This window comes from Thalassospira sp. CH_XMU1420-2, assembly GCF_037029325.1.
Lineage (GTDB): Bacteria > Pseudomonadota > Alphaproteobacteria > Rhodospirillales > Thalassospiraceae > Thalassospira > Thalassospira povalilytica.
The window spans coordinates 288,358-344,756 of the sequence record NZ_JAYMEG010000002.1 but is presented as its reverse complement, the minus strand read 5'-3'; the positions used below and the strand labels follow the sequence as shown (position 1 = coordinate 344,756).

Below are 56,399 nucleotides of genomic sequence, written 5' to 3'. Positions count from 1 at the left end.
CGCGCTTTGTGATGGCGCGACGCGTTGATATTGTCATCGAGCCGCATGGTGGAAGCGGTATCGGAGGCACGTAAGTATGGCAAAATTTGCCGTGCGCGTCCTGCTGGCGGTTGTAGTCGCGACCACCACGGCAATGTTGTTGCCCGTTAGCGGAATGCGCCCTGCAATGGCCCAGGTAGTGGATCCTGTTATCATCCGCTCCGGGCTGCATAGCGGTTATGGACGAATTGTTCTGCAATGGAACAAGCCGGTCAATTACAGCGCTGAAATCATCGGCAACCAGCTTGTCGTGCGTTTCGACGAACCGCTTGTGGCATCCTTGCGCGGGGTTTTGAACCCGGTTTCCAAATATGTTTCGGACGGCTTTTTTGATCCGGATGGCCGGACCGTCGCCTTTGTGCTGAGTGACGATTACGAAGTGCGCGCCTTTAATGTCGGCAGCAACGTCGTGCTCGATATTCTTGACAAGCCGCAGGCTGCACCAGCCCCGACACCCACACCGCCAACCCGGCCCGGCCCCGATCAAACACCGCAAATTACCCCGGCCCCGGTCAGTCCGGTTGAAACCGTTGCGACCGAAAATACGGCACCGGCGGCATCAGATGCGGCGGCGAACCTTCTTGATGTGCGGGTCGGCCGTCATCCGACATTTTACCGGCTGGTATTTGACTGGCCGAACCGGACCGATTACGCCCTTGAAGGCGATCAGGGGGCGCAAAACATTGCCTTTGACGCCCCGGCACGGATTGATGCCACCGGTTTGTCACGCCGTCTGCCAGAAGGTGTCCGCATCCGTCAGGCTGCCACCAACCCGCTTGATGTTGTGATTGAAACAAATCCGGCCCGCCCACTGCGCCATTTCCGGTCGGGTAACAAGGTTGTGGTCGATATCATGGGCGCGCAGCGCGCCCCGGCGGCGGAAACGGCACAGACGCGTCCGACAAACCAGACGCGCGGCAATAATGCGGCGACCGGGACGGATGCGCCAGCCACCCCTGCCGCACCAAACGCACCGGCACCACAACCTGCCACCCAAACCGCCTCAGAGAATGCGACAGGGACCGGCACAGCAGCATCAGATACGGCCGAAGCTCCCAACACCCCTGAGGGACAGGCAGCCGATGCCGCACAGACCGCAACCCCGGGCGCAAATGGCGAACCACAACAACAGGCAAGCATTGGCGACCTGTCGGTAACGGTGGAACAAACGACAACGGAAATGACCCTTGGCTTCCCGTTCGGGCAGCAGGGTGGGGCGGCTGTCTGGTCGCGCGCCGGGTTCCTGTGGATGGCCTTTGATGTGCGGGCAAATCTTGATCTTGATACCGTCCGTCAGGAAGCCGCCCAGATCATCGGCGTGATCGAACAGATCGACAGCCCCTATGCCACGGTATTGCGCATGACCATCCCTGACGGGATTGGCCTTTATACGACACGAACCCCGACCGGGGACTGGCGTGTGACCCTGCAACAGGGCACCATGCAGCCGGTTGAAAAACTTGGCCCGTCGATCGAACTTGATGACCAGACCCGGGCGCGCCTGATTGTGCCGCTTGAAGATGTCGGACCGATCATTCCGATCGATGATCCCGAAGTCGGCGATACCTTGCGGGTCGTGACCACCACGCAATCGGGTTACGGCATTGAAGTTGCCCTGCGCTATCCGGAATTCGAAGTCCTGCCATCGGTGCAGGGCGTGGTCGTTGCCCCGATGAATGAAAGTGTTCAGGTTGCCGATCGCGATGACGGGCAGGCGGTTATTGTAACCGCGGCCGATGGTTTGAACATTTCGCCCGAAGGCGCACGGTTGCTGGCATCGGCCACCGGGGTCCGCGCCAGCACGGGTGACGGGCGCGAAGGTCTGATCTTTGATCTGGATACGTGGCGCCGGAGTGGACTGGATAATTTCAATAAATCGATCCGCAAGTTGCGCCGTGAAATTGCAGAAAGCGGGGATGAACACCGCAACAAGGCCCGGCTTGATCTGGCGCAGTATTACATGGCCAATGGCCTTGGTCCCGAGGCCGACGCGGTTGTATCGGCCATGGAAGGTGACGATCCGCTGATTGCCCAGAAATTGCAGTTCCGCGCCCTTAAGGCCGCGGTCAAGTTCCTGGATCGGGATTATGCCGAAGCCGCCCGGTTGCTTGAGGACGAGCGCCTGCGTGCCATTCCGGAAATGAAGCTGTGGCGGGCGGTGACCCTTGCGGCCCTTGGTCGTCCCAACGAAGGGGCGCGGGACCTGCTTGAAAGTTTCCATATTCTTGATTTCTATCCGCCGGAATTGCTGTCACGGCTGGGGCCGCTTGCGACCGAACAGGCGCTTATTGTCGGCAACCCGGATGCGGGTATGGATCTGATTGAAAAGATGCTGGTGACCGACGGGCTGTCAGAATCCAAGATCATGGATGTGCAGTATCTCAAGGGGTTCTTCGAAGAAGAAGCCGGCGAACTTGAACAGGCGGTCGCAACTTGGGACCAGGTGGCCGAAGGCGACAACCGCAAAGCCCGCGCCCATGCGATCTTTGACCGCACGGAATTGCTGATGCGCTTGCAGCGCCTGACGGTGGAAGACGCGATTGAACAGCTTCAGCAACTGCGTTTTGCATGGCGTGGTGACGGGTTCGAGATGGCGTTGCTCAAACGGATTGGCGAACTTCAGATCGAGAATAAGGATTTCCGCGACGGGCTGAATACGCTTCGTCAGGTGGCGATCTTTTTCCCGAACAAGCCGGTCGCGGCCGAGGCCACCGACCTGATGCACAAGACGTTTGAAAATCTGTACCTTGGCGAGGACATCAACAATATCTCGGCGATCAAGGCGGTTGCCCTGTATGACGAGTTCCGTGAACTGACCCCGGCCGGTGACAAGGGCGATGAACTGATCCGGCGTCTGGCCGATCGCATGGTGGATGTCGAACTGTTTGAACGCGCCGAAAGCCTTCTGGAACATCAGGTCGATTTCCGCCTTCAGGGGGTGGAAAAGGCCCGGGTGGGCGCGCGCCTTGGTCTTGTCTATCTGCTTGACAGCAAACCCGAAGAAACCATTCGCGTCATTGATAACACCGACGATCCGGCGATATCCGAAGAACTGGCAACCCAGCGCCGCCATCTTAAGGCGCGTGCCTTGCTTGATACCGATCGCGGGGCAGAGGCCATCGCATCGCTTGAGGGTGATTTTTCCAAGAATGCGGAATTGCTCCGCGTTGATTATTACCGCCAGACCCGTGATTACATGTCGGCGGCGGAAACCTTCCAGCGTCTGGTTGGCGATGATGAAAAAAGCCCGACCGGCGAAATCAATGATGAACGGGCGCGCTATCTATTGAACTGGGCGGTCAACCTTGCCATGGCGGGACAGGAACGCACGCTTAACATGCTTAAACGCCGCTATGGCGAAGGCATGGCGCAAAGCCCGTTTGCCGAGGCATTCAACCTGATCACGTCATCACCAACGCAGGGGTTGATTGACTATCGCACCCTTGCCGACAAGGTGGATGAGGTCGAAAACTTCCAGGGCTTCCTTGCGACCTATCGCGATCAGTTGGAAAAGTCGCAGCTTAGTGCTATAAATTAACGTTCGATAAATCTGTAACGTGGGTGAGCTTCGCCAAATTGTGGAGTTTGTGCCCGTTTTCTGCTGGTTTGAACGTGTGATTGCGAGTGTCGTGCTGTGATGGATCGTGCTCTTAAAATGGTCTATTACGATGAGGCGAATGTCGAAAAGGACATTTTCGCGCAGCTTTCGCTTGCCCAAAAGCATTTTCAGGGCGATGGCATGCCGCGTGACGAGTCCGCGACCCGTCGTATTCTTGACCAGATTCACCGTCAAAGCCGTGCGTTCGCCGCCGTTTGCTATGGCTATATGCGCAGCAAGGGACTCGGGGTTTCCGAAGACCTTGGCGAAGGCCAGCAATGGTACCGCGAAGCGGCTTACTGGTTCCACGAAGAAGCATCATCGGGCGAACCGATTTCGGCCAACAATCTTGGCTATCTTTATGCCAAGGGCCTTGGTGTTCAGGAAAATGCCGAGACCGCCGCGCACTGGTTCGAAGAAGCCATCGAATACGGATCGGTCGCAGCCCTTTATAATCTTGGCGTTTGCTATCTCAATGGCTGGGGCGTTGCCCAGGATGATGAAAAGGCCATCGAATATTTCGAGCGCGCAAGCGATCTGAACGATCCGTCCGCGGCGAGTGTTCTTGCCTATCTTTATCTTGAAGGGCGCGGTGTGAACCGTGATCCGGCCAAGTCATTTGAATTCAACATGCGTGCCGCCCGTGCCGGCAGCATTGAAGCCGCATCCGCCCTTGGCTATGCGCTGGGGGTCGGGCTTGGTGCGGAACGCAATATTGCCGAAAGCATCAGCTGGTTTGAACTGGCCGCAAGCGAAGGCGATGCCTATGCGCAGGCCAATCTTGCGATGTATCTCTGTCATTCCCCGGAACTGAAACTGTTCAACCGGGGCTGGACGATGTTGATGAATGCCTGTGATCAGGGCGATGCATCTGCGAAATATCAGATGACGCAAATCCTGATCTTTGGGGTGCCGCACCGCGAACCCGATTATGCCAGTGCGCTTGATCTTGCCATGGATCTTGCCGAACTTGGCCATCCGGGCGGCTATCACCTGATCGGGGTCATGTATGAACATGGCCTTGGTGTGCCGGTTGATATGGCGCGATCTGCAAGCTGGTATGAACGTGCCGCGCGTAAGGGATCGTCGAATGGTCAGGCCGCACTTGGTCGGCTTTATGCGATCGGAAGCGGTGTCGAGCAGGATAATATTCTGGCTTATTACTGGCTGCGCATGTCCTCGCCGACCGAAGGCAGTCAGGCCCAGCGTGAAATGGGCGCGATCCATGCTCGCATGACCGAACGCGAACGCCAGATCGCCGAAAAGTTTGTTGCCGACAACCCGGGGCCGCGCCGGGGCAGCTTTGGCCTGAAGCCGCTTGAACAGGATGTGTTCAAGGCTGCAAAACGGCGGTCCTGACAGGTTTCGCACATTGCCATTGTGCGCACCGCCATCTGGCAAAAGCCGGAGTGCCTGAGTCTAGGGAACCAATGGGCAAAGCCCGCAAAAAAGCCGCCAGCTTGTGCTTGGCGGCTTTTATAATTCCGGTGTCTTGTCTTGGTTGGCAGGGGCTTTGCGCCCGCTAACGGCCGAAACTTTCGACCAGCGATCCGGCAATCAGATACCAGCCATCAACCATCACAAAGAAAATCAGCTTGAAGGGCAGGGAAATGATAACCGGGGGCAACATCATCATGCCCATCGACATCAGGATACTGGCCACCACCATATCGATGATCAGGAACGGAATGAATAACAGGAAGCCGATTTCAAAGGCGCGACGCAATTCACTGATCATGAAGGCCGGGATCAGCGACCGCAACGGAATGGTTTCGGGTGTCGTGACTTCAACCCCGGCCAGATTGACAAACAGCTGAAGATCGCGTTCGCGAACCTGCGTCATCATGAAATCATGAACCGGTTTGACGGACCGTTCGAACCCTTCGAATTCGTCAATATTGCCATTGATCATCGGTTCCAGCCCCTCGTCCCAGACGCGTTCAAGGGTCGGCATCATGATGAACAGGGTCAAAAACATCGCCAGACTGATCAGAACCTGGTTGGGCGGGGATTGCTGAATGCCCAATGCCGTTCTGAGCAAACTCAGGACCACGATGATACGGGTAAAGGACGTCACCATCATCAGGATGGCCGGGGCGATGCTCAGAACCGTGATCAGGCCGATCAGCTGGATCAAGCGCCCGGAGGATGTAACCCCCGGTCCATCGCCCAGATCAAAATTGAATGTCTGGGCCTGAACCGTGTCGCCACCGGCAAGCAATGCGATCATGGGGATCAGTGACCAGATCGCACATAACGTCAACCAGCGCGGCGCGCGCCATCCGGTTTTGGCCGGACGCGGGGCAGGGGGTGACGGGGAATGTTGCTCGGTGCGGCTCATGCAGGGTTTTTCCTGTCGTTGGGATCGAAATCCTGTGTGCTGTTGCTGTCGGTGGTGTGATCGGCGGCTATGTCGCTATCGATCAGATCGACAAAATGTGTGCCGATATTGCGTTCAATCACGGTATCGCCCTGCGGGCCAAGCATCACCAGATGTTCGGTGTCATCACGCCGCAACAGAACCAGTCGTCTTTTGGTATCAACGGGAACAACTTCGACCACCGAAAGCCGGCGCTTTGCCCCGCGCCGGTTGATGTTACGCGCACCGGGGATGATGCGCCGCGCCACCAGCGCGAAGATACCGATAATCCCCAGCACAAAGACCAGGGCGGCAACAAACCGGTAATAGGCGCTTAATTCCATCAGGTATCTTTCCCCGTCAACACCCTGTAAAGGCCATCAGGCCCGATAGCCGGGCCATATCATGACCATTGGCTGCCTTTGATCATTCTGTTTACCGTGCCCCTTGCACGCAGGCAAGTTGCCATCGGCACAAATGGCTTGGCCGGGCCGTTTGAAATCAGTCCTTTGGCGGACTTTTTGCGGCCTGATAGCGGTTATTTCGTGCGTGCAGCCTGTGCATAGGCATTTGTTGCCTGTGCGGTATTGCTGATGCCGCGCAGCTGGCGTTGAATATCGGAATATTCCTGCTGCATGTTGCTTTCGAGCTGGCCCAGTTCATCGGTCAGAGCCGCCAGCAACGGGGCAATTTCACGGCGTTGTTCGGTTCCCATCGCGCGGGCCTGATCACACAGATCGGCAATCCGGTGTTCAAGGGCCGAAAGTTCGACAACCTTGCCGTCTTCCAGATACCGCTGTCCGGTCCGGATCAGGGACAAAACGCGCTTGAGATCTTTCTTGAACTGATCGGGCTTGAATTGTTCAGGGCTCATGATTGGCCTTCCCCGTTGCGATCAAATGATGTCGTTGCCGCGACCTCGTCTTTCGGCTCGGTCTGGCTGCGTGACGAACCACCGTAAATGCGGTTGATCCGGTAGATATAGTTCAGAATTTCCGCGACCGCGGCAAAGGCCTCCAGCGGGATTTCGCTGTCGACATCCACGGCCATCAGAATTTCCGTCAGATCCGTATCCTTGCGGACCTTGATCCCGTTGGCAAAGGCGACTTGCAAGATCTGTTCCGCAACGCTGCCTTCGCCCTTGGCACTTAATATGGGGGCATTGTCACGCCCATGGGCATACCGAAGTGCGACGGCCTTCTGGCCGTGCTCGCCCGGTGCGGCAAGATTTTCCGTCTTGCTTGCCGGTGTATCGGTAATGTCATAGGTGGGCTTTTTCCCGCTCATAAGGCCCTTCAATTCAGGACACAGGTGCCTGGCTGTCATGATCAAGCGTCGACCATAGATCAAAGATGGTCAACAAATCGTTGTCGGCACAGCAGATCGCCAGCCACAACAAAATCAGTGATAAATGCCAAGTGAGAGCGAGATGAAGGTCAATATCCGGGCTACCTGCCTGGAAGATGACGGTGCCTGAAATCAGGCGATATGTTTGTCTTGCGCGCCGGACATCCCGGCATTGCGTGGATTAATCAGCTGTTACCAACATTCTCGTCGGTATCTGATTCCTTGTCGCTGCTGCCCTTGGCAGGACTGTTTGATCCTCCGAGATGGCGGATGATGTCTTCGCTGACCGCAGCCGAACGGTTTTCTTCCTGAATACGGTCATAAAGTTCGCGTCGAAGAACCTGAACATCTTCGGGGAAAGTAAAGCCAAGCTTGACGGTCTTGCCACGGACCTCAACGACGGTGACTTCGATATTGTCGTCAATGACAACGGAGTCGCCGACTTTTCGTGTGAGATAGAGCATACAGTGTCCCGGTTTCGATAGATGGCAACCTCAATTTGCCAGATCGGTCACAATATGCCTGCTTTCAAACGCGGGGTCTAGTACCCGCCGTCAATTGCCCGCAATCCGGGGGATTTCAAAGCTCTTTCATTCTTTGGCACGCTTCATGCATTTCATTTGGCAGGATCATCAGGGGCGGCAAAATCAACCGTCCGGGCGATCCGGCCCCGATCAGGGCGATGGCGTTAACGTCGGCTTTACCCGCGCGATCAATACTCGAAAGCGCAGACAAGGAGCAGGAAATGGATATCGGCAAACTTGGCATGTTCGCCAATCTCAAGGAAAAGATGGACTGGCTCACCCAGCGCCAGGAAGTCATTGCGCAGAATATCGCCAACTCCGATACGCCGAACTACCGCGCCAATGATCTCAAGAAATTCGATCCGGACAATATCGGCCGTGACCGCCAGTTCATTCTGGCCATGCAGGCGACCACGCCGGGCCACAGCCAGGGCCTGAACAAACCGCAGAACTTCAAGGACGAGGAAGTGCGCAAGAACTACGAAGTCGCACCGGGTAAAAACGCCGTCATCCTTGAAGAACAGATGGTCAAGATGAACGAGAACCAGGTCGATTATCAGACCATGACCCGTCTGTATGCCAAACAGAAATCAATGTTCATTTCGGCCCTTGGCCGCGTGTAATCCAAGCATAGAGAGTTAGAAACATGGAACTTTACAAGGCTTTCAAAATCTCTGCTGCTGGCATGCGTGCCCAGGGTACCCGTCTGCGCATTGCCGCGGAAAACGTTGCCAACGCCGACAGCCTTCCGACCGCGCCGGGCCAGGACCCGTACCGCCGCAAGCTTCTGACGTTCAAGAATGTCATGGACCGCGAAGTCGGTGTTGAAATGGTCAAGGTCAATAAGGTAATGCCAGACCGTTCCGATTTTGGTATGAAATACGAACCAAGCCATCCGGCAGCCAACGATCAGGGCTATGTTCAGACCCCGAATGTTGAAACGCTTGTCGAAATGATGGATATGCGCGAAGCCCAGCGGTCTTATGAGGCCAACCTCAATGTGATCCAGTCATCGCGCAGCATGTTGCTCAAGACCCTTGATATTCTGCAGTAAGCACGCGATATCAAGCAGGACTGAAGAAGTTTAAGGATTGATACCCATGGTCTCCAGCTTCAACGATGCCATTTCTGCCTACCGCAATGCGGCTGCGGGCAAGACCAATACCGTTGCGGAAACCGTAACCGGCACCGGCACGAAGGTGAACCCGGGGGAAAGTTTTGCCGACATGGTACGCGGTGCGGCACATGATGCCCACGCAACCATGGTCAATAGCGAACAGATGACCCAGAAGGCCATTACCGGGGATGCGGAACTTCATGAAGTGGTGACCGCGGTTTCGGCCGCCGAAGTCACCCTGCGCACGGTGGTCTCGGTCCGTGACAAGGCTGTAGAAGCATATCAGAGCATCCTGAACATGCCGGTCTGATCCCTGTGATCCCGGCCTGATAACGAAACCGCACGTCATTCGTGCGGTTTTTTGTTTGCCGATACCGGTTTGCCGATCAGGAAATCATGGCAATGGCCTTGCCAAATCCTGTATGAATAACAGTGGTACTTCAAGGTACTGCGTGAATGTGAAGGCGGGAAGACCAATGGATCAAGCTGAAATCATGGATGTGGCCTATGATGCAGTATGGACGCTGCTGAAGGTGACCACACCGCTGATGTTGATTGCGCTTGGGGTTGGTCTGATCATCGCGCTGTTTCAGGCCCTGACACAGATTCAGGAAATGACCCTGACCTTCGTTCCGAAAATCCTTGTGATTTTCATTGCACTTCTGGTGTTGCTGCCCTGGATGATTACGGAAATGACCGAATTCATGGGGCGTATGGTGGACCATTTCATTGGCCTGCCCAATTAGCGGCGAAACGCCGGGCTGACGCGTTGATGTAAGGCGGTCGAAGACATATGGATCTTCAGGAGCTTCTTACTCTTAATGTCTATGTTGTCCTGATGGCATTTGCCCGGGTCGGGGCGGCCTTTGCCTTTATGCCGGGCATCGGGGCACGCACGGTTCCGGCGCGCGCACGGCTGATTTTCGCCTTTTGGGTTGCGGTGGTCATCTCGCCGCTGGCAGGGCCGCTTTTCCCGCCGCAACCTGCCGATGCGCCGTCGCTTTTGCTGTTTATCGGTTATGAGGTTACGGTTGGTCTGTTCTTTGGCCTGTTTGGTCAGGTCATGATGGCCGGGCTTCAGACTGCCGGGTCGATCATTGCCTATTTGTCATCAATGGCAAACGCCTTTACCGCCGATCCATTGTCGGGGGCGCAAAGTGCGGTTACCGGCAATTTCCTGATGCAGGTCGGGCTGGTTTTGCTGTTTGCGACCGGGATGGATCATCTGATGATCCAGGCGGTTTTTGAAAGCTATTCACTTTTTCCGCCGGGCGGGGTGCTGCCGGTCGGGGATATGAGCGAATTTTTCGCCAATGCACTCAATGACAGTTTCATCATCGCCGCCCAGTTATCGGCGCCGTTTCTGATTGTGGCGATCTGCTTGCAGATTGCGCTCGGCTTGCTGAACAAGCTGATGCCGCAATTGCCGGTATTCTTTGTGGCCATGCCGATTCAGATCGCGCTGGCCTTGCTTCTGTTGACCTTGGCCCTGCCATCCATGATGATGGTCTATCTCGGTTATTTCGAGAACGGGCTTGAGGCGTTTCTCAATCCCTAGGGCGGTGCCGCGCAGCAAAGCGCAACTGTCCGCCAAGCACGGGTTAGCCAATGGCAGAAGAAGACGACAGCCAAAAGACAGAAGACCCCACAAGTAAAAAGCTTGAGGATGCCCGAAAAAAGGGTCAGGTGCCGGTTTCCAAGGAAGTCGGCAACTTCATGCTGTTGTTTGGTGGTGGTCTTGTCACAGTGATGATGGGCCCGACCATGGCCGAAAGCGTCCGTGATCTTGCTGTCGGCTTTATCGAACATCCGCACATGTATGATGTGTCCGATGCCGGGCTGCCTCTTTTGTTCAAGGATATCATTATCGGTATGCTCTGGGTGCTGGGCATTCCGTTTGTGCTGCTGGTGTTTTTTGCCGCGGCCGGGCATCTGGTGCAAAACGGCATCGTCGTTGCGGTTGAACGTATCGAACCCAAACCCGACAAGCTCAATCCCCTGAACGGGCTGAAAAACCAGTTTTCTCTCAAGACGCTGGTCGAATTCGCCAAGAATGTCAGCAAGATCGTTCTGGTCGGGGTGGTTCTGGCATTGGTCATCATGCCCGAAATGCTTGATATCGAACTCTATCCCCAGATGTCGCTGGGGCTGACCCTTGAACGGCTTTACGATATGATCGTGATCCTGCTGATCGCGACGATTTCACTGACGGCCGTGATTGCCGGGCTCGATTTCGCCTATCAGCGATACGAGTTCAACAAACAGATGAAAATGTCCAAGCAGGAGATCAAGGACGAATACAAGCAGACCGAAGGTAGTCCCGAGATCAAGGCGAAGGTCCGCCAGATCAGGATGGAGCGCGCCCAGCAGCGCATGATGTCAAGCGTGCCCAAGGCCGACGTGGTCATCACCAACCCGACGCACTTTGCCGTCGCCCTGCAATATGACATCGATACCATGGGTGCACCGATGTGCATCGCCAAGGGGCAGGACAATGTCGCGCTTAAAATTCGTGAGGTCGCCGAAGAACATGACATCACGATCATGGAAAACCCGCCGGTAGCCCGTGCGCTTTTTGCAACCGTCGAGATTGATCAGGAAATCCCGCCGGAACATTACAAAGCGGTTGCCGAGATCATTTCGTTCGTGTTCCGCCAACGCGGCAAAAAACTGGGATAATTGGCTTCTTTAGCCGAATAAATCCCGCAAAACACCCCATTGAAACCTTTTAATAATTTTTGATTGCAACGATCTAGATCAATATGCAACTGCCGCTTTGGTAGTATTTTAAAATTAATGGTTCCCATTACGTGTTACCGACACTATACGTATGGCGATTCAAGTTTGATCCAGTCTTTTATATCTTTGCTTTTGCGAATAGGAATACCTTGATGAAATTGAGGATTGCCGGGCAGATCGCCCTTTCAAATGCGATCATCGTCGTCATGCTGATTGCTGTGGCCGTTGGTATAGGTGTGGTCAATAGTCAGAGTCGGCAAGCGACTCACGAGGCTGCTCAGATCGGTGTTGTGGTCAGTACGGATGTGCCGAATCTCATCAAGGCGATTGAGCGTGCGCGCTACAACGTCATTCAGGTGCAGCAATGGCTGACCGATATTTCGGCAACGCGCGGGCTTGATGGACTGAATGATGGTTTTGACGAGGCCGAAGCCGCCGCGCAAGGTCTTGCCGAAAACCTCGCAACTTCAAAGGCGCTCAGTAAGAAGCTTGGTCAGACCGAACTTCTGGCCGCCCTTGAGCAGATTGAGGCCGCATTCCCCGATTATTACGCCACCGGCAAAAGAATGGCCCAAGGCTATATTGATGGTGGCCCGGAAGTCGGCAACAAGATCATGGGTGACTTTGATGCAACGGCAGCCCGTCTTGCCGACGCACTCGAGGCAGCGGTCGAACTTACCGATACCTATAGCCGGTCTATTGAAACCACCCTTGTTGACAAGCTGAAGGGGCTTGAAAGCAACGTTGAGTCGGTCTTTGTGCTGACCACTGCGGTGACGATTGCCTCTATCATCGTTTGCGCATTGATTGCCTGGGTTATGCACCGTCGCATTTCGGCGCCAGTGGCCGAAAGTGTCACTACATTGGCGCAACTGGCTGACGGCAAGTTTGATGTCAAACTGTCAAAGTCTGAGCGCAATGACGAAGTCGGCGATCTGGTGCGTGTCATGCATGTGTTCCGCGAGACAGGCTTGAATAACCTGAAAATGCGCGAACAGCAGGAAGCCGATCGACTGGAATCCGAAGAACAGCGTCGTAAATCGCTGCGCGAGATGGCGGAGCGGGTTGAAAGTGAAACCCGTCGCGTTGTTGATACCATTTCGGGTCAGACTGGCGAACTCGCCGAAGCCGCCCAGCGGATGTCGAGCTCTGCTGATCTTGTTCAGGGCAATTCCCAGACCGTGGCTGCTGCGTCCGAGCAGGCATTGGCTACCGTTGAGGCAGTTGCCGGTGCGGGTGAAGAGCTGAATTCTTCACTTGGTGAAATCAATAATCAGATTTCGCGTGCCAACCGGGTCAGCGAAGATGCCGTTGAGGCCAGTCGTTCGACGGAAGCGACTGTTTCGCAACTGGCTGACAGCGTGCGCGGTATCGGCGAAGTGGTTGAACTGATTTCCGGCATTGCCGAACAGACCAACCTGCTTGCTCTTAACGCAACCATCGAGGCCGCCCGTGCCGGTGACGCCGGTAAGGGCTTTGCTGTTGTGGCGCAGGAAGTCAAAAACCTCGCGACCCAGACCAGCCGTTCGACCGATGAAATCACCCGCCAGATTGCTGAAATTCAGGCGGTGACGGATTCTGCCGTGACCGCAGTGGCAACAATTGCCGAGAAAATCCACGAGATGGATGAAGTCTCGACCGCGATTGCCGCTGCTGTTGAAGAACAGAGTGCTGCGACCTCTGAAATCGCGCGTAACGTGAATGAAACGGCGGCTGCTTCCCGTGAAGTTTCCAGCCGGATTAACGAGGTGTCCGAAGAGGCGTCTGGAACCGGTCGTTTGGCTTCCGAAGTCGGTACGCTCTCCGAACAGGTTGCTGTTGCCGTCCGTGATTTGCGTAATGTACTGGTTGAGGTTGTCAGGACTTCGACCGCTGATGTTGATCGCCGTAGCTCAAAACGTCATCCGTCTTCGCAGGAAGTTTCCGTCCGGTTTGGTGGCAAGGCGTCAAAAGCACGTCTTGAAAACATTTCGGAACGCGGGGCGATGCTTGTGTGCAATGACAGTATCGCTTCGGGTACGAAGATCGAGGTTGAACTGCCCGGCATCAATAGCCCCGTGCGCGCAATCGTCCGCAATGTCAGCGAAGAAGGCGTCAGTGTCGAGTTCGATGGATCCAAGCTTGACGAAGCGCAGGTCAAACGTCTGAGCCGTTAAGCCGGCTTCAAATGACTGGCGCCCGATAAATGCGCCTGGATTTACGTTGTGAAAGGCAGGGCCAATTCCGGTTCCTGCCTTTCACGTATCTGGCGGGAATTGCGGGCTGTTTTGTCGCGATTGCCGGGCGGCGTGATGGACGATAAACTTGCCGGTAGCCAGTCAGGCGATAAGCAGCTAAAAGTATAGACTATTTTGTTAAGTTATTGTCGTTAAAGGCGGTCGCGTGCTGTTTCGGGGGCTCATCCTTGCTGTAAGTGTCGCATTCGTTGCGTTTGTCTTCGTCCTGATGGACGTGTTGGCAAAGGCAGGGCTTGATGCGCGCCTGATGTGGATCATCGGGGCTATGGTCACCGGTGTGGCCGTGGTCGCCGTGGCATCGCTTACGCTTTCGGCAAAGCTTCGCAATGGTGGGCATGATGGCCTTGGTCCGCTGATTTCCGGGTTTGCCAATTCCGATATCGGCGTTGCGCTGATTGATGCCTATGGCCGGACGATCTATGCCAATCCGGCCTTTTCATCCAAACTTGGTATCGAAGCCGGATCGGACATGCTTTCTGCGCTGGAAGCGCGCCTGTCCTTCCTCGGCATCGGCAGTGAAGAACTTGCCGAACTGCGCACCCGTGCGATGCGCGGTGAAGGCGGGCAGATGTTTGTCGATCTGTCGCGTTCTGAAAAATTTGCAAGCCAGCCCGATGGTGAAACGCAAGCCCCGGCAACTGACGGGGCCGAAAATCCCGCCCCCGGTGATGACGCGGCTTCGGATGATAAAACATCATCCCGGGCAACCTGTTTGCGCATTTCCGTGGCCGAGGCCAATGCACGTGCCGGTCAGATGTTATGGACTGTTGACGGTGTTGATCCGTCCGTAATGGCGGATGCCGATGCATCGATGTTGTTGCCATCGGGTGAAAGCCCGTCTGCATTCGCGCTTTCGGCACCGGTGGCACCCGACCTTGTTGCCAATCTTCCGGTTTCGGCGGCCGCTGGCGGCTTTGAACATGCCGATCAGATGATCGAACGGCTGCCGGTCGGGGTCTGTGGCCTTGATGAAGAAGGCCGTATTCTTTATCTCAACCGCCGTCTGGCAAGCTGGCTTGGCGGTGAACCCGAAGACTTCAATAACGGCACCGTGGAACTGGCCGACCTTATCGTTGGTGACGGCATCAATGGCGAGGTCAAATTCAAGGTTGCCGGGGGCGAACCGATCCGGTGCTTTGTCACCCATTCGATCAATGCGCCGGGCACTGGTCCGGTCCGCAGTCAGGCCGTGATCTTCCCTGATCCGATGCCCGCTCATGAATGGGAACATGCGCTGGCCGAAACCGAACGCCGGGTGCGCTGGTTCTTTGATGAAAGCCCGCTTTCGATTGTTCTGGCCGACATGTCGGGCACAGTTACCGATGCCAACCGCGCCTTTATCGAAACCGCCGGGCAGAACCATGCCAATGTGGTCGGGCGTTCGATCCTTGAACTGATTGTTCCCGAAGACCGTGACGAAGTGGCGCGTTATCTGTCCAAGGCCGTGATGGGCATGGGCAAGGGCGGTCAGATCGAAGCCCGTCTTGCCGGCGCGCGCGGCGTTGCGGCCCAGATTTATCTGCAACGGGTTGCGGGTCGTTCGGGCGAAGCAGGCGCGTTGCTTCTGAACTTCCTTGATACGACCGAACAGAAGAATCTTGAGGAACAATTTGCCCAGTCCCAGAAAATGCAGGCTGTCGGTCAGCTTGCCGGCGGGGTGGCGCATGATTTCAACAACCTTCTGACGGCGATGATCGGGTTCTGTGATCTGTTGTTGTCGCGCCACGGGCCGGGTGATCCGAGCTTTGCCGACATCATGCAGATCAAACAGAATGCCAACCGTGCTGCCAACCTTGTCCGGCAGCTTTTGGCGTTCTCGCGTCGTCAGACCCTTCAGCCGAAAATCATCAATATCACCGATGCACTGGCTGAAATGTCGAACCTGCTGCGCCGCCTGATCGGCGAGAAGATCGATCTCAAGGTCAGTCACGGGCGCGATATCGGTCTGGTAAAGGTCGATCCGGGCCAGCTTGATCAGGTGATCATTAACCTTGTCGTCAATGCGCGCGATGCCATGGCCGGCGAAGGCGGGACTTTGACGGTTCAGACCAGCAGCGAAATTGTTGATGAACCGACCGCAACCGGCACCGAAATCATCCCGCCGGGCGATTATATCGGCATCAAGGTCACCGATACCGGCATCGGTATCCCCAAGGACAACCTGACGCGGATTTTCGAACCCTTCTTCTCGACCAAGCAACGCGGCGAGGGAACGGGTCTTGGTCTTTCGACGGTTTATGGCATCGTCAAACAGACCGGCGGCTTTATTGCGGTCAACAGCGAAGAAGGCAAAGGCACGACCTTTACCATCTATCTGCCGCGCTATGAGGCAACCGAACAGGAACTTGCCGAAACCCAGGCCGTCACCGAAGAAGCCCCGTCACGCGATCTGACCGGAACCGGTGCGATCCTTCTGGTCGAGGATGAGGATGCCGTGCGCACATTCGGCGCGCGCGCCCTGCGCAGCAAGGGCTATGACGTGCTTGAAGCCAATAACGGCGACAACGCGCTTGAGGTCCTGAATAACACCGACAAGACGATTGATCTGGTGATTTCCGATGTCGTAATGCCGGGTATCGATGGCCCGACACTTGTGCGTATGCTGCGCGAAAAGAAACCCGAACTCAAAGTCATCTTCATTTCCGGTTACGCCGAAGATACCTATCGCGACGAACTGGACGAAGAAAACGGTGTTCACTTCCTGCCCAAGCCCTTCTCGCTCAAGGATCTGGCGACCAAGGTCAAGGAAGTCCTGTAAGGTTTTGGGCCGGGCAGGCGGCATTATTGTCGCGGGGCGACAGGCTGATCATCCCGCAAGATAAAATGCAGACGCCCCGTAAAGGGCCAGTACCACAAAGCTTTCCCAGCCGATATTGGCAATGCCGCGCCGTTCACGGTTGAGCATCCCCAACAGCAACACCCCACTCATCAATATGACCAGTGCGATGGTAAAGACATGCTGTTGGCTAAAGGCCGCATAGATCGATCCTTCGCGATAGGCGATGTCTGATGCCGCCAGAAACAGGACGTCAAAGGCGTTGCCGCCGATAATGTCCCCAACCGCCAGATTGACCGCCCCCATGCGTACCGCCGCAATTGCAGAGACAAATTCCGGGAAGGACGTTGAAATTGCCGTCAGGAAAGTGCCAACAGCGGTTTCGCTGATATCTGTCACGGCAACAATCGCAAGCCCGGCCTGACCGATAATGTGGCCGGCAACGGCTGTCACAAGCGCAAAGGCAAGGAATTCGCCCCACAGTCGCGCGGTGCTTTCGGGGTGGGTATCGGCGGTTTCATGTTTGGCGTCTTCTTCGGTCAGATCGGTTTTCTTGGGAAGCCACATCGGCTCATCACGGATCGCCGATAAAAGATTAAGGCCAAGCGGATAGATCACCAGAAGCAGGATGGATGCCGGGTGAATGTGAAAAATCATCCAGTCCGGCCCGGCATAGGCCAGCAGCGGCAAGGACAGCATGCTGAGCAAAAGGGTGGTCTGGGCAAGGCCGGTGGCGCTGGCCGCGGCATGTTCAAGATTGCCTTTGCGATAAAACAGATCTGCAATCGCCAGAAACGTCGTCTGGGCAGCAATCCCGCCAAGCGCATTGCCAATCGCAAGATCGGTATGCCCCTGCCAGGCGGTGGTCACAGATAACACGCTGCCCGGCAGGCTGGTCGACATGCCGACAAACAGGGCGCCGGCGATGATTTGTCCCATGCCGGTGCGCTCAGCCAGTTTGACGGCAATACTGGCCAGTCGGGTACCGGCAAAAATGATGATCAATGTGCAGACCGTAAAGGTCGCGACAATAACGCCGAGCGACTGCTGACCAAGGTCAAAGGGCATGCAATGCTTTCCGTGATCAAAGAAGACTACAATGTGTAACTTCCGACAGGGTAGCTTGTTCCCCGGCTGCTGTCTTTGCGTTGGCTCAGGGGATTTCAGGAATGCTTGGCCGCGGCCGCATCCAGGCCGGCACAAGATTAAGAACAAGCGCACATCCCGCCATGATCGTGATCCCGCCGACAAGCTGCATGGCCGAAAGTCTTTCGCCCAATGCCGTGGCACCGATCAGCACCGCAATCACGGTAACCAGAAACTCGACACTGATCGCGCGGGTCGGACCGATTGATGCCACCAGCCGGAAATAGACGATATAGGTGCAAACACTCATCAAACAGGCGGCAATGATCAGATACAAATAGTCCATGGCAACCGGAATGCGTTCAAGCGGCACGGCAAAGATCATCGGCAAGGTCATGATCCCGCCAAACAGAAACGCACCGATTGTGGTTTCCCAGTTGCCGCTTTGGCGCAAATGACGGCTGGCATAATTGCTGCCAAAGGCCGCGCACAGGGCCGACAGGATCGATGCCACGCAGCCAAGGACAAATTCCGGTGTCACGGCAACCGCGGGAAACCCGACCAGAAGCACAATCCCGCCAATGCCAAGTGCCAGACCGGCGAAGCCTTGTTTGCTTGCGCGTTCAATGCCCCAGAACTGGCTGATGATCATGGAAAAAAGCGGAATAGCCGCGACAAATATCGCCGTCATGGCTGTTCCGATGCGTGGTGCTGCATAGGACAACCCGATCAGCTGTCCGGCAACGGTGGTCGCCCCGACAATGGCAAAGGGCCGCCAGCCCGCACTGAAATCAAGTTTGCGGCGGCAAAGCCTGGCAAGCAGGTAAAGCGACCCGGCCGCAATCAGGGCGCGGAATGTAACCGCCCCGACCCAGCCAAAGGCATCAACAACCTTTACGACGACAAGAAACGAAAGTCCCCACACGACGGCAAGGAACAGATAGCGGGCGATATCCCCTGGTTTCATTTGTGATGTACTTAAAACGGGGCGTGGGCATCCTTTGTTGATGCGCAGGCGATGTTGATGGGAAATCGGGTGGTGGCAGGTGGCAGGTGGCAGCTGGCGCGGGGCCCGATATTCCGGCTGACCGCGGACCTGATGGTGCGACCGGCATCGTTTCCGGTCAAGCGCGAAATGCACGTCCGGGATGCAAAAGTTCCCTTAAGCCTATAGGCAAACCGGGCAATCCTGAGTATCGTCTCAGACAACAGACCAAAAAGGTCTGACAAACAAGGTTTTCATCCGGAATGGAAACCGATTGCGGAGTGGGCGGCATACCGGTATCGGGTGCCGTAATGGGAATTTATGGCAGTCGTCATTTGCGATGGGTCGCATCGACCTTGGGGCTTGTGCGCGCATCTTTTGCGCGGATTTATCCTGTCCGTTCTTTTGGTCCCGTCCGTACAGGCAAAGGATGCCTGTCTTCGGATTGCAATGCCCGAAATTCATGTCAGCCCGGAGAATATGGCGCAATATCGCCGCGTGATGGCGGATGCCGGACTGTGTGTTGAACCCGCATCACTGCCACAGATCCGGGCGGTTGCGGCCCTGCGAGCCGGTAAGATTGACGGGGTGTTTGCCGGGCAGGATGATTTTCCCGAACTTGTTGATATTCCGGTCGTGCCGGGCGAGGTCGTCCTTGGGAAATTGCCGGGACTTCTGATTGTGCGCAAAGGCCCGGTCACCGGATTTGATGATTTGACCAATGAAGTTCTGGGCGTGCCGCTTGGCGCGACCTGGCCCAGAAAGCTGATTGCGGGCTATGCCAATATTGTCCGGGTGCCGCGCGGGGCGGAAATGTTAAAGGAAATGCTTCGCGAAGGGCGGATCGATGCGATGTTGCTTGATGGCTATTCCCTGAATTGGGCTGGCGGGGTGCCTGATGGCTATAACGCCATACCCGTGGCAACGATCACGGTTCACAGCTGGCTGCGTGCGGAATTTGCCGAACATATCCCGAAATTCGATCAGGGAACGCGGGCCTATCTCAAGGCTGTGCAGGAAGAAGAATAGGCAAGGCCATGCGTGATGTGAAACAACCGGACCGGATCACCAGAATACAAGAAATGCCGCCCGCGTGCCGGTGTTTGACACCCGGCATATTTGCGGAAAATCCAAAAAGCCGTGGGGGTAGGAATGGCGCGTGATCTGAATTTCAGGGTGTTCAGGGCCTGTCTGTTTGCCGTCGGCTTCGGATTGGCCGGGCTGAGCAGTTTGTTGATGTCATCCGGTGCGCGGGCTGATGAATTCTGTCTTCGCATGGCGATGCCCGAAGTCACCCGTGATGCCGTTGGTGTCGAAGCCTATCGCCGGGCCATGGCCGATGCCGGGCTTTGTATTATTCCGGTATCAATGCCCAATGCGCGTTCCGTGGTTGCCATGCGCAATGGCGAAGTCGATGGTGTATTTGCCGGTCTTGATGATTTTGCCGAACAGGTCGGTCGTCCGCTGATCCGTGGGGATCTTCCGGTCGGGGCGGTATCTGGCGTGCTGGTTGTACGCGACGGCGATATCAAATCGCTTGATGATCTGACCGATCAGGCGGTGGGGATCTGGCTTGGTTCAAGCTGGGCTGAAAAGCTGATGGCGGGTTACCCCAATGTGATGCGCTGTCCGGCCGGTCCCGAAATGATGCAGGAACTGATGCGTGCCGGGCGGCTTGATGCCATGCTGATCAATGAATTTTCGCTGATCCTGACGGGCGGCTTGCCCGATGGCTTTGTGTCGATCCCGGTGATGGAACTTGAAGTCTATACATGGCTGCGTGCCGAATTTTCCGACTATTTGCCACTTATTGAAAAAGGCAATCAGGCCTATGTCGATATCCTGAAGAAATGGCGGAAAAAGGCGTCATGACGCCCGGCGCGTGACGGGTGTGAAAAATTCGAAAATGTTTGTTTAGATTTCTTGCATATGTATTTTCTTTTTATCTATAGTTGATCAGCGCAGCAGACGGAAAAACGGCGGCTGTGCGTTTAAATGAACAATGAAGAATTCCGGTCATGACAAGGTGACCGGCACAACAGGCGAGGCCCGGTATCGGCACAAGGTTCATCAAAGAACCAGGCGTGATATCGGCTTGGGGGTTTGAATGGTAAAACGCAAATCAACCGGGATCGTGCGATCCTGTATGGTGGTTGCTATTTTCGTGACGGCATTGCTGTTGTCATTTGAATTGCTGCCCTCGGCCCAGGCCGATGCCGCAAACCAGCAGGCAAAAACCATTACCTGGGTTCAGAAATAACTGCCGACGGCCTGCATTGGCAAATCGGTTATCGCCGACAGGACAAAGCACCAGGGACCTGACACCTAGCACCTAGCACTTTGCACACAGCCTGTGCGTGATCAGATCTGCTTGGATCAAAGGTCTGTCTTGTCCGGTGTCTGGACCTGGGATTCAATGGCCTGATCCGATCCCAGATGGGTGATGTCGATCGGCGTGTTTGTATCCCGGTTGGCATAGACGCGCCCGAAAAAGTCCGACAATTTCTTGGCGACATCTTCGGGCTGGCTGACCTGATGCAGGGTGAATTTGTGGCCGATGCGATCGGTAATATGAAGATCGCCATAATCAAAGATATTGCCAACGACACTTTTGCTGATACGGGTTGATTTGATGGCTTCGAACCCGCGATCATCCTGATCCTTGCGCAGGACGCCGCTGCGCGTGATGATGCGGTTGCTGGTAATCACGCGTTCAAAAAAGAACAGATCGCGGATCGCAGTCAGCGGCAAAAGAAGACTGTCCTTTGCTGCGCGTGTCGATGCACCAAGCACGCGGCGCAGAAGGCTCCATACAATCGAAATTGCTGCCAGGATCAAGCCGATCAGCGCAAATGAAAACACGAATTCATACTGTTCCCAGATTTCATCAAGGGCTGAAAAGGCTTCGGGTCCGGTCAAAAGATTTCGAAATTGCGGCATCAGGAAATTGTAAATTTCGCGCCAGTGATAGGATGCGTAAATCAGGGCCGCGATCCAGACAATCTTGATCAGGCCGGGCACCAGCACCGATACCGGGGCAATCGGCAAATCCATGATCACCACTTCACCATCCTGAAGATAGCGGCGAATTCCCTTGAACGGTTTGCCGTTATTGTCGGTCTGCTGGGCCTTGGTCATGCCGGTTTCCTTTTGCACGCAATTTCATGAACATACGGTGCGGGCAAAAAATCGCAAGCAGTTGCAAATTTTCGAATTCTGACCGTCGATAATTCTGATTACAAACGCCTGAAAATTTGCGCTTATAGATTTATTGGCCACGCCACCATGGCCACAAACCGGTACATCGCCGGAACAACAACAATGACAGGAAACGCGCCCCATGATCCCCCTGTTTGGTGAGGCCGCCGCCTTTACCGCCGCCCTGTGCTGGGCAACATCAAGCATGATCTTTTCCAATATTGGCGGCAAGGCCGGTGCGCAGACCGTCAATCGCGGGCGCCTGGCCTGTTCGATTTTTTGTCTGACGGTTCTGCACTGGCTTCTTTTGGGAACACCGTGGCCCGAATCAGTTACCTGGGAACAGCTGGGCTGGCTTAGCCTGTCATCGATTGTCGGGCTGGTGATTGGTGATGCCATGCTGTTTCAGGCCTTTGTCCTGATCGGGGCACGGTTGTCGATGTTGTTGATGTCGACAGTGCCGATCATGGGGGCAGTGCTGGCATGGGTGCTGTTTGATGAAACGCTCCGTCCGATTGAAATTCTGGGTATCGCCTGTGGGGTGGGCGGGGTCCTGATCGTCATTCTGGGCAAAAAGGGCCGCCCGGTCGGGCTGGTCGGGCGCAACTATGTGATCGGCATCCTGTTCGGACTGGGTGGTGCTATCGGTCAGGTCGCCAATCTGATCACGGCGAAATATGCGCTGATTGATGGCTATTCCGCATTGTCCGCGACCTGGATCCGTACCCTTGTTGCGGTGATTGCCATGTGGGGAATTGCCCTTGTCTTCGGGCGGGTGCGCCGCACGGTGACTGCGTGCCTTGCCCCGGATGTCGGCAAGTGGCTGTTGCTGGGGGCTTTGATCGGGCCTGCGGTTGGGGTCTGGCTTTCGATGTTGGCGGTTCAGAATGCCAATGTCGGGATTGCATCGACCCTGATGGCCTTGCCGCCGGTTTTGCTGATTGTCTATGAAGGCGTGATCCTGCGCCGGCCTGTGGGCTGGCAGGCCGTTATCGGGACCTGCCTTGCCTTTGCCGGGGTGGCGTTACTGTTCCTGCATTAGAGATTAAGAGATCAGGGCATTTAGGCATTTAGGCATTTAGGCATTTAGGCATTTAGGCAACTAGGACTGATGCGCCTTTCGCATGCGTCCCCACAACAGCAACCCGCCATAAAAGTTCGCGAGCACGCTTAACCCGAACAACATCCCCGCCCAGACCGGCAAATCAAACATTGCCGCCGTGCCGCGCATTGTTGTGTTGGCAACTGGCGCGGTGGGGGTAGTCGGGGCAGTCGGGTCTGGTGGGTCGGAGGTTATGTCGGGTTTGCTCTGATGGGTCAGTTGCACCAGATGCCCCATGCCATCACCCACCCGGATGTGCCAGTTTTGCGGTTGTGTGATGTCACGGCCCGGCTGATCCGGGGCAAAGGCAAAATGGCCGCTGCGATCGGTACGCGCCTTTTGCCAGATCTTGCCATCAGGGGCGGTGACGATGACTTCGGCAAATCCCATGGGACTGCCGTCGGTATAGCCAAACCGGTATCGAACCGTATTCTCATTGCCAACAGCTAGCCAGCCAGCCCCGTGGGCGCGGGCATCTGTCGGTTCCGATAGGATCAGAACCGACAACGCCACAAGAACCATGATAACCGGCACCCGGCTGATACCCGCCAGATGCATTTTCCTAGCCGTCCACATGGAAGCTTAGCGTCGCGCGAAGGTTATGAACCCGTACCCCGTCTGCGGCATCGGGTATATCGGTTGCAACCCGCACGACCCAAAGGCCGGGTGCCGAAATGCGGACCTTGGCAATGGCACTGCCGCGGTCATCGGCAAGGGTTTCGGTATAATAGGCCCAGGAAGACGGGGTTGGGGTAAACCCGGCATAGGTCGCAAGAACGGTGGTGGTCAAAGGCTCCCCGTCAAGCAGGATGCGAAATTCGGCGTCCGTGCCGATTTTGGTCCGCCGCGGATCGCCAAGCGGAACGATTTCAAGCCGATCACCAAGCGGGGTCGTGGCCACGGCATTGTCATCAGTTGCCTGCGGGCCGATCAGATGTTTTGCAAATTTCTCGTAACGCGAAGCGGTCAGGGCATCGGGATGCTGTTCAAGCCCGCCTTCCTGCCAGCCATCGGGCGTCTGTGACCAGACAACCGGCAAACGGTGGGCAGCAATCCAGCCGGTTTGCGCATGATCGTCAACAGATGCAACAAGGTTCGGGGCGTTCGGATTTGGTGTGACATCAAGTTCGGTCTGTCCGGCATCAGTGATCAGGCGGGCGCGCACATTTTCGATGGCTTCGGCTTCTTCAGGTGTGCCGAACTTATGGGTCGAATCAAGAAATATCGTTGTCGGTTGGCCCGGCGCAAAGGTGCTTTGTGCGGTGCTGGCGATGAATTCATGGGCGGTTGTCGCACTGCTGATCAGGCACCCGGTCATGCCAATTATCAGGGCACGTGCGAACTTTGATTGAAACATCTGCTATCCTTTGGGAAATTAGGTCTATGAAATGGCGGTATGAACTTTTCAAAATTGTTCATACGAGTCAAGCTGATGATTCTGAAAGGGAATTGATATGACCCGTGTGACGGTATCAATCGAAGATGATCTGATGGAAGCGTTCGACACCTTCCTTGAAGGGCGGGGCTATACCAACCGGTCCGAAGGATTCCGTGATCTGATCCGTGAAAAGCTTCAGAATGCCAAGCTTGACGAAGACCCCAACGGGGTGGGAATTGCCGTTCTGAATTATGTCTATGACCATGAGGAACGCATGCTGGCATCACGTTTGATGAGCACCCAGCATGAACATCACAATCTGACGGTCTCGACCGTGCATTTCCACATCGATCATGACACCTGTCTTGAAAGCGTGACCCTGCGTGGCAAGCTTGCCGAAATTCGCGCCTTTGCCGACAAGGTCCTGGCACAGCCCGGCGTGCGCCACGGGCAGCTTTATTCCGTTCCGGGGGAACTGCACATTGAATCCCATCACCACGGGGATGAAGACCACGGTGCGGCCCATACCCACGAACATCTCAAAATTACCACCTGATCGTTCCTGGCTTTGCGGTCATGCGCCATAAAAAAACAGCCGCCCTGGTGACAGGGCGGCTGTTATGGTTTTGTTCGAGGATAATACTGTTTAGAACGCGAGTGTCATATTGACTTGCGCAACACTGGCGGCATTGCCCGATTGGGAAATGTCATGGGCCAGTGACAGGCGGCTCGACATCGGACCTTTGTCAAAGCCAAAGCCGGTCGACATCGACTGGTTGCCATATTCATCAACATCACTGCCAAAGAACGGGGACATGATGCCGACGGACGCACCGCTAAGGTCGCGAAGTTCGAAACCATAGCTCAGCGTTCCGGCAAGGGTATATTCATTATAGTCCGTACGACCGGCAAGGTAGCTTGCCTCAAGTGCGGCATTCAACCCCGTCGTCGCATCCGACAACCGCAGGCCGCCGCCAATGTTGAAAGCTGATTTGTCGTTATTGAGTTCATCGGTAAAGTCATAGATCAGACCGGCTTCGACAAACGGTGTCAGTTTCAGGCTGTGCAGCTCGAAATCGTAAGCAGCCTCGAGCGACGGTTTGACCTGACGGGTGTTGGAGCGGGAGCTTTCAACGAATGTGTTGTCGCTCTCGACATAGCTATCAATCGTTTTTTGTGCGGCCAAAAACGATACGGACGGGCTGATAGAGACCGGATAATCGGCAAGGGGCTGATAGAAATAGCTGGTTTTGAGCGAGGCATACCACATGGCGGAGTTGGTGGAGCCATTGATGCTGCCATTGCTGCAGGTGACGTCAATATCGCCTTGTGAATAGCCCGCCTCGGCAACAAGCGAAAGGTTGTCAATCGGCTGATAGATGGCATAGGGCGAAATGACCCATGCGCTTTCATCGTAGCTGCCGTTATTGAAGGACGTGGTCAGGTTGGTATCGTTGTAGCCAACAGACGCCCCGGCAATCAGACCATTTTCAAACCGGTAATCCGCGCCAAGGTTATAGCCCCAGACATCACCGTCATATCGGTTGTCCTGGCCGCCCGAATTGAAATCGTTGTCGACTGATGTGTAAGACCCATGGCCCCAAACTGTGATTGGCGAATAGGACTGAAGGGCCGCGCGGCCATCAACCCCGGCAGCCCCGCCAACAGAACCCTCATCGGTCGGGCCAAGGGCCAATGCATGATCGCGCGCCAGATCCGCTGCAATAACAGAGCTATCGAAAGCAGCATTCATCGCCAGTTTGCGCATGACAGCCCGCATATCATCGGCGCTGTCGCGATATGCAAATCCGCCACGAGAGGCCGCCCCATATCGGTTGTCCGCAAAGGATGCGGTTTCATCATTTCCAGCCCCCGGTACACCACCAGATGCCCCGCCCGTTGAGCCACCGGTTCCAGTACCACCGGCACCAGCACCACTAGGTGCGCCGACGCCGCCACTGCTTACACCCGCACCGGCACTGCCGACCACCGTTGCAACGCGGGCTCCGATATTCTGTTGAATGACAGAGGTCTGGGACCGCGAAACCGCACTGGTGACGGCTTTGGACGTGGTTTCGGAGGAAGTCTCATTGCTGGCTGTGGGCTGTGCGCAGCTAATTGTCACGCGAAAGTCTGCTGCGCTTGCTCCATTTTTTGAGAAGTACGATGATACTTGGTACTCTGCGCTGGACTGGGCTGTGACCACCAATTGGCCAGTGCCGCCGTTTGCCGAAACGGTTGTCTGTACAGTGTTCTCACTCGTGCTCGTATCCATATTATAAATGGTCAGGTTCGGTGTTGCATCTACCGAGAAATTGTTTTGCCACAGATACGTGACTTTATCGCCGGCTTGTAAGTTTAGCGTGGCAGTTCGGTATAAACTTGTGCTGTTCTGACTAGGTGGCTGGTTCGAGATAAGGCCGTTGATAGACGTGCAGTCATAGTTGGTCGCCGCATGTACAGGTGTTGTGGTCAGTGGAAGCGCGCCAGCAATGCCAAGAAATAAAGCTGATGAAATTGCCAATTTAGATAGTTTCATTAATCCCGATCCATAGCGTTGGGTTAGGTCCAAAAAACAGAAGGTTTATGAAAATCAGTGCCCGGACATTTTGTGCTTTGGGGTCGGATCACATCCCCGGGATGCCACGTCAAGCTTGGGCGGAAACTTGTCAGTAAGTGTCAGATTTCCAAGCAAAATCAGATGTTTGCCCCGGGTCTTATGCAGCCCAGAGTTATGATGTCTAAGCTGTTAGAATAGATAGCCGGATCCTTGAGGATGGATGGGGTGTTGTAGGGCAGAAAGACTCCTGTTTGCGTCTTTCTGATCTGAGAAATGAGAACAAACTTGCAACATCCAAAATTTTATGACAGTGTTCGCATTATGTTCTCAATTCGGCTGCTGACGTGAACAGGGAAACTATTCTGTCTGGGCAGCAGGTTCTTCAAGCGGTGGCGTTCCGCATTTAGGTCCGGGGAACCGCCTGCGTTGCATCCTACCCGGCCCTGTGGAATAAGAGAGTTCGAGCAATGATTCAGACCGCGCTGCATTTGGTGGATAAGGATACTATGGATAAGCAGAAGGCACTCGAAGCCGCCCTTGGGCAGATCGAACGGGCATTTGGCAAAGGTTCGATTATGAAGCTGGGTCAGCGGGAAAGCGCCGTTGACATTTCAGCCATTTCAACCGGATCACTCGGTCTTGATATCGGACTTGGTATTGGTGGTCTTCCGCGTGGCCGTATCATCGAAATCTATGGCCCGGAAAGTTCCGGTAAAACGACCCTGGCCCTGCACACCATTGCCGAGGCGCAAAAACTTGGCGGGACCTGTGCATTCGTCGATGCCGAACATGCGCTTGACCCGGGCTATGCCCGCAAGCTTGGCGTGAATACCGATGAACTTCTGATTTCGCAGCCCGATGCCGGTGAACAGGCACTTGAAATCGCCGACACGCTGGTGCGTTCCGGTGCGATTGATGTTCTGGTCGTTGACTCGGTCGCGGCCCTTGTTCCGCGGGCCGAACTCGAAGGTGAAATGGGCGACACCCATGTCGGTCTTCAGGCCCGCCTGATGAGCCAGGCCTTGCGTAAACTGACCAGCTCGGTGTCGCGGTCGAACTGCATGGTGATCTTCATCAACCAGATTCGTATGAAAATCGGTGTGATGTTCGGCAGCCCGGAAACCACAACCGGTGGTAACGCGCTCAAGTTCTATGCGTCTGTTCGTCTTGATATCCGTCGTATCGGCCAGATCAAGGACCGTGACGAAGTTGTCGGTAACCAGACGCGCGTCAAGGTCGTCAAAAACAAGATGGCTCCGCCGTTCAAACAGGTCGAATTTGACATCATGTATGGCGAAGGCGTTTCCAAGATGGGTGAAATCCTTGATCTTGGTGTCAAGGCAGGCATCGTTGAAAAGTCCGGTTCCTGGTTCTCCTATAACTCGACCCGGATCGGTCAGGGCCGTGAAAACGCCAAGAACTTCTTGCGCGAGAATCCGGAAATGACCCAGGAAATCGAAAACAGCATTCGCGAAAGTGCCGGCCTGATCGCCGAAAGCATGACGAATATGAGCGAAGATGACCCGGTCAATGATGATTGATCGCGCTGTTTTTGCACGATGATTTAAAAAAAGACGGGCCGTGATTTCGGCCCGTCTTTTTTGTTTGGGCCATCAAACCCTTCACCCCGTTCAAAGGTGCAGCCATGATTACCTGCTATTTGAAATACATAATCGACAGTCACAAAATTCCCGAGTTTGAGGCATATGCCAAACGCTGGATTCCGATTGTCAATCGTATGGGCGGGACCCATCACGGGTATTTCCTGCCCCATGAAGGGGCGAGTAACGTGGCCTATGCGCTGTTCAGTTTTCCAAGCCTTGCCGAGTATGAAGATTACCGCAATCGCATGGCTGGTGACCGCGAATGTCAGGATGTTCTGAATATGGAAATCCGCAATCGCAGCATCATTTCCTATGAACGCAGCTTCATGCGCCCGGTCCTGGACTAGGGGCGGCCTATGATCCGCGTCGCGTTGCGGTCGTTGTCACTGCCGCTGCCGGGATTTGCTGCTGTTGCCACTGGCTGGGTGTTTGGCCGGTAATGCGCAGGAATTCGCGATTGAAATTCGATTTGGTGTTAAAGCCGCTTGAAAGCATGGTGGTTGTGACATTCTGTCCGCGCGCAAGTTCTTCGCAGGCATGATCAATCCGGAACCTGTTGATATAGCGCGACACATTTTCCCCGGTACTTTGATTGATCGCTGTGGATACCTGTTTCAACGGATAGCCCAGCCGCCGCGCAATCCGCGCCAGCGTCAGATCGGGATCAAGAAACAGCTTCTGACCGCTTATAAGCTGATCAAGTGCTGTCATGATTTCATCGACCGGGATATCGGGCGTATCGGGCGCGGTTTTGTCAGGCGCGCTTGACGGTTCGATATCATCACCCCCGTTGTCATCATCGCCCGATCCGATGGCAAGATCTGGGGAAAGCGCCAGAAACCCGATGGTCAGCACTGCCAGCGACGAAAAGATGCTTAAAATCACACCCGTCGCGCCTTCTGCCCCGAATTGCAGGGCTGCTGCGATCAAAAGATCGCTAAAGGCCGAAACAATCAGCGCAATGGCAATCACCCGCCAGATCAATGCCGGTACATGCCCGGATGCCAGACGCGAATGGGCCAGATCATTGCCCTGACGATGCAGTGCAATCAGGATGGCAGACGCATAGCCGACAAAAAGCCCGCCAAGCAGGGCATCAATCAGGACCGGCATGGCAAGGATCACGATCACCATCACCACCGGGGCCAGAAAATGGCAAAGATCGGTGGCGATAAGGCGCGACCGCAAACTGCTTTGCAAAAAGGCCATCCAGGCCAGCGCCGGGATCATCGATGCCATGACCGGCTGCAACAACCGGATGGCATCAAACCCGTAATAATGAACCAGCGACACGGTCACACTCTGACAGGCGCAGGCCAGCAGCAAGGCGGCAAGCAACCGGCTGGTCTTATCAAACAGGATTGCCCGCAAAAACAGATAACCCAGCAACAGGGCGACGATCATGGGTACGGGAAGTGCGATCATGTCTTGTGGCGATCCGATCATAAAACGTCCGAAAACCGGTTTTGCACGTCCTATAACCGGTTCAAGGACGCCAGCCCCCGAAATCAGGAGCAATTTCAACCCGGTGAAGATTAAAACACGGATTGAAATCATGAAACATGTAACTTCTGCGGCCCTTCTTTCACTTGGTCTTGCCAGCGTTCCTTGCATGGCGACCCCGTCCGCGGCACAGGAACTGGCGGGCTATGACCGGTTCGATGTCACTGCATCACACAGATCCATGCCGCTTTCTGCGTCCATCTGGTATCCGGCCGGGACTTATATCTATCGTGCGCCGGTCACCAAAAACGCAATCTGGCAAAGCACGGATGCCTATATCGGGGCGGCGATTGCACCGGGAAAACACCCGCTGATCCTGCTCTCGCACGGATCGGGCGGCAATATGGATGCGCTGGGCTGGCTGTCGTCGCAACTGGCACTTCGCGGGGCAATGGTGCTGGCGGTCAATCATCCCGGCACGACATCGGGGGATTCATCGCCCCGGCGCACCATTCATCTGGCGCCGCGTGCGGCCGATATCACGGCCCTGCTTGATCAGGTTCTCGCCGATCCGGATTTCGCCCCCTATATCGACCGGGACCGGATTTCGACGGTCGGCTTTTCGTTGGGTGGGACAACGGTTCTTAATCTGGCGGGGATGCGATTTGATGGCGACCTCTATCGTGAGTTTTGCAAGACGCATGGTGATGTGATGCAGGATTGTGCCTTTTTGAAACGTGGCGGGGTCGCTTTCGATCAACTGTCTGATGACATTGCCATCGATGCCAAGGATCCCCGGATTTCGCGATTTGTTGCGATCGAACCTGGCATGACCTATGCGGTTGATGACAACAGCCTGAAAAACACCGATCAGGATGTGCTGTTCATCCGGCTTGGCAAAGAACATGGCTGGCCGGCTGCTGATCTGGAAAGGACCGGAAGCAACTTGTTGGGCAAGCTTGATCATCCGGCCTATGCGGTTTTTGCCCCGGCTGACCATTTGACCTTTCTGGCGGAATGTGTGCCCGGTGCGGCCGAACTTCTGGCGCGGATGGATGACGATCCGGTCTGTTCGGACCCGGCGGGAACCGATCGCGGTCATATCCACCAACAGATCATTGATGAAATCAGCGGGTTTCTCGACCTTGGCGCGTCGCCATCCTGATTGGCACATCTGGTGGCGGATATCACGGATCATCCCCGGAAAGCGGCCCGTATGACGGGTTTCTTTCCGGTGCCCCAAAATGATCACGATTTCGCATAACTATATGAAAAATATATCATTAAATAGTGTCGAATGGGGTGAAAAACAGCCTTTAGTGATATGGGGGCGGAACAATTTTGAGTTGTCCCCGTTTGATATCCTGTGAGCAACACATCACGAGCAAACAGGAGAACAAACATGTCAGACCTGATGAAAAAAATTCTCGCCGTTCTGATGATTGGTGGTCTTGGTCTTGGCCTTGCGGCCTGCGAAACCGCCGAAGGTTTCGGCGAAGATGTCGAAGATGCCGGTGAAGCCATCCAGGACAGTGCTTCGTGATCCGGGCTGATTAAACAGGTCGCTTTACCCTCAAAGCACCCAATAACTGCAGGAGAATTCCCATGATTGGTTGGGCCGTATTCTGTCTGATCCTTGCCCTGATTGCCGCCGTATTGGGTTTTGGCGGCTTGGCCGGGACTTTCGTTGGCATTGCGAAGATTCTGTTCTTTGTCTTCATCGTGCTGTTTGCCGTTTCACTTCTGGTGAATGCATTGCGTGGCCGCCGCCCGCCGATGTAACCGGCAACGAAAGACAAAAAAGGGTTGGGATAAAAACCGAACCGACGAGCACACAAAAGGGCGCCATATTGGCGTCCTTTTGCTGTGTCTGGATGGGGCCGGGCAATGGCGATATCGGTTGCAACCAAAAACCGGTCGCGCCAAAATGGCGTATATACTCAAAGGCGGTATCCGAACCGCACAGCGTTGGAGCATTCAACAAACATGGTAACGATCACAAAACGTCTGTTGGCAGTTGCGATGGTTCTTGGCTTTGGCATGGCGTTGTCGGCCTGCGAAACCGCCGAAGGATTTGGCCGCGATATGGAAAAGCTGGGTCAGCAGATCCAGGAAAGCGTGAATGAGTAACCGTTCAAGCGCCCTTGCCAGCGAACGGTTATATTATGCCCCGGTAAAGGTCGCCGATATTGGCGACCTTTTTGTGTTTCTGGGGGATGCTGCGGCAATGCGCTTTACCCATTGCGATCAATCGCTTGAAGATTGCCAGACCAGATTGCTGGCCTTTGAATCGCGTCGCAATCAGGACGGCTTTGCCCCCTGGGTCGCGCGGCACAGGGAAACCGACAGAATCATCGGTTGGGGCGGGCTTTATATCGATCCGTTCGATCCTGACTGGGGACCGGAAATCGGTTATTTCCTTCATCCCGACCATCATGGTCGCGGCTTTGGCCGTGAACTTGCCCAAACCGCCATCGCCTTTGCGCGGGCCCGAACATCCTGTCGCATGTTGGGTGCCTTTGCCCATCCCGACAATCATCCATCGGCCAAGCTATTGTCCCGATTGGGGTTTGTGCAGATCGGTTTTGTCGCGTCAATGAACCGCAACCGGTTTCGCCTGATGATTGACCGGGCCTAGCGCGCGGCGATTTTTGCCTTGTTGCAATCACGCAATTCATAAAACTTGATACATTTGCCGCCCAAGCCCTTCGCCTGACTGGACAGGGCAGGGCCGAGCCGCTAAATAGGGCAGTCCGTCCGCCAACATGGCGGATGAATTTGTTCCGCGTTTTCCGGGTTGGAGAGATATGCAGACCGTTAACGATATCCGCACCACGTTTCTGGAGTTCTTCCGCAAGAACGGCCACGAAGTCGTTTCCTCCAGCCCGCTGGTGCCGCGCAATGACCCCACCCTGATGTTTACCAATGCCGGGATGGTCCAGTTCAAGAACGTTTTCACCGGTCAAGAGCATCGCGATTATTCACGCGCGACCACCTCGCAGAAATGCGTGCGTGCCGGTGGCAAACATAACGATCTTGAAAATGTCGGTCATACCGCCCGCCATCACACCTTCTTTGAAATGCTCGGCAACTTCTCGTTTGGCGATTATTTCAAGGAAAACGCGATTGAATTCGCCTGGAACCTGATCACCAAGGAATATGGTCTTCCCAAAGACAAGCTTCTGGTCACGGTTTATCACACCGATGACGAGGCCCATGGTCTTTGGAAAAAGATCGGCGGTCTGTCTGATGACCGTATCATCCGTATTCCGACCTCCGATAACTTCTGGTCGATGGGTGATACCGGCCCGTGTGGTCCGTGCTCGGAAATCTTCTTTGACCATGGCGATCACATTTGGGGTGGTCCTCCGGGCAGTGCCGACGAAGACGGCGACCGTTTCATTGAAATCTGGAACCTCGTCTTCATGCAGTATGAACAGATGGCAAATGGCGATCGCATTGATCTGCCCAAGCCCTCTATTGATACCGGCATGGGTCTGGAACGTATTGCCGCTGTCCTTCAGGGCAAGCACGACAACTATGACATCGATCTGATGCGCGCCCTGATCGAAGCATCGGCCGATGCCACCAATACCGACCCGGATGGTCCGCATAACGTGTCGCACCGTGTGGTTGCCGACCATCTGCGTTCGACCAGCTTCCTGATTGCCGATGGTGTTTTGCCGTCCAATGCCGGTCGCGGTAACGTTCTGCGCCGTATCATGCGCCGTGCAATGCGCCACCTGCACATGGTCGGCACCCAGGATCCGGTCATGTATAAACTGGTTCCGGCACTGGTCCGCAAAATGGGCGGGGCGTTCCCGGAACTGGTCCGTGCCCAGGCGCTGATCGAAGAAACGCTCAAGCTCGAAGAGCAGGGCTTTAAAACCATGCTTGATCGCGGTCTCAAGATGCTTGATGACGCGACCGATGGCATGAACGAAGGTGCCACCCTTTCGGGCGAGGTTGCCTTCAAGCTTTATGACACCTATGGCTTCCCGCTTGATCTGACGGCCGATGCGCTCAAGGCACGCAAAATCGGCATTGATGAAGACGGTTTCACTTCCGCCATGGAAGAACAGAAGGCCAAGGCACGTGCCGCATGGTCGGGTTCGGGCGAAGCAGCGACCGAAGAAGTCTGGTTTGACATCAATGATCGTGATGGCGCGACCGAATTCCTTGGCTATGAAACCGAAACCGCCGAAGGTGTTATCACCGCCCTGATCAAGGATGGGGCCGAAGTCAAAACCGTATCAAAAGGTGACGAGGTTGCCGTTCTTGCCAACCAGACCACCTTCTTTGGTGAGTCCGGTGGTCAGCAGGGCGATGCCGGTGTGATCAAAACCGAAAAGGGTGCGATCATTGAAATCACCGACACCCAGAAAAAGCTCGGCGCGCTGCATGTGCATCTGGGCAAGGTTGTCGAAGGCGACGTTTCGGTTGGCGATGCGGCTGAATTCCGTGTTGATCATGCCCGCCGTTCAAGCTTGCGTGCCAATCACTCGGCAACCCACCTTCTGCATGCGGTGATGCGCAAGCATCTTGGTGATCACGTTACCCAGAAGGGCTCGCTGGTTGCACAGGATCGCCTGCGTTTTGACGTTTCCCATCCCAAGGCCGTAACCGCCGAAGAAGCCGCCCTGATCGAAGCAGACGTCAACCGTCTGATCCGTGAAAACAGCGAAGTCACCACCCGTCTGATGACCCCGGACGAGGCGATTGAACTGGGTGCGATGGCGCTGTTTGGTGAAAAATACGGCGATGAAGTCCGCGTTGTTTCCATGGGCCTTCCCGAAAGCAACGAACATGCCTACTCGCTTGAGCTTTGCGGCGGTACGCATGTCAAACGCACCGGTGATATCGGCATGTTCAAAATCGTGTCCGAAGGTGCGGTTTCAAGCGGGGTTCGCCGTATCGAAGCCCTGACCGGTGCCGATGCTGCCAATTACATGGCAGCCCGTGAAAACGTGCTGGCAACGGTTGCTGCCGACCTTAAGGCCGTCCCCGAAGATGTCCCGGCACGCGTCAAGGCGCTTCAGGAAGAACGTCGTCGTCTGGAACGCGAAGTCTCCGACCTGCGCAAGAAACTCGCAACGGCTGGTTCCGGTGGCGCTTCGGGCGGTGATGCCTTCAAGGAAGTCAATGGCGTCAAACTGGCCCTGCGTTCGCTTGACGGCATTCCGGCCAAGGAACTCAAAGGCATGGTTGACGAACTGCGTGACCAGATGGGGTCTGGCATTGTTGCCCTTGTTTCGGGTGATGGTGGCAAGGCATCCATCGTGGTTGGCCTGACCGAAGACCTGACCACGAAATTCAGCGCGGTTGACCTTGTCCGTATCGGGGTTGAGAAACTCGGCGGCAAGGGTGGCGGCGGTCGTCCGGATATGGCACAGGGCGGTGGTTCCGACCCGTCGCAGGCCGATGCCGCACTGGCCGCGATCGAGGCACATATCGCCGGCTGACGTGATCCACGATCAAAAGTATGACGAATAAAAAGGGCCCCGTTCGGGGCCCTTTTGTTTTGTCTGATGATTGCAATCTGGTCGGGGATTGTCAGGGCGCCACATTGCGTTGTGTGCGAGGGCGGATGATTTGCCAGCCAAGGTTCATGCCTGCTGCGGCAATCAGGATGGCGATGGCACCGATGATCTGAGCGGTATCAGGGCGATAGCCCAAAGCGATCAGGTCAACAATGATCGCCACCACCGGATAGATGAAGCTGAGCGATCCTTGCAGATGGGTCGGCAATTTCTGAACTGCGCCATACATCAACACATACATGATCCCGGTATGGACCACCCCGACCGTGATCAGGGAACCCCAACTGATTGCCGTGGTTGGCAGATTTTCAAAATCGGCAAATGGCGCAAGCATCACAATACCGATACAGACCTGAACAAGGGCGATCAGATGGGGCGGGGTGCCTTTGAGCTTTTTGGTGATGATCGCTGCCGTTGCCCAGAAAAACGCCGCCCCAAGCGCCATCAGAATGCCACCGGCATAATCCGATCCGCCAAGGCCGCCCCGGGGTTTGCCTGAAATGATCAAAAGCAGACCGGCAAAGGCAATGCCAAGCCAGACGAATTTGTTGATGGTCAGTTTTTCACCGAAAAAGGCCGCACCAAACAACACCAGCATAAAGGGCTGGGTGTTATAAACCGCGGTCGAGACCGAGATTGAGGCCATCGAATAGGACTGAAACAGCATGTACCAGTTGGTGACGATGGCAACCCCGCCAAGGGCGGCCCAGCCCAGCATGCGCACATTCAAAAGCCCGCGCAAAAGCCCCATGGTCGCACAGATCACCAAAAGCGAAAGCGCCCCAAAGAAGCAGCGCCAGAAAACCACATCCATGGCCGGGCGGTCCGCCATCACAACAAACCAGCCAATGGTGCCCAAAATTGTCATGGCAGCCGTCATTTCGATCGTGCCGCGGACTTGTTCTTTCATCGCAAAGCTCCGTTCAGGAAGTCATTTGATGGGATTACTTTCCGCTTTTTGGGGCGGGTTTTATATGGCTTGTGAAAGGTGAATTTGGCATGTAGCCTTTTTAATCAAAGCCGGATCGTCAATTTCGTGGAATTTGTAAAGTCATGGACGAGATCGATCAGAAGATTCTGAAAATCCTGATGCGTGATGCCCGGATTTCGCAAAAGGAACTGGCCGCCAAGGTCGGACTTTCCGCCCCCGGTGTTGCAGAGCGGGTCCGGCGGCTTGAAGAACGCGGGGTCATTCGCGGTTTCACCATTGATGTTGACCCCGAAGCCTTGGGATATCCGTTGCAGGCGATTGTGCGCATTCGGCCCTTGCCCGGCAAATTGCATATTGTTCAGCAACTGATTTCCGAAATTCCCGAATTTGGCGAATGTGACAAGGTGACCGGCGATGATTGCTTTGTCGCACGGCTTTATATCCGGTCGATGAAGGAACTGGACGGGTTGCTTGACCAGATTGTCGACAAGGCCGAAACCAACACCGCCATTGTCAAATCCAAGCCGGTCGAACGCCGGATGCCGCCACTTTCGCCGAAATGAGTGTGCGGCCTTGCGCGAGGCATCCGGTGCCATTCGCCATACGCTAAACGCTAACCGCCATGCGCGATGCCCCATGGGTTGCCTGTGCGCACGGTGTTTATGCCAGTGGCAGCAAGATATCGGTAACGGCCTGATGGTCCGGGACGTCGGGGAAAAAGGCGACGCGCTGGAAAACAAGCGGGAAGTCGCCGGGCGTTTCACCGCTTTGCGGCAACCAGTCGCGATAGAGTGCAAGCGCACTGTCACCAAGTGTCTGGTCGCTTCCGACATGACGCAATTTCGCATATCGCCCGGCCGGGATTATCAGGGGATAAAGACCGGCTTTTTCATCCTCGGCTGTCAGGGGCTGTGTTGTGGCAACGCAAAGCCCCATGCGAAAATCATCGGGCGGTGTATCATCGGGATTGCACCAGACAATATTGAATGTCGCGTGTTTTGACGGGTGCAGATGATGGATTTTGCGCCAGGCAATAAAACGTTGAATGGTCTCGCCGATGCGCGCAGGCGGGCCGACATGATCCAGACAGGCGGTTGGTGTTTCGGGGAAGTCGATGATTGAAACCGCAGTGTGATCGGGGCTGGTCATCGTGTTTCTCCTGATTGTCAGCAACCCGTCATAGGGGGCCTGCCAATTGTCCCAATCGGTGGATTTGCGAAAGTCGCGCGGGGCGATCCCGTGGATCTGGCGAAAGGCGCGGGCAAAGGATTCCGGCCCCTCGTACCCGGCATCAAGGGCGATTTGCAAAACCGGGACGTCTTGGCGAAAGGCCAGCATATGGGCGGCACGGCGCATCCGGATCAGGCGGATATATTGCCCGACATTCATCCCGTAAAATGCCGCAAATTGCCGATGGAAATGAAAGATCGAAAAGGCAGCAATGCCGGCCAGGGTTTCAAGCGACAGGGCCTTGTCATCCCGAATTTCGGAACTGGCATCAGGGCCGGTATCAAGATTGGTATCAAGACTTGTATCAATATGGGCAATGACCCGGTCAAAACGGCGGGCGATGTCTGATTTTGCCGGGGCATTCATGATGGCGTGGCCTGACGGTTGCGATTGCTGATTACGGGCTTGATCCTGTGCCATCATGCACAAATCCGCTGACAAATACCTGACCGATCTTGCGGATTTGTTTCGGGTGTTCGGAGATACGGGAATGTGGTCCTGTGCCGAGCTGACAGCATGTTGGTCGGGATGCGTCAGGAAACCGAATAATCATCCTTGGCCTGTTGTTGGCGCAAGACGCGGTTAACGGCGCGTTCGACGGCCTTGCGGTCGGTGGCGTCCGCAATATCACGTGCAGCGGCCCGACCGATCAGGCGCGCATGTTCGCGCAGGATTTCCAGATGTTTTGGATGCTTGGCAAGGCCGGTCAGGCTTTCAAGGACCTCTGCCATCGGCAAAAGGACGTCGGGTTTGGCGCTGGCCGATTGGCGGATCTGGTTAAAGGCCGCGTTCATCATGCCGCCGAAATCCGACAGATGGGCGCAGATGCGTTCCTGTCCCTGATCATCGCGCCAAAGTCCCATCGGATAATGGAAATCCATCGCCTGTGGCAAGGCACGACCGAGCCGATGGATCACGGCAATTGCGGTGAACGGATCATTGATTCCGGGGGAAAGGGCGCGCAAGGCGACCTCGACCAGTTGTCGCAGGGCAAATTCGATATCAAGCATGGCGGTGCGCTGACTGCCGATCATGATCTGTTGGGCGATGGCGTCATGTATTGCATCAGATCGGGGGTCAGAAGGCCCGGTGTCGGAAGGCTCGGTGTCAGACGGCTTGGTGCCGTTGTTTTCATCCTTGCCGATTTCACCGATAATATCACCGGCAATCACATGCTGTCCGGCGCGGACAGTCAGTGCGACACGGATATCGTGCTTGATGGCAACATCAAGCAGGTCGTCATAATCAATGCCCTGCACATAGCCCGATTTTGCTGCCGTGATCGTGCGATCCGACGTGTTGGCACCCGCATCGGGCAGGGTGCAGCTTTCCCCGGCGGCATTGTCAATCGGCCCTGACAGGGTTTCAAGCGACGAGGAAATCGTTTCTTCAAGATTGGCGCCGACCTTCTGGATCACGTGATCGGCAACGATGGAACGTCCGAGATGATGGACAAACAAAATCAGCACAAACAGACTGACGACAAAAAGCGCAATGCCGGTCATGGCGGCGATCTGCGGGACCGCGCCATCATCGGTCTGCCCGCCCATCAGGACCAGGCCTGTAATCAGAAACAGGATCGTGCCGACGAAACTGCCCAACGCATTTTGGGTTTTGGGATCGCCCATGAAGTTGCGAATGGTGCGCGGCCCCAGCGACCCGGCTGCAAGGGTAAGCACCACCATGGTGACCGACAGCGCAAAGGTGGTCATCGTCACAAGCGTCGCCAGCAGCGTCGATGTCAGATCCTGGACCGTTTCAACCGTTTCAAAACGCGGCCAGAAATCCGGCAGGCTTGCAATGATATCTTCGCCCGGCAACCGGATGGCCAACAGTGAAAGCACCGCACCGCCAATCGCATAAAGCAACGGGGTGAACCACAGGCTGTGGCCGACAAATTCCCATATTCGGATAAAGCGGTGAAACATGTGCTGTGATCCTGTTGTGAATGCGTGCCCGGGCGACAAATGCCGCCCGTCGGCAAAACCGGACCGGGACAGCGATCAACATATAAACGTCTGGAACTGTGGCCGGTTCCCGGTTTGCTGTTGTGCTGGTCCGGGTCGATATCGCGCAGATCATTTTTGCCGGTTATTGCGGTCAATGTCTCCTGACTTTTTGGGGGAATGACACCTATGCAAAAATCACGATTGCCCGTGTTTGAAAAATGAACCAAATTCGATTTTACGTCAAAAATGATCCAACGGGTAGAAGGCCGCATTGGCATGGTTGCGCAAAACCGCATGGAAAAACGCCAGCAACGCGAAGAAATGATCCTTGATGCCGCCGGGAAACTGATTTCAGAAGTCGGTTTTTTCGAGCTCAAGATGTCGGATATTGCGCGGGTCTGTGACATTTCGGTCGGTACCCTTTATGGACATTTCGCCAGCAAGGAAGATTTGCTGATCGGGCTTGCGGTCATGGCCGGTGCCAAACGCGCCGAAAAGTTTGATATCGCACGCAATCATGATGGCAGCGCGATTGAAAAATACATCATCGCCAATCTGCTGGATCTGGGGTTTTCCATCGATCATCCGCAATTGTTCGAGGCGGAATATCTTGCCCTTGCGCCGTCGGTCTGGAAACGTGCGACCCCGGTCCGCCATCAGGCCCAGCTTGATCAGATCAATGCCATCACCACGATGTTTCAGACCTTCCTGACCGAGGGGGAGGATGAACTTGGCATTGCCCCGGATATGACCAGCCGCAGCCGCAACCTTAACCTTGGCAGTTGGGGGCTTGGTTACGGGATCAATGTGCTGGTTCTATCTGAAATCACCGACCGCCATTATGGACAGGAACTGCGCAAGAATGCGGTCAGTATCCTGTGCGACGGTCTGGCCGACCTTATGATCGGGGCCGGGTGGCAGGTCGATGATGCCAGGGCCAAGGTCCGTGCCCTTGCCGCCACCTATGTCGATGCCCCCGGTTTTGACCGATGAATTGAAATAACTTCTATCGCCCTTTTGCCCACCAATAGCCCCTAACAACCGTCGCTTACCAGCGCAGCGCCCCACGGAGTTCCCCATGTCGCAAGAAAACAAGGCAATGTCGGCGGTCTTTTTGACCGTGCTGCTCGGCTTTGCCGGGTTCAGTTTGCCCTATCCGGTCTTTGGACCCATGTTTCTGAAACCTGAACTTGGTTTTCTTGATCCATCCATTCCCGAACAATATCGCACCATCCTGTTGGGCGTTGCCATGGCGCTTTATCCCATCGGGCAGTTTATCGGTGCGCCGTGGCTTGGCCGGTTATCGGACCGGGTTGGCCGCAAACCGGTTTTGATGGCATCGCTGTTCGGGGCGGCCAGTGGCTATATCGTTGTTGCCATCGGGGTGGCGAGCGCCAATTTGCCGCTGGTTCTGATCGGGCGGTTTGTATCGGGCCTGTGCGAAGGCAATATGGCAATTGCCCAGTCCATTGCATCGGATATCAGCACCCCGGCAAACAAGGTCCGTAATTTCGGCCTGATCACGGTGGCGATCAATGTCGGTTGGATCGTCGGGCCGTTGATGGGGGGCTTTTTCTCGGACCCGTCCATTCATCCGTCCTTTAACGTGTCCTGGCCGTTCTTCTTTGCCGCGGGCATGTATGGCTTCAACCTTCTGGTCGTTGCGGTGGTCCTGCATATTCCGGAATATGCCCGCCGTCGCGGACGGACCAAGGATGATCAGGCGATTGCCGGGCGGACTGTCTGGGCGACCTTGACCGATCCTGTGCTGTTGCCGGGCTACGCGGTTTCATTTGCCAGCTATTTCGCGATCTATCTGTTTTTCTGCTTCTTCGGGGTTTACCTGGTACAGACCAGCGATGTGACCAGCAGTTTCCTTGGCATGTGTTCGGCGATCATTTCGATCCCGCTTATTCTGGCCGGGTTGACTGTGGAACACGCACAGCGCCCCTTGGGCCTTCGCGGGGTGGCGGCCCTTGGACATATGTTGCTGGCCATCGGTTTGATTACCTTTGTCCTGCCTGACGGGCTGGTCTGGGTGTTTGTGCCGATGTGCATTGCTGCCTTCGGGATTGCATGGTGCGAAGTTACCACCAGCCTGTTCATTTCAAACGGGGCCGGTGCCCACGAGCAGGGGCAGGCATTGGGCATTTACCGGTCCGTGCATGTTCTGGCCGAAGCCGCAGCAGTTTTGACCGGCGGGGTTCTGGCCGGGCTTGATAATACATCACCCTTTATGGTCGGGGGGATCGCGGCATTGATTTGCGTGATCGGCATTCTGGGCTGGGTGAAATCATCCGCCCTGATCCCGGCCCGTGCGGATGGCGCGGCGGAATAGACATCCGGAAAATGAAACGCCCGCATATCAATGCGGGCGTTTTCCATCAGATATCGGTCGGATCATGCGGGGCCAGTGCTGCACGCCGGATCAATGCCTGTGCAGTATCATTTTCCTGACGGTTTTTATCAGGCAGCTTTGCCACCTGATCGGCAAGGGCGCGGATATCGTCCAGATCTTCCATATCGCCACAGATTTCCATGACCCGGCCCCAGATCGCATCATGATCCATACCGCCCATCACGGTAAGGGTGATGGCGCGGTTAAGGGTGGCTTCACGGTGTTCGGGATCTTGCGACAGGATTTGCTCAAAGGTTTCAAAACCTGCGATTAGATGACCTTCGCGCAGATTGATCACACCAAGATCGTTTGACGCAGTCAGTGACGATGGATCAATGCGCAGCAATTGTTCAACAGCGCGTCTTTCCCCTTCAAGATCGTCACTGGCGCGATAGCACGCCGCCATCAGCCGGTGAATGGTTTCCGATCCCGGACTGTGATGTGCCGCGGTCTGAAGGGCGGAAAGGGCATTGTCACTTTGATCAAGTTCAAGCAATGCCTGCGCGCGCAAGGTCAGAAGTTCCGGGTCGGTCGGTTTGGCGCGCAAAACGATGTCGACATGATTAAGCGCGTCGCGCGCATCACCGTTTTCAAGCAGGGCGCGTGCAATGTGATAGAGGCAATCGGCATTGTCCCCATCAGATTGCAGCACCGTGCGATATTCACCGAGTGCTTCGGTAATCGAACCTTTTTCATGCAGGGCACGGGCCAGACCAAACCGTGCTTCAAGATTGTCCATATCTTCGCCAAGTGCCTGACGAAGCATATTGATGGCGGCGTTATATTGCCGCCTTTTCAAGGCAGCAAGCCCCATGTCAGCAAAGGACATGGCATTCATTTTTCGTCTCCCAATCCATACGAAATCCGTTCCCCGGATCATCAGATTTATCGATTTACGATGGGATTATAATGGCCGGGCCGGGCATTGCCACTATTATGTCATTTGGGAACTTTTTACGGCAATGGCACCTGCTGGTTGCAAAAAAGACAGGGCCCCGGAATTGTCCGGGGCCCTCTCCAATGTGCAATGTGCCGGAATGCGTGCCGTGCAGATCACGGCTTATGCAGCATTTTGATTTCCATGAAATCTTCAAGACCAAACAGACCGCCTTCGCGCCCGATGCCCGATTGTTTATAGCCGCCAAACGGGCTTCCCGGACGGGGGAAGGCACCGTTGATGCGGATCATGCCCGCACGCAGTTTGCGGGCAACGCGGTCGGCCTTGGCATCATCGGGGGTCTGGATATAGGCCGCCAGGCCATAGGGCGTGTCATTGGCAATTTTGATGGCTTCTTCCTCGGTGTCGAACGGGATCATCGCGACGACCGGGCCAAAGATTTCTTCGCGGGCGATGCGCATAGTGTTGTTCACATCGGCAAAGATCGTCGGTTTGACGAAATAGCCTTCATTCACCCCGTCGGGCTTACCAACCCCGCCAGCCAGAAGGGTTGCGCCTTCGTCAATGCCGGCCTGAATAAGGGTTTGCACCCGGTCAAACTGGATGTGGCTGACCAGCGGGCCGATATGATCGCCTTTGACCCGCGGATCGCCAACCTTGGCGGCATCGCCGACGCGTTTGGCAACCTTGACGGCCTCGTCATAAATCGATCGCTGAACCAGCATCCGGGTCGGTGCATCGCAGGTCTGGCCGGAATTGTTGAAAACATCAAGAACGCTAAACGTGATGCGGTCTTCGATATCCACATCGTCAAACACGATGTTTGGCGATTTGCCACCCAGTTCGAGGGTAACGCGTTTGACGTTTTCGGCCGCATCCTTGGTGATCGCCTTTCCCGCGCGGGTCGATCCGGTAAAGGACATCATCGCGATATCGGGATGGCGTGAAAGTGTCGCACCGGCCACCGGACCCGCGCCCTGCACAAGGTTGAAGGCCCCGGCGGGGAAGCCTGCCTCGTGGATCATTTCGGCATAAAGCGTTGCATTAAGCGGGGTGAATTCGGATGGTTTGAGAACACAGGTGCAGCCAGTTGCAAGGGCAGGAATGACTTTCAGAACGATCTGGTTGATCGGCCAGTTCCAGGGCGTGATCAGGCCGCAAACCCCGATCGGCTCACGCAACAGCGTTTCCCCGTTATGCAGGGTTTCTTCGAGTTTGAGTTTTCGCAAAACATCAATGAAATCGGCAAGATGGTCGGTTCCGGCCGCGGCCTGCTGTTCATGGGCCATGGTTGTGGGCGCGCCAAGTTCGGCGGTGATGGTATCGGCGACCTCGGAATAGCGGCGCTTATAGATCGCAAGCAGATTTTCAAGCCAGCCAAGGCGCTGTTCAATGGTGGTCTGGCTATAGGTTGCAAAGGCGCGTTTGGCCGCAGCAACCGCAAGATCGACATCTTCTTCGCTGGCCAGCGTGATTTGGGTGATCACTTCTTCGGTGGCCGGGTTGATCACATCCATTTTCTCGGACGAAATCGGATCAATCCATTTGCCATTGATGTAAAATTTGCCTGCGTTTTCCATAGGAAGCCTTCCTGATCGTATGGGTGTATCTGGCGCGGTCTGATGCGGTCGGCATCAAACCGGTATCTTCAGGTCCGTTCCCTCAGCCAGCTTTTTATAATCTCGCGGTGGCGTTCGCCGCTGTAACTGGCAAAATGTCCGCCATGGACGACACGAACCGGCAAGTCATAAAGCCGTTCCATCGATCGCACATAATCCTTTGCATTCGCATGATAAGTGTCTTCGATCAAAGGTCCATCATAAACAATATCGCCCGAAAACAGGATGCCGGTCGATGCTTCCCAAAGGGCAATGCCGCCCGGCGAATGGCCCGGTGTGTGGATGACTTCGAAATGCCGGTCGCCAAGATCAATCACGTCGCCATCTTCGACAATCCGGGTCGCCGGGGCGGCCTTGACTGCATAGGTGGTCGAGGCGTAGGGAAGCGGTGGCAATTTCGTAAAGATCTCGTCCGTGACATAGGGATCGGCAAGGGTGTTTTGGCGCGTCGGGTGGGCAAGAAGGTCTGCCTCGCAGCGATGGCAGATGCGGTTTTCAAATTCGTGATGGCAGCCGATATGGTCAAAATGCGTATGGCTGGCAACCGCCTGAACCGGGCGTTCGGTGACCAGCGGTACCCAGTCGGTCAATGACACCACACCCATGCCGCTATCAACCAGCATGTCGCCATCGCGCCCGCGAATGTGCCAGATATTGCAGCGATAAAATTCTTCGATAAACGGTTCACCGATATAGGTGACATCATCGCCAACGGATTTGGTGCTGTACCAGTCTTCGGGTTTGGCATGTTCAAGGGTCATGATGCCAGGGCCTCCTGCGGCTGGGCGGGGGTGGCGTGACCGGGGAGAATTACCACCGATGACGGATCGATGGTCAGGTCAATCCATGCGCCGGGCTCGATCGTTGCCGATTGCGGCATATGGGCGGTGATCGTCATGTTGGGATAATCAGCCGGACTTAGATGCGCACGGTGATGGGTGCCAAAAAACGACCCGTCTTCGACCTTGGCAGCGCCAAGGGTGATGCGCGGGCCTGCCCCCGTACTGGCGCGGAAATGTTCGGGGCGAATGGCCAGGGTGATTTTCTGTCCGGCGGAAATGGCCGGATCGGCCAGTGCCGTTTCGGGCAGTTTGACCGCGCCCAGAACCGTATTGATGTGAATGCCGTTATCGGTTTTGGCATCAACCGTGCCGGGAATGAAATTGACCTCGCCCATGAAGCTTGCCGAAAACACGGTTTTGGGCCGCATATAGATTTCTTCGGGACGACCGACATCTTCGATCTTGCCTGCATTCATCACGACAATGCGGTCGGCAATTGCCATGGCTTCTTCCTGATCATGGGTAACATGAACAAAGGTGGTGCCAACGCGTTTCTGGATGGCTTTCAGCTCATCCTGCATCTGGCGGCGCAGTTTCAGATCAAGCGCGCCAAGCGGTTCATCAAGCAACAGCACATCTGGTTCAACCGCAAGCGCACGGGCAAGGGCAACGCGCTGGCGCTGCCCACCGGAAAGCTCGTGGGGCTTTTTGGATGCCGACGCCTTAAGCCCGACCATCTCAAGAAGTTCTTCGGCCCTGGCATGGCGTTCGGCCTTGCCGACCTTGCGCATTTTAAGGCCAAAGGCGACATTGTCGCGCAAGGTCATGTGCGGAAACAGGGCGTAATCCTGAAACATCGTGGTGGTCGGGCGTTTGGATGGTGCCACGGACCCCATATCGCGCCTGTCAATTTCAATCACCCCGCGGGTTGGCGACAGAAACCCGCCCAGAAGCGACAGCAAGGTGGTCTTGCCACAGCCCGACGGGCCCAGAAGAACGATGAATTCACCCGCCGCGATTTCAAGGCTGACATCATCAAGTGCGGTAAAATCGCCAAAGGTTTTGGTGGCATTGCGAATGGAAACAGGGGCGGTCATTTCTTTGCCGTCCTTCTAAAGACAATCAGTTCAAGAATAAGCAGCAGCGCAACCGATACCAGGAAGACAACGCTTCCGACCGCGTTGGTTTTCGGGTTCAGGCCCGATCGCAGCATGCTCCAGATTTCGACAGGCAGGGTGACGTCAAACCGTGACAGCAGAAACGCGATGATAAATTCGTCCCAGCTGAACGTGACCGACAGGAAAAATGCCGCCAAAATCGATGGCATCAACATCGGGGCAGATACCTGTGTCATCACCTGCCATTCAGCCGCCCCAAGATCACGCGCGGCGCGTTCGATGTTTTTTTGATGATCGCCCATCGATGCATAAATGATGGCAAAGCACAGCGGCAAATTGATCACCACATGCCCGATGCCAACGGTCCAAAGCGACAGGGAAACCCCCACCCAGTTAAAGGTCGACAGCAAACCAAGCGCAATGATCAGGTAGCTGACCGTCATCGGTGCCACCAGAAGCCCGCGCTGAAGCCGGGATGCCGGAAGAACAAAACGCGCCAGCCCGTAAGCGGCACAGAAACCAAGTACACAGGCAACAAGCGACGACCCGATGGCCACCATCAAGGAATTGCCAAGGGCGGACATCAGACGACTGTCGGTAAAAACCTCGCCATACCATTTAAGGGTCGCACCGTTAAAGGGCGGCACGGGAAGGCGCCCGTCCTGAAATGAAAACAGCACAAGGACCGCGACCGGCAAAAAGATAAAGCCGTAAAGAACCGCCAGATAAGCCCAGGAAGCGATTTTGGAAAGGCGTGAAGAGATCATTTTATGTTCTCTCCATCTTGAGCCAGCGCGCACAGGCAATATAGGCCAGCGTCACCACCGCCATCAGAATGATCGAAAGCGTTGCCGCCATCGGGAAATCGGCCCGCCGGCCCAGTTGCAACATGATGACCTGTGGCAGGGCCAGTTCATTATTGCCGCCCAAAATCTGGGGCGTGATGTAATCGCCGATACACAGCACAAATGTCAGAAACGCGCCAACCATGATGCCCGGCAAGGTCAGCGGCAAGACCACATGCCAGAATACCTGAAACCCGTTGGCGCCCAGATCGGCCGCCGCCCGGCGATAATTTGGCGGCATCTGCACCAGATTGGCATAGATGGTCAGGGTCAGAAGCATGACAAAGAAATGCACGAACCCGATCACTGTGGCGGTGCGTGTGCTGGCCAGTTCAAGCGGTTCGGCAATCAGACCGACATGCAAAAGCGCATTATTGATCACGCCGTTTTTGGCCAGAACCAGAAGCCAGGAATAGGACCGCACCACATAGCTGGTCCAGAATGGCAGGATCGCCAAAATCAATGCCATGCGCTGCCATTTTTGCGGGACGCGCTCGGCAATGATCCAGGCCAGCGGATAGGCCAGGATCACCGAAATGATGGTGACGGTGAATGTGATTTCCAGCGAGACAAAAAGCCCCTTGAGCAGATGGGCCTTTTCAAAAAACGTAATGTAATTATCCAGATTCCAGGTCATCACGATGTCGCGGCCCTTGCGGGTGGCAAGGCTGATCGCGGCCATGACAACAAACGGAATGACGAAAAACGCGACCGTCCACAAAAGTGCAGGGGTGACAAATCCCCATGCGCGGCGATTTTCGCGTGTTTCAAGGGTGGCTTGGGCCATCACGGTGTCCTTTGTCGCAACACAGGCAGTTTGCCCGGTTACCGGTCTTGGTGTCGTGGAAGGTTGGTCGCCGTTTTGGCAAGCTTAGCAGAACCATTGCCCCGCAAAAAGCGGGGCAATGGCGGGTGGCAATAAGCAAGGGATGCTTACTGCTGGAGCATCTCGACCCAGGCATCCTGCATCTGGGCGTCCAGATCGGCATCCGGGATCGGATAAAGCTGCGAGTTTTTCAGATATTCGGGCTGATCATCCCAGCGAAGAGCTGCTTTTTGCGCATCGGACAGGTTTTCCCCGGCCTTGGAATTGGCAGGCATGCCCCAGTAACAGGATGATGTTGCAAGACGTGCCTGACCTTCGGGGCTCAGGATGTATTGCACGAATTTCAGCGCAAGGTCGGGCTTGGCAGATTCCTTCATCACGCCAATCGACTGGGCCCAGCGCAGGCCACCTTGTTTCGGGATGACCCAATCAAGGTTCGGTTTGTCTTCGGACAGAACCGCCGTGATCCATTCACCACCACCCACAAGGATATCGACCTCACCCGTGGCCAAAGCCGTCTGGGAGGAAACCACTTCGCCAACCTGTTTGGAGACCTTTTTCATCGCAAACAGCTTTTCCTTGATGGCGTCCATATCATCCGCCCCAAGATCGGCCGTATCAATGCCAAGTCCCAGCCCGACAAGGCCGATAACCGGCAGGTAATAATCATAAATCGCGATGCGCCCGGCGTATTTGTCCGACCAGATCACCGACATGTCTTCCATGTCCTTGGGATCGACCTTGGTCTTGTCGAACGAAATGGTGTTGTAGCCGAACTTTTCGGTAACGGCATAGGTTTTGCCATCAACCACATTGTTTTCCGCCATCACGACTTCCGGGAAAAGATCGGAAGTCGGAAGGGCATCGGCCGGAATTTCGGCCAGAAGATCCATTTCAACCGCACGATGGACATCAACGCCGTCAATCACAAACACGTCCCAGTCCCCCGGGCGGGATTGTTCGATGATCGAAAGGCCCGCACCCGTGCCTTCATATTCCTTCAGATTGACTTTGACGTCGTATTTCTTTTCGAACGGTTCGATCAAGGCCGGGTCGGTATGATCGCACCAGACAAGCGCGTTGAGTTCTTCTGTGGCCTGTGCGCTGTTTGCGACGGCAATGGCACCAAGCAAGAAGGTCGCAGCACCGCCCAAAAGCTTATTGCGGGTTTTCCCCGTGGAAACGTGACGAAACATAGGCTCTCCCTGATTTCATATTGAGGCCTCCCTTTTATTGGGTAACTCGGCACTCATTCTGGCACCGTTGAAAAAATATTGAACGCGTTCATTTTTTGAGTCAATGTAATTTTTGAACCCGTTCAGTTTTTCGGAGTGACCATGTCAGGTCTGCGCGCCCAGAAGAAAGCCGACAAGAACCGCCGTATTCTCGAAGCGGCGACAACGCTGTTTCGCAAGGTCGGCTATGACAGTGCGCGCATCGAAGACATTGCCGAAATGGCCGGGGTATCGGTCGGAACGTTTTATAACTATTACAAAAACAAGGGCGACATGTTGATGGCGACGGTCTCGATGGAGGTCGAGGAAGTGCTGGCAGCGGGCGAGGGGATCATTGCCAAAAAGCATGATCAGGTCGCATCGGCCCTGTTTGATCTGATCGGTAAATATTACGACCATTCCCTGACCTATCTGTCCAAGGAAATGTGGCGAACGGCGATGTCGCTTTCCATTGCCCAGCCCGAAACCCCGTTTTCCAAACGCTATACCGCGCTTGACCACCGGCTTTCCAAACAGGTCTGCGACCTTTTTCGGTCGTTGCAGGATCGCGGCATTGTCCGCAAGGATGTCGATTGCACGGCACTGGGCGAGCTTGTCTTTAACAATGTGAACATGATGTTCATCGAGTTTGTCAAAGACGAGGAGATGGATGTTGATGGCCTGAAGGCAAGCGTGGCAAAGCAAAATTTGCCTGTGGCATCGCTGATATCTGTTGGTGCGGACTGACCCGCCATTAAGTTTGTCCGGGAAATCATCGGCCTTCTCCAATGCATCGCATTGGCGGATGGGCGCAGATTTCCATACCGATTTCGGTGTTATCCGCGCCTGACCGGAAAATTTTCGCTAAACCAATTCGTTATCCCGGCCTTCGGAGCACAGCCAATTTCTTTTGCATGTTTTGCGGGAAATCGTGAATTATCTTGCTAATATAAATAGTTGCCCCTAAAAAATAGATATTATTCAAGGGGGTACTTATGCAATGTCTCTTTTGGCAGTTGTAAAAGAGCATGTTGTGCGTCGCGTGAAAGCGGCATCATGCATGCAAAGCATGTCCGGTCGCGGTGGGGATTTCGTCCGGAATTTGTTTGTTCTGACAATATTTTGTCTTGTTGCCGGCCTCGGCATGGCGCCAAGCAGCGTTCATGCCGCAACCGTTACTTGCACCGGTGCCGCGGCCGATAACCCGTCAACCGTAACATCTGTTCTTTATTCTGCTGCGGGCAAGACGTGCACCATTGCCAATAATACGCAAACCCAGAACACAGGTGATATTCTGTTTGTGACATCTGGCGGAGTCAATAACGCCCAATTCTTTGGCGATAGCAGTTTAGATGGGATACCGCAGCTTACAGATCATCTCGGATGTACCATCGGTGATTTGGGTACGGTGACGGCCGGGGGGACATGTAATGACGGGTCTGTGGCCCCTGGAACCTATGCAAACACTCTCAAGGCCAATGTTTCCGCCGGTGTTGTCGCCACAATGACGGTAAACTTCACGGTTGTCGGGACTGACGTTGATATTACCTCTGCCAGTGTTTCGCTTCCTGATGACGAATCATCATCATCGTCATCGTCATCGAACGAATCTATATCCCACGAATTGCAGGCTTCTGTATCGCGGTCTCAGGCGGCGGTTGTTGGCAAGAATATCGAAGCACGCGTTCTTGCCATTTCGCGGGCCCCCGCCACGGGTGGTGTCGCAGCACCCAATACGGGTGGTGTGCCTGCTCCGACGACCGGTGATCAACCTTCGTCCAGCAGTTTCTCGGGCCATACCGGTTCGAAGACCCTGGCCAAGCCAGCGATGGTGATGAAGTCGCGTGGCACCTCGCTGCGTGAATTGGCCATGCAGGCCTCATTTGACAGCTCGCAAACCACGCTGTCAGCGGCCGGTGATGCGAACGCGGGCGATGATCCTCTGCGCGGGATCGAGCAAAGCCTGGGTCTGCTGGCACAGCAGGGTTATACGGTCTGGGGACACGGGTCTTATACCTCGGTTAACAATGACCGGAACAATGCCGCGGGCGATAGCCGTTATGACGGGGATGTGTGGGGCTATAATCTGGGGTTTGATGTGCGTTTGCGCCCGGAACTGGTCGGCGGTATCTCGATGGGATATTCGCAAACGGCCCTGACCACGACCTACAATTCCGGTTATTACGATGAAACCAACTGGACGCTTTCGCCCTATATTGTCTATCAGCCGGCCGCAGGCGTGACGCTTTCGAGCATTATTGGCTACAGCCTTGGCGATATTGACCTTAGTCGCGATAGTTCGGTCACAGGCGATACAGAGTCAGATATGTGGTTCGGGTCGCTCAGCGGGGCATATGCCATGCGTCCGTCAGAAACATTGCCATTGGATGTGACCGTCAATGTCAGCTTCATGGCGGCGCGCAAAACCGTTGATGCCTATACCGAAAGTGACAGCACACAGGTTGGCAAAACCGTGTCCAACACCCGCCGCCTTAAACCGGGGATCGAGGCGGCCTATAGCTTTGATGCCGCAGAGACAATCTTGCAGCCATTCGCCAAAACAGATTTCGTCTATGACATGACTGATGAAACAAACGGTGACAAGACGGCATTCAATCTGGGCGGGGGACTTCGCATCATATCCGGTGCAACCGGGCTTTCCGGTTCTATCGAAGGTGAACAGCAGTTGGGCACCGAAGATTATAGCGAATACACCATTGGTGGCCTGATCGCGTATGCATTTAGCGTCAATGGCAGCGAGGGCGCTTCACTTGGTGTCGTTTCGCCCTATGTTCGCAGCAACTTTACCCCCGACAGCGGTCAGACATTCGGGACCGGTTTTACCTTCACCGCCGAAGATGAAGCATTTAGCACCGAAGTTAACCTGACCCACACCAATGCTGTTTCGTCTCGCGAAACAGTCGCAGAGATCAATATCACTCTTGCATTCTAGGGGTGGGGCATCTCAAACCGGTATGTTTGATGCAGACGCATCTTTGACACCGGCGGCGTGAAATACGTTGCCGGTGTCAGCAAGATGATTGCGCGCTCGGGGATTTTGAGTGCGCACACATCGCACAGCCACACAACTGCGTGCAAACACCTCTGAGGTTAACCTGACCTGGTTGATGGCGCTGGCAATCCGATACATGGCCTTGGGCCGAAGTCGCCCGTCAGAATGCGCCGGTTGTGGTGCCGGTTTCACGCAGTGGTGGCGTGGATTGATCAGAGTTAAAAGCGTTACGTGAATACAGGCAGCGGCTTTCGTTTTTATCCCCTGATCCTAGTCGAGAAATTCCGTTTCGATCCGTTCGGCATTGGCCCGTGCCCAACGAATAACAGCTTCAGCATTTTCGGTTTTCTCTTTGGGAGAGAATGCACGCGGTAGCGAGATTTCTTCGCCTGTTTCATAGCCAGGTGCCATTTCGGCGGCGTCCTGCCGGTAGTCAAAGCCATACTCGACAACCAGGAATTTATTGCGCCGTGTGATGCGGAATTCGGCGCTGATCATGTCATAGGGGCGATCAACATCCATCGCATAAAGATTGCTTGTGCCGACTTTCACAAAATCATCGAAATTGGCAAAGGCACTGATGGTTTTCTTTTTGACGCTAAAGCAGCTCTGATTGCCCAAATCGACATTGGCATTGGTCTGGTGATACAGCAAAGTCACATTTGGATTACAGAAGGACGAAGAATAGAACGAATATCTGATCGGAACGCTGAGCGGGCTGGAGATGGTGATAAAACCGCGCAAAAACTTCTGATCGTCAATCCGGCCCAAAACCATGTTTCCGAAAGGATGGTAGTTGTTGTTGCGGTAAAGTTCGTTGGCAAGAACAGTCCAGTCACCGGGCGGCAGTACCACATCGCCTTGTGGCATGGTTACTTTGTCCTGCACCACTTTCCCGACTGGAAAATCGTTCTGGAACTGGTTGTCGACTGTGGCAAGGCAGGCTGAAAGCAGCATCGCAAGCCCGATCGCCAGTAATTTCGTTTGCATCGTTTGTTGTCCCCTGATCCTGTTTTCCCAGATACTAATGCCATGAAAAGAAATAAAAAACTGTCCAAACGGGCAGGGTGAAGACAGGTGTAATGTCGTCCGGGGAAGATGGAACGCTGATGCTTGACGTGACAGTAGTCACAAGTAACCCTGTCCGGGAATGATAACAACATCAACGATATGATCGTTTGGCACGTATGTGATCTGGCGACAATTTTGGTAAGGACAGGTTGGGGATGGGACGGATGGACGAACAGGCCGGAGACGGTTTTGGCTTTGTATCGGGCCATGAACCGGATGCAGATATTGGTGAGCTACGTCTTGCCGACGGGGATTTGTTCGAATTGCCCGGTGTCAGCGGGCGTCTTGAACGCATTGATTTTAACAATGGCATTTGTTTGCACCGTGCGGAGCTCAATGTCCGCGATGATTCCAGATTTGATGTGCAAAATGCCTTGCCACCCGGATGGTTGGCCGGGTCGGTTAACATTCTGGGGCGTCACGATTTTGAATGTCCGGATGGCCAGAAACATACCATGTCGCCCGAAACCGGATTGATGATGCGGGTAGACCCGCCCGGCACCCGATATTTCTTACCCGGTGGGCAATTGATCCGCCATGCCGGGGTGACCATTGACCTTGATGCATTGCGTGCCCGATTTGGTGACGGGATGCCAGATGCCCTAACGCCGTTTCTTTCTGATAGTCACGATGTAATTGATGTCAGACCACTTGCCCTGAACAACAAGATCAGAAGTATCGTCAGTGCAATGTTCTCGGCGCAAATGACCGGTTTGGGCCGCAAGTTCAAGCTTGAAGGTTTATCGACCCTGTTTCTGGCTGAGATGATTGATGCCTATTGCCTGCTGTGCGCAGGCAGTGAAAAGACGCCGGAACCAAGTGTTCTTGAGCAGACGGTCACGGAAGAGGCAATTTCAAAGATCACCAATGATCTGGCCGCACCGCTTTCCGTCGCACAACTTGCAATTGCCGCAGGCATGACCGAAAGCCGGTTGAACAGCTTGTTCAAGTTGGAAACCGGCAAAACATGCGCTGATTTCGTCCGTTCCAAACGTATGGAGCGGGCCAAGGAGCTTCTGGCAACTGGTGATAGCAACGTCAAACAGGTCGCAGCCGCTGTCGGGTTTAACCATGTCAGCAATTTCTCACGATCCTATCGTGACTGGTACGGCGAAAGCCCCGCTCAGGCGCTTAACCGCAGCAGCGGGTGATTGTAGTTCTGGGGTTCCCGCATATCTTTGCCCTCTTGCTCAAGTCGCTTTAACCCCCTAGGTTAACGTAAACGTCAACTTATGTTGCAGGGCAAAAATGAAGTTTCAGGGTACGGAAAATTACGTCGCAACCGAAGATCTGATGGTGGCGGTCAATGCCGCGATCACGTTGCAGCGTCCGCTTTTGGTCAAGGGTGAGCCGGGTACCGGCAAGACGGTGCTGGCCGAGGAAATAGCCAAATCACTTGGCAAAAAGCTGATCACCTGGTCGATCAAATCCACCACCCGCGCCCAGCAGGGGCTTTATGAATATGACGCGGTTTCGCGTCTGCGTGACAGCCAGTTGGGCGATGAACGCGTTCATGACATTGCCAATTACATCGTCAAGGGCAAGCTGTGGGAAGCATTCGAGGCCGAGGGTGAAGCCCCGGTTCTGCTGATTGACGAGATTGACAAGGCCGATATCGAGTTTCCCAACGATCTGTTGCAAGAACTCGATCGCATGGAATTCTTTGTTTACGAGACCCTGCAAACGGTCAAGGCGACCAATCGCCCGATCGTGATCATCACGTCAAACAATGAAAAGGAACTGCCAGACGCCTTCCTGCGGCGCTGTTTCTTCCATTACATCCGCTTTCCCGATGCCGATACCATGGCCGAGATTATCGAGGTCCATTATCCCGGCATCCAGAAACGTCTGGTCGCCGAGGCGCTTAACCTTTTCTATGACATCCGCGAAGTTTCGGGATTGAAGAAAAAGCCGTCAACGTCCGAGCTTCTGGACTGGTTGAAGCTTCTGATGGCCGAAGACCTTCCGCCCGAGGCCCTGCGCGCCAAGGATGCCAAAACAGCCGTGCCGCCACTACATGGGGCGTTGCTTAAAAACGAGCAGGACGTGCATCTGTTTGAACGGCTGGCCTTCATGGCGCGCCGCGAAGGGCGTTAGATGCGCGGTGGTTCCCCGCCTTAATAAGCCGGGAAGGTTGCCTTCATTGCCGCTTCTTCCGCCCGAATACGACGCCACAGGATGGCGGCGTAAACCGGCAAACCGACAATGAGTGTTCCCCATGCCTGAAGGGCAAGACCAAAGCCGATCAGCTCAGGGGCGATATTCAGGAAGTAATTGGGATGCTTGCAGATTTTATAAAGGATGCTGGTGCGGATCTCGTGATTGGGCGAGATGAAAAGCTTGACCGTCCAAAGGTCACGCAGCGTGGCAATCACGCCTGCAAGCATGATGATCGAAACCGTCCAGATTGCGATACCGGCATGGGTCATGGTGCTGATCGGGGCTGCTTTGAATTCGCTTTCGATAATGCAGGCAACATAAAATCCGACATGGGCGATGGTCAGAATACGTGTGGTGGCAACATCATATTCGGTGGCACCGGCCGCGCGCAAACGCGCTTCGTTTCGTTTGGAAATGGCCAAGGAAACCAATCGGGCAATGATGGCAATGGCGACAAAGCCATACAGAAAATCAGTCATGAAAAGAATGCTCGTGCGTTTGTTTTTGATAAGCCGCGGCAATCACGCCCGGTATGTGCGGGCGCAAAGTGCCCGATGGGGACTGACTTGTCCAGAAGTGGGTTGCATGGATTGATGTTTTGTATCGCAAAAGTTTCAGTCGCGCCTTTTGCTTCTGCTGGATCGGGGTGTAAGTAATGTTCACCGGCTTCTTCTGTAAGCTCAAGGATGTGCGTATTCCTGTGTCGCTGCGCG

56 protein-coding genes (2 of these 56 only partly in view) are annotated in these 56,399 nt (G+C 55.1%); 32 read left to right on the top strand and 24 right to left on the bottom strand.

Annotation, left to right across the window (positions count from 1 at the left end; translation table 11 throughout):
• The 3 genes from WA429_RS06295 to WA429_RS06285 form a co-directional block, all read left to right on the top strand.
• Positions 1-74, top strand: partial view of an OmpA/MotB family protein gene (locus WA429_RS06295; RefSeq protein WP_068517457.1) — the end only. The gene continues 652 nt to the left of window position 1, outside the view; the window shows 74 of its 726 coding nt (coding positions 653-726); its start codon lies beyond the left edge, outside the window; it ends in the stop codon at positions 72-74.
• A 2-nt stretch (positions 75-76) separates the two neighbouring features.
• On the top strand, positions 77-3,577 hold the full coding sequence (locus WA429_RS06290) for a tetratricopeptide repeat protein (protein WP_287465607.1): 3,501 nt from the start codon (positions 77-79) through the stop codon (positions 3,575-3,577).
• A 99-nt stretch (positions 3,578-3,676) separates the two neighbouring features.
• A complete protein-coding gene (locus WA429_RS06285) occupies positions 3,677-4,996 on the top strand; it encodes an SEL1-like repeat protein (RefSeq protein WP_287465865.1) in 1,320 nt (439 codons plus the stop codon).
• Between the two features lie 163 nt (positions 4,997-5,159).
• Here WA429_RS06285 and fliP read toward each other — a convergent pair whose 3' ends face one another.
• The 5 genes from fliP to csrA form a co-directional block, all read right to left on the bottom strand.
• Positions 5,160-5,867 (bottom strand): flagellar type III secretion system pore protein FliP, encoded by a 708-nt coding sequence (fliP, locus tag WA429_RS06280; RefSeq protein WP_068517636.1) that lies wholly within the window; start codon positions 5,865-5,867, stop codon positions 5,160-5,162.
• 107 nt (positions 5,868-5,974) lie between these two features.
• Positions 5,975-6,340: a FliO/MopB family protein gene (locus tag WA429_RS06275; protein ID WP_287465609.1), complete on the bottom strand. Its 366-nt coding sequence runs from the start codon at positions 6,338-6,340 to the stop codon at positions 5,975-5,977.
• A gap of 194 nt (positions 6,341-6,534) precedes the next feature.
• Entirely contained in the window at positions 6,535-6,870 is a 336-nt protein-coding gene (locus tag WA429_RS06270) for a hypothetical protein (protein WP_068517461.1), read from the bottom strand.
• Complete coding sequence (locus WA429_RS06265) at positions 6,867-7,283, bottom strand: EscU/YscU/HrcU family type III secretion system export apparatus switch protein (RefSeq protein ID WP_068517462.1); 417 nt, start codon at positions 7,281-7,283, stop codon at positions 6,867-6,869. The genes WA429_RS06270 and WA429_RS06265 overlap by 4 nt, the downstream gene beginning before the upstream one ends.
• 245 nt (positions 7,284-7,528) lie before the next feature.
• Positions 7,529-7,807, bottom strand: a complete 279-nt coding sequence (gene csrA, locus WA429_RS06260) for a carbon storage regulator CsrA (protein WP_068517463.1) — start codon at positions 7,805-7,807, stop codon at positions 7,529-7,531.
• Positions 7,808-8,088: 281 nt separating this feature from the next.
• Between csrA and WA429_RS06255 the strand changes: the two genes are divergently transcribed.
• From WA429_RS06255 to WA429_RS06220, 8 genes are all read left to right on the top strand, one after another.
• A complete protein-coding gene (locus tag WA429_RS06255; RefSeq protein ID WP_068517464.1) occupies positions 8,089-8,490 on the top strand; it encodes a flagellar basal body protein in 402 nt (133 codons plus the stop codon).
• A gap of 23 nt (positions 8,491-8,513) precedes the next feature.
• Positions 8,514-8,921: a flagellar basal body rod protein FlgC gene (gene flgC / locus WA429_RS06250; protein WP_044829525.1), complete on the top strand. Its 408-nt coding sequence runs from the start codon at positions 8,514-8,516 to the stop codon at positions 8,919-8,921.
• 46 nt (positions 8,922-8,967) lie between these two features.
• The gene (gene fliE, locus WA429_RS06245; RefSeq protein WP_068517465.1) at positions 8,968-9,294 is read left to right on the top strand and encodes a flagellar hook-basal body complex protein FliE; all 327 of its coding nucleotides are present in this window, start codon (positions 8,968-8,970) and stop codon (positions 9,292-9,294) included.
• Positions 9,295-9,460: 166 nt separating this feature from the next.
• A complete protein-coding gene (gene fliQ, locus WA429_RS06240) occupies positions 9,461-9,730 on the top strand; it encodes a flagellar biosynthesis protein FliQ (protein ID WP_068517466.1) in 270 nt (89 codons plus the stop codon).
• Between the two features lie 47 nt (positions 9,731-9,777).
• On the top strand, positions 9,778-10,542 hold the full coding sequence (gene fliR / locus WA429_RS06235) for a flagellar biosynthetic protein FliR (RefSeq protein ID WP_068517467.1): 765 nt from the start codon (positions 9,778-9,780) through the stop codon (positions 10,540-10,542).
• 50 nt (positions 10,543-10,592) lie between these two features.
• Positions 10,593-11,663, top strand: a complete 1,071-nt coding sequence (gene flhB / locus WA429_RS06230; RefSeq protein ID WP_114113362.1) for a flagellar biosynthesis protein FlhB — start codon at positions 10,593-10,595, stop codon at positions 11,661-11,663.
• A gap of 212 nt (positions 11,664-11,875) precedes the next feature.
• Complete coding sequence (locus WA429_RS06225; RefSeq protein ID WP_101247562.1) at positions 11,876-13,879, top strand: methyl-accepting chemotaxis protein; 2,004 nt, start codon at positions 11,876-11,878, stop codon at positions 13,877-13,879.
• Between the two features lie 226 nt (positions 13,880-14,105).
• Positions 14,106-16,718, top strand: a complete 2,613-nt coding sequence (locus WA429_RS06220) for an ATP-binding protein (protein WP_101247561.1) — start codon at positions 14,106-14,108, stop codon at positions 16,716-16,718.
• A 48-nt stretch (positions 16,719-16,766) separates the two neighbouring features.
• Here the strand turns inward: WA429_RS06220 and WA429_RS06215 are convergent, their stop codons facing one another.
• Together WA429_RS06215 and WA429_RS06210 are read right to left on the bottom strand one after the other, a co-directional pair.
• The gene (locus WA429_RS06215) at positions 16,767-17,804 is read right to left on the bottom strand and encodes a sodium:calcium antiporter (RefSeq protein ID WP_287465613.1); all 1,038 of its coding nucleotides are present in this window, start codon (positions 17,802-17,804) and stop codon (positions 16,767-16,769) included.
• An 85-nt stretch (positions 17,805-17,889) separates the two neighbouring features.
• Entirely contained in the window at positions 17,890-18,789 is a 900-nt protein-coding gene (locus WA429_RS06210) for a DMT family transporter (protein ID WP_287465614.1), read from the bottom strand.
• Between the two features lie 339 nt (positions 18,790-19,128).
• On the opposite strand from WA429_RS06210, the gene WA429_RS06205 reads away from it, so the two are divergent.
• The 3 genes from WA429_RS06205 to WA429_RS06195 all read left to right on the top strand — a co-directional run bounded on the left by WA429_RS06205 (position 19,129) and on the right by WA429_RS06195 (position 21,067).
• Positions 19,129-19,836, top strand: a complete 708-nt coding sequence (locus WA429_RS06205; protein ID WP_250284661.1) for a substrate-binding periplasmic protein — start codon at positions 19,129-19,131, stop codon at positions 19,834-19,836.
• A gap of 123 nt (positions 19,837-19,959) precedes the next feature.
• Positions 19,960-20,679, top strand: a complete 720-nt coding sequence (locus WA429_RS06200; protein ID WP_287465616.1) for a hypothetical protein — start codon at positions 19,960-19,962, stop codon at positions 20,677-20,679.
• Positions 20,680-20,914: 235 nt separating this feature from the next.
• Complete coding sequence (locus tag WA429_RS06195) at positions 20,915-21,067, top strand: hypothetical protein (RefSeq protein WP_156480808.1); 153 nt, start codon at positions 20,915-20,917, stop codon at positions 21,065-21,067.
• Between the two features lie 116 nt (positions 21,068-21,183).
• On the opposite strand, the gene WA429_RS06190 is transcribed toward WA429_RS06195, so the two are convergent.
• Positions 21,184-21,945 carry a PH domain-containing protein gene (locus WA429_RS06190; protein ID WP_287465617.1) on the bottom strand — a complete coding sequence of 254 codons (762 nt, stop codon included), beginning with the start codon at positions 21,943-21,945 and terminating at the stop codon, positions 21,184-21,186.
• A 202-nt stretch (positions 21,946-22,147) separates the two neighbouring features.
• Here WA429_RS06190 and WA429_RS06185 point away from each other — a divergent pair, with 202 nt between their 5' ends.
• Entirely contained in the window at positions 22,148-23,047 is a 900-nt protein-coding gene (locus tag WA429_RS06185; protein WP_228194318.1) for a DMT family transporter, read from the top strand.
• A gap of 60 nt (positions 23,048-23,107) precedes the next feature.
• Here WA429_RS06185 and WA429_RS06180 read toward each other — a convergent pair whose 3' ends face one another.
• A complete protein-coding gene (locus WA429_RS06180) occupies positions 23,108-23,665 on the bottom strand; it encodes a carboxypeptidase-like regulatory domain-containing protein (RefSeq protein WP_287465620.1) in 558 nt (185 codons plus the stop codon).
• 4 nt (positions 23,666-23,669) lie between these two features.
• Positions 23,670-24,464 (bottom strand): DUF4198 domain-containing protein, encoded by a 795-nt coding sequence (locus tag WA429_RS06175; protein WP_287465622.1) that lies wholly within the window; start codon positions 24,462-24,464, stop codon positions 23,670-23,672.
• Positions 24,465-24,561: 97 nt separating this feature from the next.
• Here WA429_RS06175 and nikR point away from each other — a divergent pair, with 97 nt between their 5' ends.
• Positions 24,562-25,041 (top strand): nickel-responsive transcriptional regulator NikR, encoded by a 480-nt coding sequence (gene nikR / locus WA429_RS06170; RefSeq protein WP_068517479.1) that lies wholly within the window; start codon positions 24,562-24,564, stop codon positions 25,039-25,041.
• A 90-nt stretch (positions 25,042-25,131) separates the two neighbouring features.
• Here the strand turns inward: nikR and WA429_RS06165 are convergent, their stop codons facing one another.
• Complete coding sequence (locus WA429_RS06165; RefSeq protein ID WP_336107207.1) at positions 25,132-26,610, bottom strand: autotransporter outer membrane beta-barrel domain-containing protein; 1,479 nt, start codon at positions 26,608-26,610, stop codon at positions 25,132-25,134.
• A gap of 902 nt (positions 26,611-27,512) precedes the next feature.
• Here WA429_RS06165 and recA point away from each other — a divergent pair.
• Entirely contained in the window at positions 27,513-28,586 is a 1,074-nt protein-coding gene (gene recA, locus WA429_RS06160) for a recombinase RecA (RefSeq protein WP_068517480.1), read from the top strand.
• 104 nt (positions 28,587-28,690) lie between these two features.
• Complete coding sequence (locus WA429_RS06155; protein WP_206927992.1) at positions 28,691-28,996, top strand: NIPSNAP family protein; 306 nt, start codon at positions 28,691-28,693, stop codon at positions 28,994-28,996.
• Between the two features lie 7 nt (positions 28,997-29,003).
• On the opposite strand, the gene WA429_RS06150 is transcribed toward WA429_RS06155, so the two are convergent.
• Complete coding sequence (locus WA429_RS06150) at positions 29,004-30,074, bottom strand: helix-turn-helix domain-containing protein (protein ID WP_287465626.1); 1,071 nt, start codon at positions 30,072-30,074, stop codon at positions 29,004-29,006.
• A gap of 130 nt (positions 30,075-30,204) precedes the next feature.
• Here WA429_RS06150 and WA429_RS06145 point away from each other — a divergent pair, with 130 nt between their 5' ends.
• The 6 genes from WA429_RS06145 (at position 30,205) to alaS (ending at position 35,554) form a co-directional block, all read left to right on the top strand.
• Entirely contained in the window at positions 30,205-31,257 is a 1,053-nt protein-coding gene (locus WA429_RS06145) for an alpha/beta hydrolase family protein (protein ID WP_287465628.1), read from the top strand.
• A gap of 237 nt (positions 31,258-31,494) precedes the next feature.
• Positions 31,495-31,635 (top strand): entericidin A/B family lipoprotein, encoded by a 141-nt coding sequence (locus WA429_RS06140; RefSeq protein WP_068517483.1) that lies wholly within the window; start codon positions 31,495-31,497, stop codon positions 31,633-31,635.
• A 62-nt stretch (positions 31,636-31,697) separates the two neighbouring features.
• Complete coding sequence (locus WA429_RS06135; protein ID WP_082817698.1) at positions 31,698-31,874, top strand: DUF1328 domain-containing protein; 177 nt, start codon at positions 31,698-31,700, stop codon at positions 31,872-31,874.
• Between the two features lie 204 nt (positions 31,875-32,078).
• Positions 32,079-32,222 (top strand): entericidin A/B family lipoprotein, encoded by a 144-nt coding sequence (locus tag WA429_RS06130; protein WP_068517484.1) that lies wholly within the window; start codon positions 32,079-32,081, stop codon positions 32,220-32,222.
• On the top strand, positions 32,215-32,730 hold the full coding sequence (locus WA429_RS06125) for a GNAT family N-acetyltransferase (RefSeq protein WP_287465629.1): 516 nt from the start codon (positions 32,215-32,217) through the stop codon (positions 32,728-32,730). The genes WA429_RS06130 and WA429_RS06125 overlap by 8 nt, the downstream gene beginning before the upstream one ends.
• A gap of 169 nt (positions 32,731-32,899) precedes the next feature.
• Positions 32,900-35,554, top strand: a complete 2,655-nt coding sequence (alaS, locus tag WA429_RS06120) for an alanine--tRNA ligase (RefSeq protein WP_287465630.1) — start codon at positions 32,900-32,902, stop codon at positions 35,552-35,554.
• Between the two features lie 91 nt (positions 35,555-35,645).
• On the opposite strand, the gene WA429_RS06115 is transcribed toward alaS, so the two are convergent.
• Complete coding sequence (locus WA429_RS06115) at positions 35,646-36,542, bottom strand: DMT family transporter (RefSeq protein ID WP_287465631.1); 897 nt, start codon at positions 36,540-36,542, stop codon at positions 35,646-35,648.
• Positions 36,543-36,685: 143 nt separating this feature from the next.
• Here WA429_RS06115 and WA429_RS06110 point away from each other — a divergent pair, with 143 nt between their 5' ends.
• Entirely contained in the window at positions 36,686-37,126 is a 441-nt protein-coding gene (locus tag WA429_RS06110; protein WP_068517488.1) for an Lrp/AsnC family transcriptional regulator, read from the top strand.
• A 97-nt stretch (positions 37,127-37,223) separates the two neighbouring features.
• Here WA429_RS06110 and WA429_RS06105 read toward each other — a convergent pair whose 3' ends face one another.
• Both WA429_RS06105 and WA429_RS06100 read right to left on the bottom strand, forming a co-directional pair.
• Positions 37,224-38,213 carry an AraC family transcriptional regulator gene (locus WA429_RS06105; RefSeq protein ID WP_287465633.1) on the bottom strand — a complete coding sequence of 330 codons (990 nt, stop codon included), beginning with the start codon at positions 38,211-38,213 and terminating at the stop codon, positions 37,224-37,226.
• A gap of 113 nt (positions 38,214-38,326) precedes the next feature.
• Positions 38,327-39,721: a DUF2254 domain-containing protein gene (locus WA429_RS06100; protein ID WP_287465635.1), complete on the bottom strand. Its 1,395-nt coding sequence runs from the start codon at positions 39,719-39,721 to the stop codon at positions 38,327-38,329.
• 267 nt (positions 39,722-39,988) lie between these two features.
• Between WA429_RS06100 and WA429_RS06095 the strand changes: the two genes are divergently transcribed.
• Both WA429_RS06095 and WA429_RS06090 read left to right on the top strand, forming a co-directional pair.
• A complete protein-coding gene (locus WA429_RS06095) occupies positions 39,989-40,735 on the top strand; it encodes a TetR/AcrR family transcriptional regulator (protein ID WP_287465636.1) in 747 nt (248 codons plus the stop codon).
• An 85-nt stretch (positions 40,736-40,820) separates the two neighbouring features.
• Positions 40,821-42,080 (top strand): MFS transporter, encoded by a 1,260-nt coding sequence (locus tag WA429_RS06090; RefSeq protein WP_287465637.1) that lies wholly within the window; start codon positions 40,821-40,823, stop codon positions 42,078-42,080.
• A 46-nt stretch (positions 42,081-42,126) separates the two neighbouring features.
• Here WA429_RS06090 and WA429_RS06085 read toward each other — a convergent pair whose 3' ends face one another.
• The 7 genes from WA429_RS06085 to WA429_RS06050 all read right to left on the bottom strand — a co-directional run bounded on the left by WA429_RS06085 (position 42,127) and on the right by WA429_RS06050 (position 49,424).
• A complete protein-coding gene (locus WA429_RS06085) occupies positions 42,127-42,978 on the bottom strand; it encodes a tetratricopeptide repeat protein (protein WP_101247546.1) in 852 nt (283 codons plus the stop codon).
• 215 nt (positions 42,979-43,193) lie between these two features.
• Positions 43,194-44,618 (bottom strand): aldehyde dehydrogenase family protein, encoded by a 1,425-nt coding sequence (locus WA429_RS06080; protein WP_287465639.1) that lies wholly within the window; start codon positions 44,616-44,618, stop codon positions 43,194-43,196.
• Between the two features lie 68 nt (positions 44,619-44,686).
• Complete coding sequence (locus WA429_RS06075) at positions 44,687-45,418, bottom strand: MBL fold metallo-hydrolase (RefSeq protein ID WP_206927982.1); 732 nt, start codon at positions 45,416-45,418, stop codon at positions 44,687-44,689.
• On the bottom strand, positions 45,415-46,536 hold the full coding sequence (locus tag WA429_RS21420; protein ID WP_353799162.1) for an ABC transporter ATP-binding protein: 1,122 nt from the start codon (positions 46,534-46,536) through the stop codon (positions 45,415-45,417). The genes WA429_RS06075 and WA429_RS21420 overlap by 4 nt, the downstream gene beginning before the upstream one ends.
• Positions 46,533-47,324: an ABC transporter permease gene (locus WA429_RS06060; RefSeq protein WP_287465641.1), complete on the bottom strand. Its 792-nt coding sequence runs from the start codon at positions 47,322-47,324 to the stop codon at positions 46,533-46,535. The genes WA429_RS21420 and WA429_RS06060 overlap by 4 nt, the downstream gene beginning before the upstream one ends.
• Before the next feature lies 1 nt (position 47,325).
• Entirely contained in the window at positions 47,326-48,189 is an 864-nt protein-coding gene (locus WA429_RS06055) for an ABC transporter permease (RefSeq protein WP_287465642.1), read from the bottom strand.
• A 146-nt stretch (positions 48,190-48,335) separates the two neighbouring features.
• Entirely contained in the window at positions 48,336-49,424 is a 1,089-nt protein-coding gene (locus WA429_RS06050) for an ABC transporter substrate-binding protein (RefSeq protein WP_101247540.1), read from the bottom strand.
• Positions 49,425-49,565: 141 nt separating this feature from the next.
• Here WA429_RS06050 and WA429_RS06045 point away from each other — a divergent pair, with 141 nt between their 5' ends.
• Positions 49,566-50,189, top strand: coding sequence for a TetR/AcrR family transcriptional regulator (locus WA429_RS06045; RefSeq protein WP_206927979.1), 624 nt, complete (start codon positions 49,566-49,568; stop codon positions 50,187-50,189).
• Positions 50,190-50,586: 397 nt separating this feature from the next.
• The gene (locus WA429_RS06040) at positions 50,587-52,395 is read left to right on the top strand and encodes an autotransporter outer membrane beta-barrel domain-containing protein (RefSeq protein WP_287465644.1); all 1,809 of its coding nucleotides are present in this window, start codon (positions 50,587-50,589) and stop codon (positions 52,393-52,395) included.
• A gap of 330 nt (positions 52,396-52,725) precedes the next feature.
• On the opposite strand, the gene WA429_RS06035 is transcribed toward WA429_RS06040, so the two are convergent.
• Positions 52,726-53,445: a hypothetical protein gene (locus tag WA429_RS06035; protein WP_068517501.1), complete on the bottom strand. Its 720-nt coding sequence runs from the start codon at positions 53,443-53,445 to the stop codon at positions 52,726-52,728.
• 245 nt (positions 53,446-53,690) lie between these two features.
• On the opposite strand from WA429_RS06035, the gene WA429_RS06030 reads away from it, so the two are divergent.
• Entirely contained in the window at positions 53,691-54,677 is a 987-nt protein-coding gene (locus WA429_RS06030) for a helix-turn-helix transcriptional regulator (protein ID WP_287465646.1), read from the top strand.
• A gap of 97 nt (positions 54,678-54,774) precedes the next feature.
• Positions 54,775-55,623, top strand: coding sequence for an AAA family ATPase (locus WA429_RS06025; protein ID WP_287465647.1), 849 nt, complete (start codon positions 54,775-54,777; stop codon positions 55,621-55,623).
• Between the two features lie 20 nt (positions 55,624-55,643).
• On the opposite strand, the gene WA429_RS06020 is transcribed toward WA429_RS06025, so the two are convergent.
• Positions 55,644-56,165 carry an isoprenylcysteine carboxylmethyltransferase family protein gene (locus WA429_RS06020; protein WP_287465649.1) on the bottom strand — a complete coding sequence of 174 codons (522 nt, stop codon included), beginning with the start codon at positions 56,163-56,165 and terminating at the stop codon, positions 55,644-55,646.
• Between the two features lie 176 nt (positions 56,166-56,341).
• Between WA429_RS06020 and WA429_RS06015 the strand changes: the two genes are divergently transcribed.
• A protein-coding gene (locus WA429_RS06015) for a vWA domain-containing protein (RefSeq protein WP_287465650.1) crosses the window boundary here: on the top strand, positions 56,342-56,399 show its start. Its footprint extends 1,130 nt past the window's final position; 58 of the gene's 1,188 nt are visible here — the first part of the coding sequence; the start codon lies at positions 56,342-56,344; the stop codon falls past the right edge of the window.

What these genes read in the sequence shown, in the direction of transcription:
- WA429_RS06100 (WP_287465635.1), bottom strand. Translation starts at nt 39,721, where the DNA reads ATGTTTCACCGCTTTATCCGAATATGGGAATTTGTCGGCCACAGCCTG.
- WA429_RS06095 (WP_287465636.1), top strand. Translation starts at nt 39,989, where the DNA reads ATGATCCAACGGGTAGAAGGCCGCATTGGCATGGTTGCGCAAAACCGC.
- WA429_RS06030 (WP_287465646.1), top strand. Translation starts at nt 53,691, where the DNA reads ATGGACGAACAGGCCGGAGACGGTTTTGGCTTTGTATCGGGCCATGAA.
- csrA (WP_068517463.1), bottom strand. Translation starts at nt 7,807, where the DNA reads ATGCTCTATCTCACACGAAAAGTCGGCGACTCCGTTGTCATTGACGAC.
- WA429_RS06055 (WP_287465642.1), bottom strand. Translation starts at nt 48,189, where the DNA reads ATGGCCCAAGCCACCCTTGAAACACGCGAAAATCGCCGCGCATGGGGA.
- WA429_RS06105 (WP_287465633.1), bottom strand. Translation starts at nt 38,213, where the DNA reads ATGGCACAGGATCAAGCCCGTAATCAGCAATCGCAACCGTCAGGCCAC.
- nikR (WP_068517479.1), top strand. Translation starts at nt 24,562, where the DNA reads ATGACCCGTGTGACGGTATCAATCGAAGATGATCTGATGGAAGCGTTC.
- WA429_RS06075 (WP_206927982.1), bottom strand. Translation starts at nt 45,418, where the DNA reads ATGACCCTTGAACATGCCAAACCCGAAGACTGGTACAGCACCAAATCC.
- WA429_RS06140 (WP_068517483.1), top strand. Translation starts at nt 31,495, where the DNA reads ATGTCAGACCTGATGAAAAAAATTCTCGCCGTTCTGATGATTGGTGGT.
- WA429_RS06265 (WP_068517462.1), bottom strand. Translation starts at nt 7,283, where the DNA reads ATGAGCGGGAAAAAGCCCACCTATGACATTACCGATACACCGGCAAGC.
- WA429_RS06110 (WP_068517488.1), top strand. Translation starts at nt 36,686, where the DNA reads ATGGACGAGATCGATCAGAAGATTCTGAAAATCCTGATGCGTGATGCC.
- WA429_RS06225 (WP_101247562.1), top strand. Translation starts at nt 11,876, where the DNA reads ATGAAATTGAGGATTGCCGGGCAGATCGCCCTTTCAAATGCGATCATC.
- WA429_RS06035 (WP_068517501.1), bottom strand. Translation starts at nt 53,445, where the DNA reads ATGCAAACGAAATTACTGGCGATCGGGCTTGCGATGCTGCTTTCAGCC.
- WA429_RS06210 (WP_287465614.1), bottom strand. Translation starts at nt 18,789, where the DNA reads ATGAAACCAGGGGATATCGCCCGCTATCTGTTCCTTGCCGTCGTGTGG.
- WA429_RS06180 (WP_287465620.1), bottom strand. Translation starts at nt 23,665, where the DNA reads ATGCATCTGGCGGGTATCAGCCGGGTGCCGGTTATCATGGTTCTTGTG.
- flgC (WP_044829525.1), top strand. Translation starts at nt 8,514, where the DNA reads ATGGAACTTTACAAGGCTTTCAAAATCTCTGCTGCTGGCATGCGTGCC.
- WA429_RS06050 (WP_101247540.1), bottom strand. Translation starts at nt 49,424, where the DNA reads ATGTTTCGTCACGTTTCCACGGGGAAAACCCGCAATAAGCTTTTGGGC.
- WA429_RS06255 (WP_068517464.1), top strand. Translation starts at nt 8,089, where the DNA reads ATGGATATCGGCAAACTTGGCATGTTCGCCAATCTCAAGGAAAAGATG.
- WA429_RS06025 (WP_287465647.1), top strand. Translation starts at nt 54,775, where the DNA reads ATGAAGTTTCAGGGTACGGAAAATTACGTCGCAACCGAAGATCTGATG.
- WA429_RS06290 (WP_287465607.1), top strand. Translation starts at nt 77, where the DNA reads ATGGCAAAATTTGCCGTGCGCGTCCTGCTGGCGGTTGTAGTCGCGACC.
- WA429_RS06270 (WP_068517461.1), bottom strand. Translation starts at nt 6,870, where the DNA reads ATGAGCCCTGAACAATTCAAGCCCGATCAGTTCAAGAAAGATCTCAAG.
- WA429_RS06145 (WP_287465628.1), top strand. Translation starts at nt 30,205, where the DNA reads ATGAAACATGTAACTTCTGCGGCCCTTCTTTCACTTGGTCTTGCCAGC.
- WA429_RS06045 (WP_206927979.1), top strand. Translation starts at nt 49,566, where the DNA reads ATGTCAGGTCTGCGCGCCCAGAAGAAAGCCGACAAGAACCGCCGTATT.
- WA429_RS06040 (WP_287465644.1), top strand. Translation starts at nt 50,587, where the DNA reads ATGGCGCCAAGCAGCGTTCATGCCGCAACCGTTACTTGCACCGGTGCC.
- WA429_RS06090 (WP_287465637.1), top strand. Translation starts at nt 40,821, where the DNA reads ATGTCGCAAGAAAACAAGGCAATGTCGGCGGTCTTTTTGACCGTGCTG.
- WA429_RS06080 (WP_287465639.1), bottom strand. Translation starts at nt 44,618, where the DNA reads ATGGAAAACGCAGGCAAATTTTACATCAATGGCAAATGGATTGATCCG.
- WA429_RS06205 (WP_250284661.1), top strand. Translation starts at nt 19,129, where the DNA reads ATGGCAGTCGTCATTTGCGATGGGTCGCATCGACCTTGGGGCTTGTGC.
- fliE (WP_068517465.1), top strand. Translation starts at nt 8,968, where the DNA reads ATGGTCTCCAGCTTCAACGATGCCATTTCTGCCTACCGCAATGCGGCT.
- WA429_RS21420 (WP_353799162.1), bottom strand. Translation starts at nt 46,536, where the DNA reads ATGACCGCCCCTGTTTCCATTCGCAATGCCACCAAAACCTTTGGCGAT.
- WA429_RS06020 (WP_287465649.1), bottom strand. Translation starts at nt 56,165, where the DNA reads ATGACTGATTTTCTGTATGGCTTTGTCGCCATTGCCATCATTGCCCGA.
- fliP (WP_068517636.1), bottom strand. Translation starts at nt 5,867, where the DNA reads ATGATCGCATTGCTTGCCGGTGGCGACACGGTTCAGGCCCAGACATTC.
- fliQ (WP_068517466.1), top strand. Translation starts at nt 9,461, where the DNA reads ATGGATCAAGCTGAAATCATGGATGTGGCCTATGATGCAGTATGGACG.
- WA429_RS06125 (WP_287465629.1), top strand. Translation starts at nt 32,215, where the DNA reads ATGAGTAACCGTTCAAGCGCCCTTGCCAGCGAACGGTTATATTATGCC.
- WA429_RS06195 (WP_156480808.1), top strand. Translation starts at nt 20,915, where the DNA reads ATGGTAAAACGCAAATCAACCGGGATCGTGCGATCCTGTATGGTGGTT.
- WA429_RS06115 (WP_287465631.1), bottom strand. Translation starts at nt 36,542, where the DNA reads ATGAAAGAACAAGTCCGCGGCACGATCGAAATGACGGCTGCCATGACA.
- WA429_RS06155 (WP_206927992.1), top strand. Translation starts at nt 28,691, where the DNA reads ATGATTACCTGCTATTTGAAATACATAATCGACAGTCACAAAATTCCC.
- WA429_RS06185 (WP_228194318.1), top strand. Translation starts at nt 22,148, where the DNA reads ATGATCCCCCTGTTTGGTGAGGCCGCCGCCTTTACCGCCGCCCTGTGC.
- WA429_RS06135 (WP_082817698.1), top strand. Translation starts at nt 31,698, where the DNA reads ATGATTGGTTGGGCCGTATTCTGTCTGATCCTTGCCCTGATTGCCGCC.
- WA429_RS06275 (WP_287465609.1), bottom strand. Translation starts at nt 6,340, where the DNA reads ATGGAATTAAGCGCCTATTACCGGTTTGTTGCCGCCCTGGTCTTTGTG.
- WA429_RS06215 (WP_287465613.1), bottom strand. Translation starts at nt 17,804, where the DNA reads ATGCCCTTTGACCTTGGTCAGCAGTCGCTCGGCGTTATTGTCGCGACC.
- alaS (WP_287465630.1), top strand. Translation starts at nt 32,900, where the DNA reads ATGCAGACCGTTAACGATATCCGCACCACGTTTCTGGAGTTCTTCCGC.
- flhB (WP_114113362.1), top strand. Translation starts at nt 10,593, where the DNA reads ATGGCAGAAGAAGACGACAGCCAAAAGACAGAAGACCCCACAAGTAAA.
- WA429_RS06190 (WP_287465617.1), bottom strand. Translation starts at nt 21,945, where the DNA reads ATGACCAAGGCCCAGCAGACCGACAATAACGGCAAACCGTTCAAGGGA.
- WA429_RS06060 (WP_287465641.1), bottom strand. Translation starts at nt 47,324, where the DNA reads ATGATCTCTTCACGCCTTTCCAAAATCGCTTCCTGGGCTTATCTGGCG.
- WA429_RS06175 (WP_287465622.1), bottom strand. Translation starts at nt 24,464, where the DNA reads ATGTTTCAATCAAAGTTCGCACGTGCCCTGATAATTGGCATGACCGGG.
- WA429_RS06150 (WP_287465626.1), bottom strand. Translation starts at nt 30,074, where the DNA reads ATGATCGCACTTCCCGTACCCATGATCGTCGCCCTGTTGCTGGGTTAT.
- WA429_RS06130 (WP_068517484.1), top strand. Translation starts at nt 32,079, where the DNA reads ATGGTAACGATCACAAAACGTCTGTTGGCAGTTGCGATGGTTCTTGGC.
- WA429_RS06200 (WP_287465616.1), top strand. Translation starts at nt 19,960, where the DNA reads ATGGCGCGTGATCTGAATTTCAGGGTGTTCAGGGCCTGTCTGTTTGCC.
- recA (WP_068517480.1), top strand. Translation starts at nt 27,513, where the DNA reads ATGATTCAGACCGCGCTGCATTTGGTGGATAAGGATACTATGGATAAG.
- WA429_RS06085 (WP_101247546.1), bottom strand. Translation starts at nt 42,978, where the DNA reads ATGAATGCCATGTCCTTTGCTGACATGGGGCTTGCTGCCTTGAAAAGG.
- WA429_RS06285 (WP_287465865.1), top strand. Translation starts at nt 3,677, where the DNA reads ATGGATCGTGCTCTTAAAATGGTCTATTACGATGAGGCGAATGTCGAA.
- fliR (WP_068517467.1), top strand. Translation starts at nt 9,778, where the DNA reads ATGGATCTTCAGGAGCTTCTTACTCTTAATGTCTATGTTGTCCTGATG.